At 40.0% G+C, this 57,671-nt stretch carries 53 protein-coding genes (1 of these 53 cut by a window edge); 32 read left to right on the top strand and 21 right to left on the bottom strand.

The annotated features are described in order from the left end of the window. From glpK to ACEXOE_RS08440, 4 genes are all read right to left on the bottom strand, one after another. On the bottom strand, window positions 1–342 hold the 5' end (the start) of the coding sequence (glpK, locus tag ACEXOE_RS08455; RefSeq protein WP_394748305.1) for a glycerol kinase GlpK. 1,155 nt of this gene lie to the left of the window's left edge; 342 of the gene's 1,497 nt are visible here — the first part of the coding sequence; it begins with the start codon at window positions 340–342; the stop codon falls past the left edge of the window. A gap of 143 nt (window positions 343–485) precedes the next feature. Next, window positions 486–2,882 carry a penicillin-binding protein 1C gene (pbpC, locus tag ACEXOE_RS08450; protein ID WP_394748304.1) on the bottom strand — a complete coding sequence of 799 codons (2,397 nt, stop codon included), beginning with the start codon at window positions 2,880–2,882 and terminating at the stop codon, window positions 486–488. A 44-nt stretch (window positions 2,883–2,926) separates the two neighbouring features. Further along, entirely contained in the window at window positions 2,927–3,229 is a 303-nt protein-coding gene (locus tag ACEXOE_RS08445; protein ID WP_394748303.1) for an antibiotic biosynthesis monooxygenase family protein, read from the bottom strand. 11 nt (window positions 3,230–3,240) lie between these two features. Next, window positions 3,241–3,597, bottom strand: coding sequence for a hypothetical protein (locus ACEXOE_RS08440; RefSeq protein WP_394748302.1), 357 nt, complete (start codon window positions 3,595–3,597; stop codon window positions 3,241–3,243). A gap of 72 nt (window positions 3,598–3,669) precedes the next feature. On the opposite strand from ACEXOE_RS08440, the gene ACEXOE_RS08435 reads away from it, so the two are divergent. Continuing rightward, window positions 3,670–4,179, top strand: coding sequence for a CvpA family protein (locus tag ACEXOE_RS08435; protein WP_394748301.1), 510 nt, complete (start codon window positions 3,670–3,672; stop codon window positions 4,177–4,179). Window positions 4,180–4,186: 7 nt separating this feature from the next. On the opposite strand, the gene ACEXOE_RS08430 is transcribed toward ACEXOE_RS08435, so the two are convergent. Next, the gene (locus ACEXOE_RS08430) at window positions 4,187–4,636 is read right to left on the bottom strand and encodes a lipocalin-like domain-containing protein (protein ID WP_394748300.1); all 450 of its coding nucleotides are present in this window, start codon (window positions 4,634–4,636) and stop codon (window positions 4,187–4,189) included. 77 nt (window positions 4,637–4,713) lie between these two features. Here ACEXOE_RS08430 and ACEXOE_RS08425 point away from each other — a divergent pair, with 77 nt between their 5' ends. The 3 genes from ACEXOE_RS08425 to ACEXOE_RS08415 all read left to right on the top strand — a co-directional run bounded on the left by ACEXOE_RS08425 (window position 4,714) and on the right by ACEXOE_RS08415 (window position 6,294). After that, complete coding sequence (locus ACEXOE_RS08425) at window positions 4,714–5,223, top strand: hypothetical protein (RefSeq protein WP_394748508.1); 510 nt, start codon at window positions 4,714–4,716, stop codon at window positions 5,221–5,223. A gap of 150 nt (window positions 5,224–5,373) precedes the next feature. Then, entirely contained in the window at window positions 5,374–5,814 is a 441-nt protein-coding gene (locus ACEXOE_RS08420) for a hypothetical protein (RefSeq protein WP_394748299.1), read from the top strand. 288 nt (window positions 5,815–6,102) lie between these two features. Then, a complete protein-coding gene (locus tag ACEXOE_RS08415; RefSeq protein ID WP_394748298.1) occupies window positions 6,103–6,294 on the top strand; it encodes a hypothetical protein in 192 nt (63 codons plus the stop codon). A 71-nt stretch (window positions 6,295–6,365) separates the two neighbouring features. Here the strand turns inward: ACEXOE_RS08415 and ACEXOE_RS08410 are convergent, their stop codons facing one another. Beyond that, entirely contained in the window at window positions 6,366–11,882 is a 5,517-nt protein-coding gene (locus tag ACEXOE_RS08410) for an alpha-2-macroglobulin family protein (protein ID WP_394748297.1), read from the bottom strand. 377 nt (window positions 11,883–12,259) lie between these two features. On the opposite strand from ACEXOE_RS08410, the gene ACEXOE_RS08405 reads away from it, so the two are divergent. From ACEXOE_RS08405 to ACEXOE_RS08390, 4 genes are all read left to right on the top strand, one after another. Next, the gene (locus tag ACEXOE_RS08405; protein ID WP_394748296.1) at window positions 12,260–12,772 is read left to right on the top strand and encodes a CAP domain-containing protein; all 513 of its coding nucleotides are present in this window, start codon (window positions 12,260–12,262) and stop codon (window positions 12,770–12,772) included. Between the two features lie 121 nt (window positions 12,773–12,893). Then, window positions 12,894–13,436, top strand: coding sequence for a 3-hydroxyanthranilate 3,4-dioxygenase (locus tag ACEXOE_RS08400; RefSeq protein WP_394748295.1), 543 nt, complete (start codon window positions 12,894–12,896; stop codon window positions 13,434–13,436). Between the two features lie 138 nt (window positions 13,437–13,574). Continuing rightward, window positions 13,575–15,128 (top strand): L-piperidine-6-carboxylate dehydrogenase, encoded by a 1,554-nt coding sequence (gene amaB, locus ACEXOE_RS08395; RefSeq protein WP_394748294.1) that lies wholly within the window; start codon window positions 13,575–13,577, stop codon window positions 15,126–15,128. Between the two features lie 640 nt (window positions 15,129–15,768). Further along, a complete protein-coding gene (locus ACEXOE_RS08390) occupies window positions 15,769–16,320 on the top strand; it encodes a hypothetical protein (RefSeq protein WP_394748293.1) in 552 nt (183 codons plus the stop codon). Between the two features lie 38 nt (window positions 16,321–16,358). On the opposite strand, the gene ACEXOE_RS08385 is transcribed toward ACEXOE_RS08390, so the two are convergent. The 4 genes from ACEXOE_RS08385 to ACEXOE_RS08370 form a co-directional block, all read right to left on the bottom strand. Then, a complete protein-coding gene (locus ACEXOE_RS08385; protein WP_394748292.1) occupies window positions 16,359–17,357 on the bottom strand; it encodes an acyl-ACP desaturase in 999 nt (332 codons plus the stop codon). 63 nt (window positions 17,358–17,420) lie between these two features. Next, window positions 17,421–18,146 (bottom strand): metallophosphoesterase family protein, encoded by a 726-nt coding sequence (locus ACEXOE_RS08380; RefSeq protein WP_394748291.1) that lies wholly within the window; start codon window positions 18,144–18,146, stop codon window positions 17,421–17,423. Further along, window positions 18,143–19,225, bottom strand: coding sequence for a DNA helicase PriA (locus tag ACEXOE_RS08375; RefSeq protein ID WP_394748507.1), 1,083 nt, complete (start codon window positions 19,223–19,225; stop codon window positions 18,143–18,145). Before ACEXOE_RS08375 ends, ACEXOE_RS08380 begins: the two co-directional genes overlap by 4 nt. Next, window positions 19,225–20,355, bottom strand: coding sequence for an SPFH domain-containing protein (locus ACEXOE_RS08370; protein WP_394748290.1), 1,131 nt, complete (start codon window positions 20,353–20,355; stop codon window positions 19,225–19,227). The genes ACEXOE_RS08375 and ACEXOE_RS08370 overlap by 1 nt, the downstream gene beginning before the upstream one ends. A 207-nt stretch (window positions 20,356–20,562) precedes the next feature. On the opposite strand from ACEXOE_RS08370, the gene ACEXOE_RS08365 reads away from it, so the two are divergent. After that, on the top strand, window positions 20,563–21,510 hold the full coding sequence (locus ACEXOE_RS08365) for a carbohydrate kinase family protein (RefSeq protein WP_394748289.1): 948 nt from the start codon (window positions 20,563–20,565) through the stop codon (window positions 21,508–21,510). Here ACEXOE_RS08365 and ACEXOE_RS08360 read toward each other — a convergent pair. After that, window positions 21,507–22,643: an ATP-binding protein gene (locus ACEXOE_RS08360; RefSeq protein WP_394748288.1), complete on the bottom strand. Its 1,137-nt coding sequence runs from the start codon at window positions 22,641–22,643 to the stop codon at window positions 21,507–21,509. The genes ACEXOE_RS08365 and ACEXOE_RS08360 overlap by 4 nt on opposite strands. Window positions 22,644–22,817: 174 nt before the next feature. On the opposite strand from ACEXOE_RS08360, the gene ACEXOE_RS08355 reads away from it, so the two are divergent. Beyond that, the gene (locus ACEXOE_RS08355; protein ID WP_394748287.1) at window positions 22,818–25,166 is read left to right on the top strand and encodes a T9SS type A sorting domain-containing protein; all 2,349 of its coding nucleotides are present in this window, start codon (window positions 22,818–22,820) and stop codon (window positions 25,164–25,166) included. 93 nt (window positions 25,167–25,259) lie between these two features. Here ACEXOE_RS08355 and ACEXOE_RS08350 read toward each other — a convergent pair whose 3' ends face one another. Both ACEXOE_RS08350 and ACEXOE_RS08345 read right to left on the bottom strand, forming a co-directional pair. Continuing rightward, window positions 25,260–26,021, bottom strand: a complete 762-nt coding sequence (locus ACEXOE_RS08350) for an SDR family NAD(P)-dependent oxidoreductase (RefSeq protein ID WP_394748286.1) — start codon at window positions 26,019–26,021, stop codon at window positions 25,260–25,262. 19 nt (window positions 26,022–26,040) lie between these two features. Then, window positions 26,041–26,916: an aldo/keto reductase gene (locus tag ACEXOE_RS08345; protein WP_394748285.1), complete on the bottom strand. Its 876-nt coding sequence runs from the start codon at window positions 26,914–26,916 to the stop codon at window positions 26,041–26,043. Between the two features lie 158 nt (window positions 26,917–27,074). Between ACEXOE_RS08345 and ACEXOE_RS08340 the strand changes: the two genes are divergently transcribed. From ACEXOE_RS08340 to ACEXOE_RS08270, 15 genes are all read left to right on the top strand, one after another. Continuing rightward, complete coding sequence (locus tag ACEXOE_RS08340) at window positions 27,075–28,076, top strand: AAA family ATPase (protein ID WP_394748284.1); 1,002 nt, start codon at window positions 27,075–27,077, stop codon at window positions 28,074–28,076. A 69-nt stretch (window positions 28,077–28,145) separates the two neighbouring features. Next, on the top strand, window positions 28,146–29,012 hold the full coding sequence (locus ACEXOE_RS08335) for a DUF58 domain-containing protein (protein ID WP_394748283.1): 867 nt from the start codon (window positions 28,146–28,148) through the stop codon (window positions 29,010–29,012). 6 nt (window positions 29,013–29,018) lie between these two features. Continuing rightward, a complete protein-coding gene (locus ACEXOE_RS08330; protein ID WP_394748282.1) occupies window positions 29,019–30,680 on the top strand; it encodes a hypothetical protein in 1,662 nt (553 codons plus the stop codon). After that, window positions 30,681–31,679: a vWA domain-containing protein gene (locus ACEXOE_RS08325; RefSeq protein ID WP_394748281.1), complete on the top strand. Its 999-nt coding sequence runs from the start codon at window positions 30,681–30,683 to the stop codon at window positions 31,677–31,679. Between the two features lie 38 nt (window positions 31,680–31,717). Next, window positions 31,718–32,764 (top strand): VWA domain-containing protein, encoded by a 1,047-nt coding sequence (locus ACEXOE_RS08320; RefSeq protein ID WP_394748280.1) that lies wholly within the window; start codon window positions 31,718–31,720, stop codon window positions 32,762–32,764. Between the two features lie 56 nt (window positions 32,765–32,820). Beyond that, window positions 32,821–33,678, top strand: coding sequence for a tetratricopeptide repeat protein (locus ACEXOE_RS08315; protein WP_394748279.1), 858 nt, complete (start codon window positions 32,821–32,823; stop codon window positions 33,676–33,678). Continuing rightward, window positions 33,678–35,462, top strand: a complete 1,785-nt coding sequence (locus ACEXOE_RS08310; protein WP_394748278.1) for a BatD family protein — start codon at window positions 33,678–33,680, stop codon at window positions 35,460–35,462. The genes ACEXOE_RS08315 and ACEXOE_RS08310 overlap by 1 nt, the downstream gene beginning before the upstream one ends. Window positions 35,463–35,465: 3 nt before the next feature. Next, entirely contained in the window at window positions 35,466–36,224 is a 759-nt protein-coding gene (locus ACEXOE_RS08305) for an SH3 domain-containing protein (protein WP_394748277.1), read from the top strand. 60 nt (window positions 36,225–36,284) lie between these two features. After that, entirely contained in the window at window positions 36,285–36,584 is a 300-nt protein-coding gene (locus tag ACEXOE_RS08300) for a hypothetical protein (protein ID WP_394748276.1), read from the top strand. Window positions 36,585–36,658: 74 nt separating this feature from the next. Continuing rightward, the gene (locus ACEXOE_RS08295) at window positions 36,659–38,251 is read left to right on the top strand and encodes a SulP family inorganic anion transporter (protein WP_394748275.1); all 1,593 of its coding nucleotides are present in this window, start codon (window positions 36,659–36,661) and stop codon (window positions 38,249–38,251) included. Between the two features lie 27 nt (window positions 38,252–38,278). Next, complete coding sequence (locus tag ACEXOE_RS08290) at window positions 38,279–38,908, top strand: carbonic anhydrase family protein (RefSeq protein WP_394748506.1); 630 nt, start codon at window positions 38,279–38,281, stop codon at window positions 38,906–38,908. A 116-nt stretch (window positions 38,909–39,024) separates the two neighbouring features. Further along, window positions 39,025–40,872, top strand: a complete 1,848-nt coding sequence (locus tag ACEXOE_RS08285) for a SulP family inorganic anion transporter (RefSeq protein ID WP_394748274.1) — start codon at window positions 39,025–39,027, stop codon at window positions 40,870–40,872. Between the two features lie 96 nt (window positions 40,873–40,968). After that, window positions 40,969–41,988, top strand: coding sequence for a phenylalanine--tRNA ligase subunit alpha (gene pheS, locus ACEXOE_RS08280; protein ID WP_394748273.1), 1,020 nt, complete (start codon window positions 40,969–40,971; stop codon window positions 41,986–41,988). 29 nt (window positions 41,989–42,017) lie between these two features. Beyond that, window positions 42,018–42,413 carry a hypothetical protein gene (locus tag ACEXOE_RS08275; RefSeq protein WP_394748272.1) on the top strand — a complete coding sequence of 132 codons (396 nt, stop codon included), beginning with the start codon at window positions 42,018–42,020 and terminating at the stop codon, window positions 42,411–42,413. 59 nt (window positions 42,414–42,472) lie between these two features. Continuing rightward, the gene (locus tag ACEXOE_RS08270) at window positions 42,473–42,958 is read left to right on the top strand and encodes a hypothetical protein (RefSeq protein ID WP_394748271.1); all 486 of its coding nucleotides are present in this window, start codon (window positions 42,473–42,475) and stop codon (window positions 42,956–42,958) included. A gap of 6 nt (window positions 42,959–42,964) precedes the next feature. Here ACEXOE_RS08270 and ACEXOE_RS08265 read toward each other — a convergent pair whose 3' ends face one another. Both ACEXOE_RS08265 and ACEXOE_RS08260 read right to left on the bottom strand, forming a co-directional pair. Next, window positions 42,965–43,459: a YciI family protein gene (locus ACEXOE_RS08265; RefSeq protein WP_394748270.1), complete on the bottom strand. Its 495-nt coding sequence runs from the start codon at window positions 43,457–43,459 to the stop codon at window positions 42,965–42,967. Then, the gene (locus ACEXOE_RS08260) at window positions 43,456–43,929 is read right to left on the bottom strand and encodes a CYTH domain-containing protein (protein ID WP_394748269.1); all 474 of its coding nucleotides are present in this window, start codon (window positions 43,927–43,929) and stop codon (window positions 43,456–43,458) included. Before ACEXOE_RS08260 ends, ACEXOE_RS08265 begins: the two co-directional genes overlap by 4 nt. A gap of 100 nt (window positions 43,930–44,029) precedes the next feature. On the opposite strand from ACEXOE_RS08260, the gene dinB reads away from it, so the two are divergent. Continuing rightward, on the top strand, window positions 44,030–45,130 hold the full coding sequence (gene dinB, locus ACEXOE_RS08255) for a DNA polymerase IV (RefSeq protein WP_394748268.1): 1,101 nt from the start codon (window positions 44,030–44,032) through the stop codon (window positions 45,128–45,130). 101 nt (window positions 45,131–45,231) lie between these two features. Continuing rightward, complete coding sequence (locus tag ACEXOE_RS08250) at window positions 45,232–46,392, top strand: esterase-like activity of phytase family protein (RefSeq protein WP_394748267.1); 1,161 nt, start codon at window positions 45,232–45,234, stop codon at window positions 46,390–46,392. Between the two features lie 69 nt (window positions 46,393–46,461). Here ACEXOE_RS08250 and ACEXOE_RS08245 read toward each other — a convergent pair whose 3' ends face one another. Continuing rightward, window positions 46,462–47,085: a hypothetical protein gene (locus ACEXOE_RS08245; RefSeq protein ID WP_394748266.1), complete on the bottom strand. Its 624-nt coding sequence runs from the start codon at window positions 47,083–47,085 to the stop codon at window positions 46,462–46,464. Window positions 47,086–47,404: 319 nt separating this feature from the next. On the opposite strand from ACEXOE_RS08245, the gene ACEXOE_RS08240 reads away from it, so the two are divergent. Further along, entirely contained in the window at window positions 47,405–47,917 is a 513-nt protein-coding gene (locus tag ACEXOE_RS08240; protein ID WP_394748265.1) for a PAS domain-containing protein, read from the top strand. A gap of 76 nt (window positions 47,918–47,993) precedes the next feature. On the opposite strand, the gene pyk is transcribed toward ACEXOE_RS08240, so the two are convergent. The 5 genes from pyk to ACEXOE_RS08215 all read right to left on the bottom strand — a co-directional run bounded on the left by pyk (window position 47,994) and on the right by ACEXOE_RS08215 (window position 52,356). After that, window positions 47,994–49,436 carry a pyruvate kinase gene (gene pyk, locus ACEXOE_RS08235; RefSeq protein ID WP_394748264.1) on the bottom strand — a complete coding sequence of 481 codons (1,443 nt, stop codon included), beginning with the start codon at window positions 49,434–49,436 and terminating at the stop codon, window positions 47,994–47,996. A gap of 3 nt (window positions 49,437–49,439) precedes the next feature. Continuing rightward, window positions 49,440–49,904 carry an IPExxxVDY family protein gene (locus tag ACEXOE_RS08230; protein WP_394748262.1) on the bottom strand — a complete coding sequence of 155 codons (465 nt, stop codon included), beginning with the start codon at window positions 49,902–49,904 and terminating at the stop codon, window positions 49,440–49,442. Window positions 49,905–50,016: 112 nt separating this feature from the next. Then, a complete protein-coding gene (gene rnc, locus ACEXOE_RS08225; RefSeq protein WP_394748261.1) occupies window positions 50,017–50,754 on the bottom strand; it encodes a ribonuclease III in 738 nt (245 codons plus the stop codon). Between the two features lie 6 nt (window positions 50,755–50,760). Next, window positions 50,761–52,011, bottom strand: a complete 1,251-nt coding sequence (fabF, locus tag ACEXOE_RS08220; protein WP_394748260.1) for a beta-ketoacyl-ACP synthase II — start codon at window positions 52,009–52,011, stop codon at window positions 50,761–50,763. Between the two features lie 111 nt (window positions 52,012–52,122). After that, window positions 52,123–52,356 carry an acyl carrier protein gene (locus ACEXOE_RS08215; protein WP_047247024.1) on the bottom strand — a complete coding sequence of 78 codons (234 nt, stop codon included), beginning with the start codon at window positions 52,354–52,356 and terminating at the stop codon, window positions 52,123–52,125. Between the two features lie 235 nt (window positions 52,357–52,591). Here ACEXOE_RS08215 and purN point away from each other — a divergent pair, with 235 nt between their 5' ends. The 4 genes from purN (at window position 52,592) to ACEXOE_RS08195 (ending at window position 56,771) form a co-directional block, all read left to right on the top strand. Next, window positions 52,592–53,161: a phosphoribosylglycinamide formyltransferase gene (gene purN / locus ACEXOE_RS08210; protein WP_394748259.1), complete on the top strand. Its 570-nt coding sequence runs from the start codon at window positions 52,592–52,594 to the stop codon at window positions 53,159–53,161. Next, window positions 53,161–53,793 (top strand): ribonuclease H1 domain-containing protein, encoded by a 633-nt coding sequence (locus tag ACEXOE_RS08205; protein ID WP_394748258.1) that lies wholly within the window; start codon window positions 53,161–53,163, stop codon window positions 53,791–53,793. Before purN ends, ACEXOE_RS08205 begins: the two co-directional genes overlap by 1 nt. 110 nt (window positions 53,794–53,903) lie before the next feature. Beyond that, complete coding sequence (locus tag ACEXOE_RS08200) at window positions 53,904–54,830, top strand: PfkB family carbohydrate kinase (protein WP_394748257.1); 927 nt, start codon at window positions 53,904–53,906, stop codon at window positions 54,828–54,830. Between the two features lie 42 nt (window positions 54,831–54,872). Next, the gene (locus ACEXOE_RS08195) at window positions 54,873–56,771 is read left to right on the top strand and encodes an amidophosphoribosyltransferase (protein ID WP_394748256.1); all 1,899 of its coding nucleotides are present in this window, start codon (window positions 54,873–54,875) and stop codon (window positions 56,769–56,771) included. Window positions 56,772–57,671 lie beyond the last annotated feature (900 nt).

Genomic DNA, 57,671 nt, shown 5'->3' with positions numbered 1-57,671 from the left:
TTGCTCACAAATATCGGCGGTTCGCTTATCCTGCCATACAATGGCATTGTATACAGGTTCTCCTGTGGTCTTGTCCCAGACAATTGTAGTTTCGCGTTGATTGGTAATTCCTATTCCTTTGATGTCGGAAGGGCTTAGCTTTTGTTTTTTTAGCAATCGGTTCAATACGGCCATTTGGGAACTTAGAATTTCCTTGGGATCATGTTCTACCCAACCTGGGTGCGGGAAAATTTGTTGAAACTCTTCTTGTTCCATTCCTACAATTTTTCCCTCCTTATCAATAAGTAGTGCCCTAGAACTGGTAGTACCCTGATCCAAGGCAATGATGTATTGCTTTTGCATGGCCAATTATTTAATAAGTGTAAATATAACGTTTATTATTTCTATTTCAAGTCCACTCCCGTAAATAAGTCTCTTTTTTTGGACACCAACTGGGATAAGTCATTAAAGATAAGGGAAGTAATTCTGCTTTCAAAGCCGTTATCTTACGCTATCGTTATCGTAAGACTAATTTCTTTTCCAAGAGCATCCACAACCGTAATTTTATGCTTTCCCTTGGGGGGCAGAATTCCAATTTCATGAAAGTGGGTCGTCTTTTGCAGAAAAAGATCATCCAGATACCAGAACAAGGGTGTTTCTGGTGTGGCATGGGCCACTTTGACAATAATTTCATTCAGCTCTCCTGCAAAATTCTTCGTCAATGTAATACGACTTCCATCTTTGGGATAGATAAAGGCCATAGGAGGTAGTGTACGTTCAATACAGTCCTCGCGAAAAGGGGGCAGTGGCCTATATTTAGGATGGCTCTTTTTATAGTAAAACTCCATAAGCGGAGGCAATACGAACCACGAGTTTAGTTTGGCAGTGGATATCTCCGTACAAGAGGCATTGACCCTAAACTGTTTCTGCCGGTCCAAGTAGATATTTTTATGGTACGAACAGGCGGCCACTGCGTTTTCCTTATGCGGAACGGCAATAGTTTTTTTGGGGCATATGGCTGTCGCCAGATAACCACTATTGGCGCAAACCACCACTTCATTAAATTCATCCAACGGCTTGGAAAACCAATCGGATTTAGGCAGAATATCAAATACATCAAAAAGCAAGGGTGCCGCACTTACTACTCCGGTAACATCTGGTCTTCCTTCTCCATCAGCGTTCCCCACCCATACACCTACCACATGTTTTTTGGTGATTCCAATGGCCCAGGCATCTTTATTCCCAAAACTTGTCCCTGTTTTCCAAGCAATCTCTTCTGCCGAGTCATAGAAGGCCCAAGATTCATTTTCTTCTGGTCTATTTACTTCCTTCATGGCTTCCAGGGTAAGATAGTTGCTTGCAGCGTCGAACAATACTTTCTCTCCTGTTTTTTTCCCAAAATAGGGGCTTTCCTTCTCCTCTAGAATCAACTCCTGCAATTCTTCGGTGTAATATTCGCTGGAAGTTTGGTTAAAGTGGTTTACTGTAGAAGCCATTGCTGCATAATTCTTACAGATATCCCAAAGGTTGCTTTCTGCTCCTCCAAGAATAAGGGTCAGCCCATAATGGTCTGCCGTTTTATCAATACCCCCCAACTTCATTACCTCTAGCTGATCTCTAAATTTTTCCAAGCCATAGGATTGCAATAAACGGACTGCCGGAATATTTAAAGAGCGCGCTAAAGCTTGCTTTGCCGTGACCGCACCACTATAATCCTCATTAAAATTTTCCGGGCTATACCCAGCAATTTGTGTAGGGATATCTGCCACCAGCATATTTGGGAGCAATTCTCCTTCATCCAACATCGCGGCATACAAAAACGGTTTTATAACACTGCCGGTACTCCTATTGGCCCGTATCATATCTACGTCTTTTTGATGTGTTTTGGAGGTTGGTGTATTTCCTACATAGGCGCGTATTTTGCGTGTCGCAACATCGAGCACCAGCACTGCTGCGTTATGCACTTGGTTCTGGCGCAGCCGTTGATGATGCTTATCCGTTATGGCATTGACATTTCGTTGTAATGCCATATCTATGCTGGTACGTATGCGTTGTCCTTCTTTTCTTTGGCTGATGTTTGTTACCAGATGGGGCGCAATTTTAGGTAAAGGATATGGTTTTTGGGGCAGTTCTTCCAAAATTGCCAGACGATAAGTCGTAGCATCGATAACTTTTTCGTCGCGTAATTTTCGAAGCAATCGATTTCTTTTCTCTTTTAAACGCTCTTGATTTTTTCCTGGATAAATTAAACTTGGGGCATTGGGCAAAACGGCCAAGGTTGCCGTTTCTGCCCATGACAATTGATGTGGTTGTAAGCCAAAATAACGCCATGACGCCACTTCCAGCCCTACCACATTTCCTCCAAAAGGAGCATGACTCGCATAAAGTTTTAGGATATCTTTCTTCGTATGACGAAGTTCTAAACGGGTTGCCAGAACAAGTTCAATGATTTTTTCTACATAGGAACGTTTTTTATCCTGTCGGGATAAGCGAATGACTTGTTGTGTTATGGTGCTTCCTCCCCTTACTATTTTTCCGGCAGAAATATTTTCTCCTAATGCCTTAATCATCGAAACTGGATTGAAGCCAGGGTGTTCATAAAAAAAGGCATCTTCAAAGTGCAAGATGCATGTTTCAAACTTCTTGGGAACACTATCTACTACGGGAAATCTCCATTGCCCATCCGTGGCTATCCTAGCTCCTAAGAGCTGCCCCGTTTTACTCTCTATCACAGTAGCTGTTGGGGTATCAAATAATTGTTTGGGAAGACAGAAATAATAGACAACCCCCAGGACAAAAAGGCTTATTATTTTTTTAGGATGTCTTTTAAAAAAAGTAGCCCCCCTTTCTTTTGAAAAAAAGCTCTCAAGGCCAGATACTTTTTTAAAATTCCCCTTCTTCAAAATACTGCGGTTTACTACCTCCCAGATTTCCGGGGCGGCCTAATTCATTTTGTAAATTCATATTCCCGTTCCACTAGGCAAATCCTGGTTTTGTACCAACTGTACCACGCTGTTCTTCCTTTTTGTTGGGCAAAAATATGATCGGCATTTGCTTTCCAATTGGAAATTGCCTCTAGACTTTCCCAATAGCTTACGGTAATCCCAATTGCCTCCCTGGCACTTTCTATACCCAAAAACCCAGCTTGTTCTTTGGCCAGATTTTCCATTTGCTCCGCCATTTCCAGATAACCGTCATCAAAGTCGGTTCGGGTAGAAGAGAATATTACGGCATAATAGGGTTTGGTCATTGGCAATCTATTTAGTCAATATAGGTTTTCTCTACAAAATAACTCACTAAGGCTTCTTTCATCAAGACCGTCTGTTCTCCCGATTTCAAGGAAGGAAGCTCCTCCTTAATCTGATAATGCGGCCATCCTTCTTCATCAAAAAAATCAAACTCATAATATCCATAGGGTTCCAATAGACGACATATTGCAATATGCATGAGATTGATCTTCTCATCTTTCTTAAATTTCTGATGGGGTTTGCCCAATTCCTGCACTCCAACCAGATAGATAATGGCATCCAATTCCAGCGTATCCCCATCTGCAAATTGATTGGACAGCTTAGTGACCAAAACTTCCCAACGTTCCTTTAAAATATGATCTCTTGACATTTTGTATTTCTTCAATCCTTTTGAAGTTCAAAGGTACAAATCAAAGCCTTATATTTGTGTAAATATCTTTATATGGGAGTTTTAGATATTATTATTGGTGCCGTATTGGTATACGGGCTCTATAAAGGGGTTAAAAATGGTCTTTTTGTAGAAGTCGCTTCATTGATCGCCCTGGTTGCAGGTTTATATGGTGCCATTCATTTTTCATATATCGTAGGGGATTATCTTTCCGATCATATGGAATGGAATGCGCGTTATATTAATCTTTCTGCCTTCATTATTACTTTTATTCTCATTGTTCTCGTGGTTCATCTGGCCGGGAAATTTTTAACCAAGATTGCCGATTTTGCCATGCTAGGGCTCATCAATAAAATTGCGGGAGGAGCTTTTGGTGTTCTAAAACACGCCGTCATTCTAAGTGCGCTCCTTGCCTTTTTCCATCAGGCCAATACCTCGTTAAAAATAGTAAAAGAAGAAACTTTGGAGGATTCCATCTTATATGCCCCTGTAAAAGAATTGGGGGCTTTTGTATTTAGTTTGGTATTAAAAAAGGAGACTTCCGATGGAGAAATAACGGACTAATATTTTTCTAGTGCAATCTTGTATAGCTTTCCGTATAGGAATTTTCAGCTTCGTCCGTGGTCATCAATAAGGTATTTCCAGAAATTTTAAAGTAGATGGGGACAATATCCTCATGTTCATTAATGCTGTAATCCAGCAGTACTTTCCTTTCTGCAGTATACTGCCAAGTTCCTTTACCTGCAACACTTATGGTACATGGTGCTCCGGATTGCGCATCGCCATAATACACATAATCAAAGGTCTTGTCTTTATGAAATGAAATGGTTTCATTGGTTTCACAACTGTTCATTGCTATTTGCCGTCCTCCTTCAAAATACTGTTGCAATTGCCATGTTCCCAAGAGTTCAACACCATTGAAATTGTTTTCATTTTCGTCAGGGCTACGCCGATCATCCACACTACAGGATTGCAAAATGATAAGAAGGCAAAAAGCCAAGAATACAGGTATTTTTTTCATTTGGTTCGATTTGGGATATCTAGAACGAGCCCCCCAATTTAATATTGTTTTAAAAATGGGCAATATGCAGATTTTTGATGCAATTCATCGATTATTACATCCAGAACTATTCCTATTCTTTATTTTCAACAATAGAACATTATACAGATTTTAATTTGACACTTTTAGAGAACACTCCTTTCTATAAGGAAGCTTTTAATGAATTGACTTTCCCATTCGGAAAATTCTATCTATTTGACACTTTTGTAATTTCCGAAATCAATGAGGGCATATTAATGAATTGGGATGATCATGGGAAACTAGTTGCTGAAGAACTTTCCCATCTCTACGATCATAACGGTGCGAATCTTATTTATATCTCCAATAGGGTACATGCGTATTCGGTAAAGCCTGCAGACTGGATCAAATTCTTTCGCTTTGGGTACCAAATAAAAGGATACGGTATCATTAATTATAATCGCAAAGGGTATCCCAACGGCTTGTTGGAAAAATTATTTATACCTTCCAAAGTACAGCGCTTTTCTTCCTTGGAAAAAGCCATTCAATGGGCACGAAACTTGTCATCGGTAGAAATGCACATTTCATAGAAACGCTAGAGATTGGGATATGTACTTTTTACACTTAAAAGATTATCTTTTGTGCAATTAGTAGTTTTTTTATGGCTTTTCACCGATTTAAAAAACTAAAAGCAATAATCTCGTTGTTATTTTGTCGGTAACCCCCAAATAATTGAACAATTGACATACTTAAAAAATACCATCTTCTATGAGGATGTGCTCCACGAGATAAATTATTCCTTTGGAAATTACTACCTATTTAATGACTTTGTAATCGCCGAAATGCACGAGGGCGTTATCGTAAATTGGGAACAACACGGCAAACGTATTGTGGATGACATCTCCCAATTTTATGAGAATCGTAATGATAATCCGCAGAATATCGTATATATCAGCAATCGCGTGAATAGTTACTCTGTAAAGCCTACAGATTGGTTAAAATTTTACAAAAACAATCACAGTATGAAGGCGTACGGCATTGTGAGTTATGACGATACCGGTTTCTTAAATGCCTTATTGGAAAAGCTTTTTGTCAAAACTGATTTCAATAGATATGGATCTTTGGAAAGAGCCATTGAATGGGCAAAAACACTTGCCATTACCCGGTCTTTGGCCAGCTAACTTTGATTTTCCACACCTAGAATAAAGACCCTACCATTTTATTAGGGCAAAAAACTCCCGTATGTTGTCATATGGGAGTTTTATTTTTCCAATTTATCTTTTGATTTCTGCTCAAGCAGGCTGTCGCTCTCCCTGTTAAAATTGCTAAATAGTAATATTTAACAAAAATATTTGTAGGAATTTACATAAATTAGTTTTTCAAAACAACCTATTGGTTTTGCAATAGGAAGGCAAATACTCAAGGGCCTATAGAAAGATTGGGTTTTATTAATTAAAAAAATCAACACTATGTTAAAAGACATTTTACAATTAAAAGGAGTTTCCCAACTCCAAAAAAAAGCACAAAAAACTATTAAAGGCGGCTTATTCTTCGGAGATTGCCCAAATTTCTGCCAAACTGCGGACGATTGTCTGAGCAATCCTGATTGCTCGTTTTCCCAGGCCATTTGTGCCGGAGGAACCTGTCTCTTCTTTGGTTAGTATAAAATAATAGCTATCCTAAACACAACAGCCCTATGATTTTCATAGGGCTATTTTTTATAGTATGATGATTATTGTACTACTGATATCCAACTGCCTTTGGTCCGGACAAAGTAGTCATTGTCATACATGGCTTCCCCTTGTACTCCTGGCAAATAATACGTTCCTAAATAAGAGGCATTCAACAAAATTCGGAAGGTTTTGGATTCCCCTTGTTTCAAATCGAAATAAAAACTGGCTCGGTCATCCCGCACATCCGTGTATGAAGCATCATTTTGGGCAAAACTTCCAAAATCTGTAAAACGTGTATTCACTATCTCCCATCCACTAGGAAAAATTTCGGTCAAAGCCACGTCCTTAATTGTATTTCCAGTAGTGTTTTTAATAGTAACCTCAGCTATAAAATCGGTTCCTTGGGAGAGTTCCGTAATAGCAAAAATCTTTCCGTTTCTTCCCTTGAAACTTCTACTAATACTGAGATTACGACGCACTTCTTTTTCCTCTCCTACAGGCAATATCCCCGAATTGATAATTCGTACATAAAGGGTATGATCCCCTTCGTTGGAAATACTAAGGTTATTTGTTCCTTTCTTGATTTCCAATTCTCTTTCTGCTAGCGTTCTCGCTGTTTTTATCGGTTGTTTTTTTCCATCCAACCCTATTGATGCCTGTATTCCTTTGCCTCCTACAAGCTCCGCAAATTTAGCCATGGCCAACAGGCAATACGACGTACTTTGTGTGCTCATCCAATTTTTTTCATTTAATCGTTGGGCAATCACTTTGGCCATTTGTTGTGATTTTGCCTTATCTCCAAGCAACACGTAGGTTTCCAAGGCCATTGCCCTATTTCTATCTGCAGATCCGTAGGTAGCATATTGATGTCTATTGGAATCAAAATTCAAGCTGGCATTTCTAAGCAATTGCCGAGCTACATCTGCCTGACCTATACTGCTATAGGCTGCAGCCAAACGAAACTTAGCTTCATTGGACAAACTAGGTGTTTCGCGCAAGCGATTCATGGAGGCAATTTCCGCATTCCCGGACAGCGCCAAAGTATATAAGCGATAGGCCTGGGCCAAATCGGAATTATTGCCCGAAATTCTCCATTGTTTGGCCAATTGCCGCTGATATCGCACCCAAGCAGATTTAAAACCAATAGGCAATACATAGCCTTTCTTTTCCGCTTCCAGCAGAAAGTGCCCTGCATAGGTTGTTCCCCAATCGTTGGCCGCATTTTGCCCGGGCCAATAGGAGAACCCGCCATTGGGCAATTGGTAATTCCCCAAACGCGTAATGGCATTGCTTATATGATCCTGAATCTTTCTTTTTTTAGTTCCGTCGATATCAAAAATGCTGGTTAAAAATAATTGAGGGAATGCGGCCGAAGTTGTTTGTTCTACACAGCCATGAGGGTACCGGATAAGGTATTTCATTCTTCCACTAAAATTCATAGGAGGAAGTGTGGACAATTCTATTTGCGCGACATTACTCCCTAGCGTACCAAAGGTTTCCAATGTGATGGTTTGATTTGCTTTTCCATCCAAAATAATATCCTGTACCGTACTGCTTATAGGATTTGGGTTTACCACATCAATAGGAATCTCAAAGGAGGCGTTCTCCCCATTGCCACTGGCCTCTACCACTATTTTCCCAATTCCTTTAAAATCGGCAATACGCAATTGAAAATACGCCATTTTTTCATCAGGTTGGCTAAAGGGTAACTGCTGAGTATCACTACCCTCTATGGTAAAGGAGGCATCTTTTTTTAATCTAAGTCTTACGTTTTTCACCTTTTTTTCCATGGCAAAAACCGTGACGGGCAAGGTCACTTTTTCTCCGGGAGTAATTTTCCTTGGCAAGGACGCCAATACCATTAAGGGCTTGCGCACCGGTGTGGTCTTTTCTACGCTCCCATACGCTTCTTTTTCTGCATTTGCCGCAACGACCATGGTGCGCACAGATCCTACATATTTAGGGATTTTTACTTGATGCGTTCCCGTACTCCCGCTTTGCAAGTGAAAGGGACCCAGATGTACCACCATAGGTTCAAACCTATTTGCTTTTTTGTTTTTTGCTCCTGCAATTTCCCCATCTCCACCAATAGCAAATACTTGATCGATCCGTCCTCCAAATGCTCCGATAACATCGTCATAGACATCCCAAGTTTTCACCCCAAGGGCTTCCCTTGCATAAAATGTGGTCCAAGGGTTGGGGGTTTTGAATCGGGTGAGATCTAATAGGCCCTCATCTACTATAGCAATGGTATACGTCATTGGTTTCCCCTCTTTTTCCTTCACCTTAAGCGTAACCATTTCCTCGGGTCGCAATACTTCTGACATAAGAATTTCCGGTTGTAATTTTGTTTCCGGATTTTCCACGGCAATCGGCACTACACCATAAAGGCGAATGGGGGCATCATTTGCAGTAGATGCATGAGGTTGTAAAAGACTTATATTAATATATACATTTGGTGTATAGAGTTCCGTTATAGGCAATTGAAATTTAGTTTCTCCTTTGGTTGTTTCTACCCATAATGACTGTACTACTTCACTGCCGTTCTCTATGGTGACCAAAGCCCTTCCCCCTTCTGAACTCGGGAAAGTGACCGTTGCAGTTTCTCCAACTGCATAGGTTTCCTTATCTGTAGAGAACACCAACATGGTTGCCGCCGAGGGGTCTGTTTTTCTGGACTTTCCAGCCCAGCCCGGCCAATCGATATAGATGGCCTTTCCCGTGGCATGCCCTCCCTTGGTATCTTGGACCCGTACCAAATACCTTCCCCAATTAGGGTACTTCAATTCAAAATTGAAACTTGCTTTTCCTTGGGCATTGGTACTAAGGGTTTTCTCAAAAACCTTTTCCCTATACTGCCCACTATTGTAGGAAGAAAGATTGTCTGCAGAAGTATCCCACCACCATCTCCAATTCACTTTATGGATAGTGATTTTTAAATTAGAGCTAGCCTTTGGTTTTCCTTTATCATCAACGGTGACTACTTCAAAATTGTGCAGAGTATCTGTAAGAAGCATTCCTCGTGCCTTATCTCCTTTGGGTACATTGAGTCCAACATAGGTAGGGTAGGGAGAGTAGGTCTTGGTAAACACATCCGTGCTAAAATCCCCTCCATTTTCATATATTTTAGTAATAAAGGCTGCTTTTAACATTCCTGGGGCCACACCGTTCAAATTTGGGGAAATCGTGAAATTGGCCTTTCCCTCCTCGTTGACCACACCCTCAAATACTACTTGATCTTCTCCTGAAAAACTCCTGCTGGGGTCATCAAAAACATAAGCAGGAAATGCCTTGAAGCTGGTGGATTGCGGATTGAATTTAGCGGTAATATCGCCTTTTAAGTTTTTGGCAATGGCCCCATGTAGCCATTTTACCTCCAATGTGCCCGTTATAGGTTTTGAAGGAGATAGAAGCTCATCAGAAAAATTGGTTTTTATTTTTAAACGATTGGGTTTTATCGTTTCGATCTTTATGCTTTTTGTAAAAGAAGCCCCTCCTACTGAAACTTTGGCCAACCAATTTCCTGTAGGGGCATTTTCATCTGTCTTTACCTTAAAATCATAGACATTGTGCAAACCTTTAGTCTTCACTTTGCGGTAAACCACTTTGTTATACGGATCTAACAATTCTAATTTTACGGGATGATTAGGCGGTAGGGAATTGGCATTATCGTTTAACATAAAAGAGAGAAACAACTGATCTCCTGGTCTCCATACGCCCCGTTCGCCATAAATGAATCCTTTTAAACCTTTCTTGAGCTTGGTTCCTGAAACATTAAACTTACTCACAGAAAGCGCATTCCCATCATTCAGTTTTACATAGGTTTTTTGGCCATTGTATTCGGCCACTGCAAAATAAGCTATATGATCGGCATCATAAATGGAAGTACCTTCGGCATCGGTTACAATATCGCCTAATATTTGTTGCTGAAAGTTGTAGAAAGTTACCTTAGCATTGGGAATAGGTTTGGTGTTGATGATATCCGTAACAGCGACAAAATAGCTATTATTGACTCCTTTTTTTACACTTATCCCAATATCCGAAGCCAAGACATTTACCCCTATTTTTTTGTTTACATAATAGGACGTATGACAAGGGTTCTCCCGCTCGTTCCAATCATAGCCGTTATAGTAATCATTATAATAGTTTTCGCTCCCGTCCCAAAAACTGGATTCGGATTCGGTATCATAGTTCTCTGTAGTTTCATTGGTATCAAAATTGGTATTGCTACATTGGTACAAACTATATTGCGGTTTATAGTTCAGCTCTACTCTATACACTGCCCCTGCTTCCGGGCTGATCAAATTTCGAAGGTCAACGGCATGGGCCGTCCATTTCCCCGTATTGGAGGAAATTTTGTTTTCCAATACTAGTTTTTGTTTTGCAATTGGTCTGGCGACCGTTTTTAAGTTATAATTCCCATCAAGATTATTTCCTTGTAAAAACTGCAGTACATTATTTTCATAAATCCGAAGGACCGTAACATCAATAGCCTTTAGATTCACTGCTTCAAAGTTAATCTTCAGGTTACTGGAAGACGGGAGTATGCTTCCATTGGTAAGCATACGTGCCTGTGGTTTCAATTGTTCAAAGGCAATGCGCTCTACAAACTTTGTCTTCAGTTTGTATCCTTCCACACTTTCTATTCCCTCAAAAATTTCAAGATTGACCAAGCCTTTAATGGTTTTCGAAGGATATACTTTTAGGGTATTTCCGGCCACAGTAAACTTTACATTATTATCTCCTTCCAAAACCACCAGGCCTTTTAAGTTTTGTCCTTTTTTTAAAGGATCCGAAAAATTAATGGACAATTGTTGGTCCGTACCCGTCTGGACCAAAGCTTCCAACACCGTGAAATTGTTCTTCCCGGGAATATTGATTACATTTTTTCCCTTGCTTTTAATAGCAAAGGGAGTACCATCCCAAGAAATCTCGAGCGCTACATCATCTTCAAACCGTTGAATACTATCTATTTTAAATTGAAATTGCGTTCCTTTTTTTTGGGCTTCATCAAAACGAAGGGCTACGGATTTTCCTTTTTGCTTCACCTGAATCAGTTTTTTAACCGTAGACAAGGACAATTCATCCGCACTTCGCAATTGGCCCTCTATATACTGTAATTCCCTAGAGTAGGACTGTATGGCATTGGTGTATACATTGAACTGCTGTTCCAGGGTTTTTACGCCAAAGGAAAGGGAACGGAGTTCCTTGGGCAGATCAGGAAGAATTTTTCCCAAAGCCAAATTAAAGGTATATGCCGTATGCTGATCAAAACCTCCATTGGGAACAAAGGCAATGGTTCGTGTATCTAATGCCACCACTTTTCCATCTACTTTGGGAGATACTGTCAGTAGGTCTTTTGATAATTCGTCTCCGGCTTTCCAAGAATCTATTGGAGTGACCAATACCACCCTTACTTTACTTTTGGTGGAGATAATACCATGGGACAATTCACTAACATACTCCTGGTAGTTTTCCGGATTATCAAAATCACTTTCCTTGTTGTCCTTCTTTTCAGAACAACTGAGAACGAATACGATTGCTATACATAAAGAGAGGAGAGATTTAATCTGCATAGTTTGGTTTTTTATAGGATAAAGATACTCGCTTTCCGTACACGAACCGCCCCCATATTCCGTGAAAAATACAGATATCGGATTTTTTTGCAATCCATCTACAATTCGATCCCGTGAAGTGCATCGCTCATCTTCAACATTTTACAGACCATCTGCCCATATAGGCCATTCTTCCCTTAACTTATCTTGGATAGCTGTTACTTTATCGAAAAAAGCGCTTTTTAGCCCTTTGATGCTTAGATATCCTCTAATTTTGTCTCAGTGATTTAAACGTCATATAACGAATGTGAAAACCCCAAATTTTCCTTCGACCTACATGCTATAAAGCAAAAGAATCCCCCAATTCTTAGCACCCTACTTACTAATAATTTATTATTATGAAGAAGTTACATTATATCGTAGCAGTGACATTTGTTTGCCTAATTAGTTCTTGTAGCACAGAAGCTGTAGATGCAGAAGATAGTGTTGTCGTAACTACGGGGACAGATGATATAGATACTATTGACACCTCGGCCAATGCCGTTTCCGTGGAGACACAGATTATGAATCTGATCAACGAACATAGAACATCTCTAGGTATGAATACCTTATCTTTTGATACGGTTGCCTACAATTTTGCTACAGCACATACGGATTATATGATTTCCCAAGGGGAAACCAGTCATGATAATTTCCAAAAAAGAGCTTCTTCCATGTCTCAAAAAGTAAACGCCTCAGCTGTTGCGGAGAATGTTGCCAGCAGATATGATACTGCTTCGGAAGCTGTTGAAAACTGGTTGGCCAGTAGCGAGCATAGAGATGCTATTGAAGGAAATTACACCCATACGGCAGTTAGTGTAAAAGAAGATCAAAACGGCGACTTTTACTTTACACAATTGTTCTATAGATAAACTTAAAAAAGATATTTTCTTTTCTTAATTTTGATACAGACAAAACATCAATTTTGTCCTTCATTTGCCCAATGCCCATTCGTGGTCATTGGGCAAATGTGTAACGGTAAAATTAGACGCTATGAGTATCAAATCTCCTTTTAACCTCAATACTTGGATCAAAGAAAACAGAGATTCCCTAAAACCTCCGGTAGGCAATAAGAACTTATACAAAGATGCTGGAGATTATATTGTTATGATCGTGGCAGGTCCTAATGCCAGAAAGGATTACCACTACAATGAAACTGAGGAATTGTTTTATCAATTGGAGGGGAATATTGAAGTTCACATCCAAGAGGATGGACAAAAAAAAACCATGAAACTAGGTCCTGGAGATATGTATCTTCATCCGGCCAAAGTTCCTCATTCACCGGTAAGACATGCAGGGTCTATTGGGCTTGTTATAGAACGCAAACGTGCCAATATGGGCGTTGACGATGGCTTGTTGTGGTTTTGCGACAATTGCAATACAAAACTATACGAAGCCTATTTCACTTTAAATGATATTGAAAAAGACTTTTTAGGTCATTTTAAAGAATTTTATGGTTCTGAAGCGCACAGAACCTGTAACAATTGCGGTACCATTATGCCTGTAGATAAACGTTTTGTAGCAGAGGAAGAATAGGGATTCCCGTTACTGAACTCGTTTTATTGCACTTCTTAATTTTAATTCGCTAACATATTAATGACTTAGACCGCATGATTTTAATAATAATTGTAGTTTTGTCATAAATATAACAATTCACATACTAAAAGTTATAAAATGTCACAGATTGCCACTTCATTTGGAATACATAAAGCCCTAGAACAATTGGGCATAGAAGCCTTAAATCCAGGAACCTCAACAGGAATGGAAAGTTTTGCTTCAGGAGATGTCATCGCATCTTACTCTCCTGTAGATGGGCAACTCATAGCCAAGGTAACAAGTACTTCCGAAGCAGATTACGAAAGAACTTTAAAAACTGCCCAGAGCGCCTTTATGGATTGGAGAAGCAAACCCGCTCCCGTTCGAGGGGAAGTTGTTCGCCAATTCGGAGAAAAATTACGGGAATTGAAAGCTCCTTTGGGCAAATTGGTTTCCTATGAAATGGGAAAATCGTACCAGGAAGGGCTTGGGGAAGTACAAGAAATGATAGATATCTGTGACTTTGCAGTAGGTCTTTCCAGACAGCTCCACGGATTAACCATGCATTCTGAACGTCCCGGACATCGTATGTACGAGCAATATCACCCCTTAGGCGTTGTAGGTATTATATCGGCCTTTAATTTCCCTGTAGCCGTATGGGCGTGGAACACTGCCCTTGCATGGATCTGCGGTGATGTATGCGTTTGGAAACCTTCCGAAAAAACACCTTTGTGTGGCATCGCCTGTCAAAAAATCGCTGCCGAAGTATTTAAGGCAAACAATCTTCCAGAAGGAATATCCTGTTTGATCAATGGGGATTATCGCGTAGGAGAATTCATGACAAAGGACAATAGAATTCCCTTGATCTCTGCAACAGGTTCTATCAGAATGGGAAAAATCGTAGCTCAGGCCGTTGCTGCCAGATTGGGAAAATCCTTGTTGGAACTGGGCGGAAATAATGCCATTATTGTAACTCCGGATGCAGATATCAAAATGACGGTTATTGGTGCAGTTTTCGGCGCTGTTGGAACTGCCGGGCAGCGTTGTACCTCAACGCGACGTCTAATTATCCACGAAAACATCTATGATACGGTAAAAACCGCTTTAGTGGATGCCTATGGTCAATTGCGCATTGGAAACCCCTTAGATGAAAACAATCATGTAGGCCCTCTGATCGATACCGATGCAGTAGCCTCTTATAAAAAAGCATTACAAGAGGTTGTGGAACAAGGAGGACAGCTCATTGTGGAAGGTGGCGTTCTTGAAGGGGATGGCTATGAAAGCGGATGTTACGTACAGCCTGCCATTGCCGAGGCACAGAACGCTTTTCAAATTGTTCAGCACGAAACTTTTGCCCCCGTACTTTATCTATTAAAATATACCGGGGGTGTAGAAAATGCCATTGCACTGCAAAATGGCGTAGTTCAGGGACTCTCTTCTGCTATAATGACCAATAACCTTCGGGAGTCCGAGCGTTTTCTATCGGCCATGGGTAGCGATTGTGGTATTGCCAATGTAAATATTGGAACCTCAGGTGCTGAAATTGGTGGGGCTTTCGGGGGCGAAAAAGAGACCGGTGGCGGCCGGGAATCTGGATCTGATGCTTGGAAAGTATATATGAGAAGACAAACCAATACCATTAATTACACCACGGAATTGCCATTGGCGCAGGGTATTAAATTTGATTTGTAACAAAAATCAAAAGCTAAAAAAATAGGCGTTGCTACAATGGCAACGCCTATTTTTTTATAACGATTTTCTTCATCTTATCTATTTTCGCTTGTCTTGGGCGATTTATCAGTATTTGCCGACCAACTTCCATGAAGTAGTGTTTGGGTCCCTAAAATAAGTACCATACAGCAAAACTTTAAAGCATTTATAATATGTTTTTTCATTTTCTTATAGCGATTATCCAAAAGGCTTTCAGTACAGGAAAAGTGTTCTTTTGACCTTGTTCAAAGAACCCGCATATCTTCAGGTCGGGTGAAGCGTGAGCGGGTTAAATTAACTAAAACAAAATATTTGAACTACTGAAAGTAAAGACCCTATCTCAATGCCGGAACCTTGTCGGGAGAAATAGGGCTTTCTATATCTTTTGCTAAATTCAGTATTATAGTCGTATAATTTATACAATACTATACAGTTGGTTAAAAAAAATGTGTAAATGGTTATTTCCACCGTATATCATGTCCGTCTTTATTTTCCGTAATATTCTTTAAAAAATATCATAAGTACTTGATTCACAATATTTAATACTAAATATCCTTCTTTATTTTTCGATTTTTTAATACATTGTAGGAGAAACACTAACAACTATTAAAACATCATCATTATGGATTTCGAAAACCTAAATATAGGATACTGGATCATTCTGGCCGTTGTGGGTATTCTTTGTGGTATCCTAGGATACTTATGGGGAAAAGGTAAAAGCACGACTATTGATCATTCCGAAGAACTGACTTCTTTAAAAAATAAAAATTCAAAACTGCTTGCCGATTTAGAGGCCTGTACCCAAAAATTAAACACCGCTACGGAAACTCCAGAAACTATATTATCCTCTTTAGACGATACGGATAATTTACCCACATTTAATGCAGGGGCAGCCAAGGCCGCCTTCGGAAAAACAATCAAAGAAAATGATTTGAAAATCGTTGAGGGAATCGGTCCTAAAATTGAAAGTCTGTTCTACAATTTCGATATCAAGACTTGGAAGGATTTATCTGAGGTATCTGTTGCCAAATGTCAGGAAGTATTAGACTCTGGAGGATCTCGCTACAGAATACATGACCCTTCTTCCTGGCCTATGCAGGCCAAAATGTGTTATCAAGGAAAATGGAAGGATTTGGTAAAATGGCAGGACAAGCACAATTCTGGAAAATTTTAAAAAAAAAGGCCCTCCAGACATGGTCTGGAGGGCCTTTTTTATAACATCCCGTTTACTTCCACCCATTTAAAATGGTATGGATCCACCGGAGGTCTCATACGTTCGGAAATTCGGGTCAAACGTGCAGGTAATTTCATCAAGTAATCCCTAGCTCTTTCGGCTTCATCGGATAAACTTCGCAAACTCCCTATCTCCCAATAGGCATTAAGTTTTTTTAGTATTTCAATATAATCATCAGCGGTATATACCCCTAAACGTTGGGCACAATTGGAGAAGTTTTCAAAAGCAGAACCAATAGTTCCTCCTGATTCTCGAAGAAAATGGGCGGGCATTACAATTTTCTTTTTCATCATGTCGGCAAAGGCCAGCATCATCTGGCTGGGGTCATGATCAAAAATAGTCTTGACAAATTCCCTATAGGCAAGATGATGGCGCATCTCGTCCCCTGCTATGATATTGCACATCTTTGCTAAAAGTGCATTCCCCTTTTTCTTGGCCATTAGCCCTACTCTTTTATGTGAAATATTGGTGGCCAATTCTTGAAAAGAGGTGTAGACAAAATTTTTATAGGGGTCTCTATCTGTTCCGATATCAAAACCATCAGATATTAGGTATTGGGTAGTTTTCTCAATTTCTTTCATATTTACCCTTCCGGAGAGATAAAGGTATTTGTTGAGAACATCGCCATGCCGGTTCTCTTCTGCCGTCCAGTTACGTACCCATTTGGCCCAACCTGTTTTTCTGTTTTCCCCATGTTGATCAATTCCTTCCACATCCATAAGCCAGGACTCATAGGTGGGCAAGGCTTCTTCCGTAATGGTATCCCCTACTAGAGTCACCCAAAAATCGTATCCCAATTCCTTAGCTTCTTCACGGATTTGATGCACCGCATCCAAAAAACCATCTTGCTGGGAATCCGGAAGAAAATCGGTGGGTTGCCAAATATCTTCTATGGGAATAAGGTAAGCATCCATATAGCCTTCGACCCTATCCTCAATCGCTCTCATTACCTCAATTCTTATATTCTTATCGGACATCTTATATTTTTTACAAATATATCCCTAATAAAGTTGGGAAGTACTTTTTAGCTGCTCGAAATTTTAATTCCTTCCTTTTTCCGAAGGGTAAAATGTATGTACCGGATCGCTTTGCCAAATTTGCTTATTCTCCACATCGATCATGGATAAAGGTCCTCTAAACGCAGCCCCGGTATCTATATTCCAGACATTGGCTGCATTATGTGGCCAAGTGCGGCCAATTTTGGTCACCGGGGTATGTCCAATATAAATCTCTTTGTAATGCAATAGTCTTTTGGGGTACTGTATATCGGTATCCCTTAAATTCGGATTTAGTGCCAATGCCAACTCCCAAAGTGTTCTGTCCCAATAATAGGTAGCTTCAAAATATTCATGGTCCACACCTTTCAGATTACTAAAGCCAGCATGTAAAAAAAGGCGGTTTTCCGAATCCAAATAATAGTTTTCCAAGGCTTCAAAAAAAGCAATATGATTCTGCTTTACGGTTTCACTTGCTGTACTATATGAATTGAAAGTGGCCTTGCCGCCGTGCTGAAACCACAACGGATTGTCTTTTCCCTTTCCTAACCATTCGTAACAAAGTTCATCATGATTCCCCCTGATAAAGGTACATTGATGTGTTTTTTTTAGCGCAATCAAAAAATCTATGGTTTCCACGGCTTCACTCCACCCATCTATATAATCTCCTAAAAAAATGAGATGATCCGCACTGCTAACCTTGGCTTTCTCCAATAACTGATAAAGCGCTTTAAGTCCGGAATGGATATCTCCGATCACTAATGTCCTCATTCTGAAAAAATCACGATTAAGACAATGACCAGCACAATAAAAAACACCAAAAAGAAAATTTTCCAAAAAGAATAGGGATGTGTGCCGCTAATATTGCCCGTTTGCCCATTGATATAGAATTGGTATTCTTTTCCATTATAACGGTAGGAACTAATGTATACCGGCAAAAGGATATGTTTGAAGGTTTCGTCCGTTAATTTTATATCTGCCTGATCAATGCGTTGCGTATCTCCCCCGATATCTCTTCTGATCCAATTATGGGCAATCTGCTTTGCCTTTTGAAAAGATTGGTAATGTCCTTCTTTTAGAGAAATGGTATATTTTTCGGTAACAAAACCCGACAAATATTTGGAATTGAAAACCGCCAGCTCCTTTAAGTTCCAATGCGCTATTTTGGATGGGATATCCCGTCTTTTTTTCTCCGATGCATTGATTAAAATATCATCGACAAAGCCATTCACATTTCCCGAAGCATAGGACCATCTGGTCTTTCTCACCTGACGGGTCTGTACACCATTCTTTGTTTTATAGCGTTGGGTTTCATAGTAATAATCCCCGCGTTGCCCCTGGTACGCAGCATATAAATTGGCATCAAAAGTCCAATAGGGGATATATAGCCCATGAATTGCCTCAGGATCCAGTGCCGCCCTTTTAAGCTTATTGGGCGCAAACCATACCCCATTGACCCAGGTTTTAAAAATACCTCTTGCCTTTCTTTTGTCCATTTGAAAAGGCACCAAGGCTCCAGGCAAAATCCATCCTTCCTTCTCACTGTCTTCTTTTATCAGAGGCTCCCCACAATAGACGCAGCCCAAAGACTTATAGTTTTCCTCTACATGTTGGTTGGCCCCACAATTTTTACAATGCAAAAGATCGATGGTCTCCGTATAGGCATTGTCGCCTACCGCCTTTAGATAGTGTTCTAATTCTAATTCTTCGAAACTACTTTTGGCCTGTTCTATGAATTCCTCATGGCCACAATACTCACACTTTAATTGATGCGAACCTGGTTTGAATTTTAACTCGGCACCACAATTGGCACAGGCCTTTTTTTGTTCGGATTTGAGTGTTTCTTCCATTATGCTGTAGGCAATGGTGGTGGGGTATTCCCGCCTAGGAATGCTTTTAGTTCCTCTACATCTTTCAACGCCATCCAATTGGACATTCCTTGTTTCCACACTAAAGAATCTTTATTAATCGTCCTATTGGCGAAAAGCTCTTTCAATTTTTCAAAAGGAACAGGACCTGCTTGTTGTCCATTTACGGCATAGTGATACATGATTTGTTGAGGCATAGGAGGGGGCACCGCACTCTGAGGATTTGTTGGGGCTTGTTGTCCCATCTGAGGATTGAGCATACCTCCCATTTGTTGGGCCAGGACAAAGCCCATTCCCATTCCCATTCCGGCACCGGCAGTTCCACCTTCATTTTTGGCCGCGGCCTCCATAGCTTTGGCCGCTTTAAACTGAGACAATTTGGTCATATCCAATTTATCCAATCTACTGTACTCAAAAATTTCCTTTTTAAGTTCTTCGGGCATGGAAACATTTTCAATGTAGAATTTTTCCAAAAATATTCCGACGCGCCCAAACTCTGGTTGCATGACTTCCTGACAAGTTTCCGATAGTTCAATGGCATTCTTTGCATACAATTCAATAGGAAGATTGGCCTCTCCCACGGTATCGGTAAATTGGGTAACGATCAAACTTTTTAGGTGCTCGTTAATTTCATAATTTGTAAAATTCCCGTCGGTTCCCACCACGTCTACAATAAACTTTCCTGGATCCTGAATTTTAAAACTATAGGTGCCAAAAGCCCTGATTTCTGTTAGTCCAAATCGCTCATCGTTTAAAATCACGGCATTTTTGGTTCCCCATTTTTCATCGGTGAACAAACGTGTGTTCACAAAATAAACTTCGGCCTTAAACGGACTGTCAAAGCCATACTTCCACCCTTTAAGGGTAGCAAGGATGGGTAAGTTTTGTGTACTTAAGGTATAGGTGCCCGGTTTGAATACATCGGCCAACTGCCCTTCATTGATAAAAACGGCGGTCTGTCCTTCCCGGACAATTAATTTAGCCCCGTTTTTAATTTCATTTTGATAGCGCTCAAAACGGTGAACAATAGTATCATTGGTATTGTCCAACCATTCAATAATATCAATAAATTCGTGACTGAGTTTCTTTTTTATTTCGTCAAATAAGCCCATGGTGTTTGTGTTTTGTAATTTTTTAAAAAGATAAGGGTTTCCTGAAAATGCTGCAAATACGGAATCTTATTTATTTCTATATCGATCGAATAAGTACAGCGCTACAATAGTAGTACAACAACGATATAGCCAATAAAAAACACTGAAAATTTTGGAATAGCGAGCTATTTCCAATTACTTTGATATACCGTAGTACGCCAAACCATCATGAAAAAAGTATTTTGTATTGGAGAATTGCTTATTGATTTTGTTGCAGAGAAACAGGGCAGTAAGCTTTCCAAGGCCAATGAATTCACCAAAAAACCTGGAGGTGCTCCCGCCAATGTGGCCTGTGCCATTGCCAAGCTGGATGGAAATAGTGCTTTCGTGGGATCGGTAGGCGAAGATCCTTTTGGGTCTTTTTTGCTGAATACTCTCAAAGCGAATAATGTAGACATTTCCCTGGCACAGCGCTGTCGCACCTTCACCACTTTGGCCTTTGTCTCATTGACCAAGGGCGGGGAACGGGATTTTGTGTTTAGTAGAGGCGCGGACCGGGAATTGGAATACAATTCTTCATTGAAGAATAACTTCAAAGGAAATATTGTACATTTTGGAGCCGCCACTGCACTGCTTGGAGGGAATTTGGAAAAAGCGTACGGCCGATATCTTTTTGACGCCCTCACCCAGAATGCCTTTATTAGTTTTGACCCTAATTATAGAGGAGACCTCTGGCGTGATGACGAAGCGACCTTCATCAAAAAATGCATGCCTTATATTGAGAAATCCCATCTCTGTAAATTTAGCTTGGAAGAAGCCCAATTGTTATCCGGAGAAAAGACCTTGCACAAAGCTTGTGATTTTTTTCATGAAGTAGGCACACAGATCATTGCCATTACCTTGGGTGCGGACGGCACTTTTGTAAGTACGCCCGATTCCAAAAAATGCATTCACAGTATTAAGGTCAACCCTATAGATACTACAGGCGCCGGAGACGCATTCATTGGTTGCCTTTTGCAACAGCTTGCCCTTATAGATGATCCGTTGGAATTGTTGGAAGATCCTAAAGCCCTACACCATATGGTACACCAAGCCAATAAAGCCGGAGCAATTACCACCACGGATTATGGAGCCATCCCAGCGCTACCCACTCCAGAGCAATTGCAAAGCATTTAGTTATATTTTACCTTTCGTAGAATCCGTATGGACTCCTTCAAAGACTGGTAAATGTCCCGATCATAGCTTTTTAAGAGCGGTCTCGCCTTATCCATATAATCTTTGGCCTCTTCAAAGCCATTCAAAAAACAAATGAGATACTTGGCAGGCAAATGCCTTATATCCCTCATTTCTTGCGGGCTCAACGCTATTTTTTTTTCCAATTTCTGAAGTAAGGTATTATTGCTATTAAAAATATGATACAAGGTTTTCCGATCGTATTGAGGAGGTTCAAAAATCAGTTCACTTTGAATTTGATAGGTGCCATTTTCTTCAAAAGTAATGATTACTTTTTCCAAGGGATAGTACTTTTGTTGCCTGCCCAATCCCAGTTGTACATATTCTATAATGGAAAAAGAGTCCTTATCAAATGCAATGGTGACCTCGTCCAGTGCTGAGTAAAAGAGTTTCACTTGTTCGTTGATCAACTCAATATCCACCCGCGAAAAATAGGTCTCTTGCTTTACTCTTTTCTGGTTTCCCGCCCAGCACACCACAAATTGTTCTTTAAAAACTTTATAGTTGCTCTTAAGGTCTTTATGCCGGTTATTGATAAAGTCAATGACACCATCCAAGGTCAGTTCAATATTATTTCTTGCATGCTGCTCAATGGTTGCAACGGCTTTGGAATTGATATCCTTCAGTTCAATATCATAGGCTTTGGGCAAACTAATGCTCCCTTCCCTAAAGAACACCGAACCTCCATAATATTTCCAGATATTCTTCCGTAAGGAACATACTTTTCCATTAGATCGGATGGTGACCAATCCCACTACTTTACCTTCCGGCAAATGGGGAAACGGAATGTTCTCATACGAAATCAAAGGTGGGTTTTGCAGATACGCATTCACCAAATTCTGAATCTTACTATCATCAAAAAAATCAACGCCAACAATGCTATTATCCTCATCTTCGACCCCTACTACAATAAAGGAATTGTTTTTGGGATTGCTGTTCCCCAAAGCGCAAACGTGTTTTAAAAATTTGGCTTTGCCTTCTTTTTGACCAATTTCAATAAAACGTTTTTTATCATAAAAACTATTTTCATCATTATGGGCGAGCAAGTTTTTTACTAAGAGCCGTTTGTTGATCATCGATACAGAAAAATTATATTCGTTAAACGAGAAAAAAAGTGCTTTTATCGATTTTGGAGTTTAGGTCAACCTAAACAAAAAGAAATAAGGTAGCTTTGAGAATAATTTCGCCACCCAAGCTTACTATAATTTTCTTTTCACTTCTTCTAGAGTACCAAACTAAACTAAAATACCATGAAAACAAAGACAAAAGTATGTACCCTCTGTTTCTCTTTCCTGTTTTTTTTAAGCTTATTATCCGCAAAAGACTCTATTTCGAGACCCTTGGAAAATGATAAACTAAAAAGCAGTGAAACGGCATATGACGGTTTATTTCTGAATGCGATTTTAGTTGATGCCGAAACTAACGAAGACCTTGTACACTTAACGAATGACCTCGTAATAAGCAAAACTTTTATTGGCAATCGAAAACTTGGTATTCGCATTGAACCCACAACTCCTATACCTATAGGGGATATGAATTCTGGTATTGTCGAAATGGAGCTCGATGGCCCTCTGAGGCATAAACAAAGTGAAAGAACATTTCCTTTTTCATTGTTTGGGAATGATGGGAACAACTATTTTGGAGCATCTTTTCCGGAAGGAGCCTATTGTTTTTCTGCGAGATTACGTACTTCTCCAAATACTTCAGCTTCTAGTGATCGTGTTTCAATACATTTTAGCGTGGGTGAAGCCTCAAATACCGTTTTAGGAATTGCACAGGTAGACCCTATAAATAACAGACTCAGCACTACGGGCAATATAGCCCAAGGCACTGTTATTTTAGGAGTATCTGAAAACAATCCTTTTCTGAGTTTTGAAGCAAGGACTGCAGTCTTTGATGGAGGTAGTGTTCAAATGCATATTCAAGGCCCCGATATAAACCTGAGTCGGGTAGAAAACGTATTCCCCTATACACAGTTTGGGGATTTTGAAGGAGATTTTTTTGGTAAAGAGCTTCCTCCTGGGCAGTATTCTATTACCGCAACACCCTTTACAGCTCCAGACGCACACGGAGATTCGGGAACCTCATTTACATTGGAATTCTCAATTCGTACCGACGACCCTAGAATTACCAATTTATTTATCCAGCGTGTAAATGATGAAGGAGCTTTGGAAAATAAATCTGAATTGGAATTTGGAGCGAGTTTTGCTGCTCCTTTTGTCAATGGAGAAAATACAATTATTGCCGAAGCCAATGCCAATACCGGAAGTGTACGATTGGAATTAGAGGGGCCAATTAATCATCTTCAAGTGGAAAACGTAAGGCCTTACACACTTTTCGGGGATTTTGAAGAGATATTCCAAAGTCAGACCATGCCTCCAGGTGAATATACCATTAAAGTTATCCCCTATTCCGGAAAGGATGCTGAAGGAATTTCTGGGGATACCAGAACAATACGTTTTGAACTTCAGGAAGGCGTTTCGGAGGCTAGGACCTTCATTCCCGATGACAATTTTGAGCAGGCCCTTATAGATTTTGGATTGGATGATGTTTTGGATGACTATGTATTGACCAATACGATATCTACAATAACTAGCTTGAATATATCCTCCAGAAACATACAGAATCTTACTGGAATTGAAGACTTCCTACTTTTGAAAACACTGGATTGTTCTAATAATTTTATTGACTCCTTAAGTTTAAGTAGCAATGTTCATCTTGTGAGTTTAAACTGCTCCGCACAGAATGATGGTGGTGGATTACATGATTTGGACGTTACCCAAAATACAAAATTGACCACCCTACTATCGAATATTACGCAATTAACAACATTAGATTTAAGTCAAAATACCGAACTAAAAATATTAGACCTTGGCGGTAACCCCATTACAGCAATAAATCTTCAGGCAAATACTAAATTGGAAGAACTCAATATGACTGCAAATAGACTTTCAGAATTAAACCTTTCATCGAATACGGCATTAACTATTCTCGATTGTGGCAGAAATGAACAACTTACGGCTATTGACCTATCTCAAAACAGGGCACTTACAGCAGTATACCTTTCCCGCAATTCGATCATATCTCTAGATCTTTCTCTCAACCCCAATGTAACACTTGTAGATATAAGCCGTATGGAAACGCTTACACAACTAAACCTAGCGAATGGAAATAACCTAAGTTTAACGGAAGTTGACGCCTTTAGAAGTTCAAATTTAAGTTGTATACAAGTAGATAATATAGATTTTGCCATTAACAATCCAGATTGGCGTGTAGAAAACCCCGAAGCCTATAGCCTTGATTGTTTCACGGGTACGCCAACCACAAGCGCCAATGCGGTCGTACAATTCTCAATGCACCCTAATCCAACTACTGATATGGTGCATATGGTTCTTTCTGAAAATATCTCTGTTAACAAGAAAACTCTGTTTACCTACAACACCACTATCTTGGATATGACAGGAAGAGTAGTACAACAATATTCCTTCAAAGCTTCAGAAAATATAGATATGGATGTATCCCATTTAAAAAAGGGAATTTACCTTATTCAAATACAATCGATTAAAGGAATTTCCACAAAGAAATTAGTGGTAGAATAAGAACAATCAGCAGCTATAAAAATTCGTGTCACACTAAAAAAACCAAGGAGAGTTCCCTTTTTCTTTGTCTTTTTCTCTATTCAGATGGCATTTTTAAAGTGATTTCTTCACCATAGTACTGCTTGCCTGCGCAGTAGGCATTACAATCAGATCGGCAATATTAACATGATACGGGCGTGTAACCACAAAATGAATAATATCTGCAATATCCTCTGCCTGTAATGCTTTATACCCTTTATATACGGTAGATGCTTTCTCGCTATCTCCTTTAAAACGGACTTCACTAAAATTGGTTTCTACCAAACCTGGATTGATAGCGCCCACACGAATGCCATAGGGATTAAGATCCATACGCATCCCTTGATTGATCGCATCCACGGCATGCTTGCTTGCGCAATATACATTACCATTGGGATACACTTCTTTCCCTGCAGTGGAACCAATATTGATAATATGGCCCGCCTCACGTTTCACCATTTGGGGAATAATTGCTTTGGACACGTATAACAAACCTTTGACATTAATATCCAACATGGCGTCCCAATCTTCTGGATTTCCCTCATGTACCGGTTCCAGGCCATGGGCGTTTCCTGCATTGTTGATCAGATAATCTATTTGGGCAAAATCCTGGGGCAAGGAAGCAATGGCGTTTTGAACGGTTTCCTTCTCCCTAACATCAAAACTTAACGTATGCACCGGCACTTGTTTCCCCAATGCTATTTGGAGTTTTTGCAGTTCTCCTTGTCGTCTTCCACAAAGTACTAAGGCGATATTATTTTTGGCAAATAGTTCAGCCGTGGCCCTACCAATTCCACTGGTGGCCCCTGTGATAAATGCTACCTTTCTATTATCCATCTTCTTTTTATTTCTTTTCTTAGGCCATGGGATGTCCTTGACTTGCTACTAAAAGTTCGAACCAATCTTCCAATTCCATCTGAATATCCAGGGCTTTGATCGAATCGGCCAAACGCTCCGGTGTTGCAGTGCCTACCACAGGATGTATTTTTGCAGGATGTCGCAATAACCAAGTCAATAATAACTGATCAATGGAAGCATTATATTTTTCGGTCATTGGAGCAATTACTTTTCGTATCTTCTCTGCTTGTTCCCCTTCTGCCTTAAAAAATCCGCCCAAAGGGCTCCACGCCATGGCCAACCGCTCATGAACCATACAATCTTCCAAAGATCCATCGTTCATTGCGCCATGGACCGGTAAGGAAAACTCCACCTGATTTCCTTGAACTGGTATCGCTGTTTCCAAGACGGCAATCTGGGATGGGGTAAAATTGGACACCCCAAAATCTACAATTTTTCCTTGTTCCCGTAATTGGGCAATTGCCTCGACCACCTCTTGTGGATCCAATAATGGGCTAGGACGATGTAAAAGTAAAAAGTCCAAATAATCCGTATGTAAATTCTTCAAAGATTGCTCTACAGACGCAATAATGTACTTTTTATCATATTGATAATGCTGCAGTTTTTTGGGCCTATTCTCACATACAAACTGAATCCCACATTTACTGATCAGTTGTACATTTTCCCTGGCAATACCACTATCAGCAAAGGCTGCTCCAAAATCAGCTTCTGTAGTATATCCTCCATAAATATCTGCATGATCAAAGGTACTGATATCCAGATCTAAACAGTGGTTCATTAACCCGATCATCTCTTTTTTTGGAAGTTGTTTTCCCCAGCTTCCCCAAGTCATGGTTCCTGCTATAATTCTAGAATAGGTGGTCTTATTTTTCATAGTCGGTGAAATTAAAAAATAAATCCCTTAAATCCTTCATAAAACTTATCCCTTTACTTTTAATTTAACCAATAATTAACAGCGGATGAGCAAATAAATTTTCATTTTGCATTTTATTAAATGCTTAATTAAATTGCGTGAAATTTTAATATTGTTCTATGGAAGAAAATACTACTATTGATATCAGTGCTGTGAATGAGAAAATTGCGAAGGAAAGCGCTTTTATAGATTTGCTTGTATTTGAAATGAATAAAGTGATCGTTGGCCAAAAACATATGGTGGAGCGATTGCTCATCGGCCTTTTGGGACAAGGCCATATATTATTGGAAGGAGTTCCTGGTTTGGCCAAGACTTTAGCGATAAACACCCTTGCCAAGGCTGTAAAAGGGAGCTTTAGTAGAATTCAGTTCACTCCCGACCTTTTACCAGCAGATGTTGTAGGTACGATGATCTACAATATGAAAGAGAATGATTTTTCCATAAAAAAGGGACCTATTTTTGCCAACTTTGTATTGGCGGATGAGATTAACCGTGCACCGGCCAAAGTACAATCGGCATTGCTCGAGGCCATGCAGGAAAAACAAGTGACCATTGGCGAAGAAACCTTTGTGCTGGATAAACCTTTTCTGGTAATGGCCACACAAAACCCTGTGGAACAAGAAGGAACATATCCACTTCCTGAGGCTCAGGTGGATCGTTTCATGCTAAAAACGGTTATTGACTATCCTAAAATCAACGAAGAACAACTTATTATGCGTCAAAATCTCTTGGGAGCCTATGACGAAGTAAAACCGGTAGTAAGCGTTGATCAGATTTTGAGTGCCCAAAAAGCGGTCAAAGAAGTGTACATGGATGAAAAAATAGAAAAATATATTCTAGATCTTATTTTTGCCACGCGCTATCCTGAAAAATACAATCTTCCGGATTTAAAACCATTGATCAGTTTTGGCGCCTCTCCACGTGGTAGTATCAATCTAGGAAATGCGGCCAAATGTTATGCCTTTATAAAAAGAAGGGGCTATGTAGTTCCAGAAGACGTTAGGGCTGTGGTTCACGATATTCTAAGGCACAGAATAGGTATCACCTATGAAGCCGAAGCGGAAAATATTACATCCGAAGAGATTATCAACAAGATTGTAAACGAAATTGAAGTGCCTTAGTGCCTTGTTTTAAGTTTTTAAACACAAACTTGAAACGTCCAGAGTTATGGACAAAACCCCTAATGGGCAATGGATACTAAAGAATTACTTAAAAAAGTTCGTAAAATTGAAATAAAGACCAGGCGTCTTTCCAACCATATTTTTGGAGGGGAATACCACTCTACCTTTAAAGGAAGAGGGATGACCTTTAGTGAAGTACGCCAATATCAGTTCGGCGATGATGTTCGGTCCATAGATTGGAACGTTACTGCACGCTATAACGAACCTTTCATCAAAGTTTTTGAGGAAGAACGGGAGTTGACCATGATGCTCATGGTTGATATTAGTGGCTCTGAACTTTTTGGTACCACCAACCAATTTAAGAAGGAAATCATTACAGAGATATCGGCTACCTTGGCCTTTTCGGCTTTGCAGAACAATGATAAGGCCGGCCTGATTCTGTTCTCCGACGAGATTGAACTTTTTATTCCGCCCAAGAAGGGAAAAACGCATGTTTTGCGTATCATTCGGGAATTACTGGAGTTTAAGCCTCAAAGCAACAGAACCGATATTTCCAAAGCCCTGAAATATTTGACCAATGTGATGAAAAAGAAAGCCATTGTCTTTGTGCTTTCGGATTTTATTGCTGATGACTATGAACGTACGCTTAAAATCATAGGAAATAAACACGACGTAACCGGTATCCGTATTTATGACCCTAGAGAGGAGAGCATTCCCAATTTAGGCATGGTGCAAATGCAAGATGCCGAGACGGGAGCCGTACAATTAGTGAATACTCAATCTAAAAAAGTAAGGACAGCCTACGAAAAACATCATCTGGAAAAAGTCGCTTATTTCCAGGATACTTTTACAAAATCTGGCTGTGGCGTCTTGAGTTGCAGAGTAGATGAAAGTTATGTGAAAAAATTGTTAGGCTATTTTAAACGCAGAGGGTAACACAAAATGAAGCATAGTATATTGAATATAGGGCATGATATCTCATCAAAGTTATGGGGACTTCTGTTGTGTTTCATTTTGGGCTTCAGTGTTCAGGCAACAGCACAAACAAGCACGCCAAAAGTAACTTCGAAAATCGACACCACAAGCATAAAAATTGGGGAGCAGATCAATTTTAAAGTGACCGTGGAAGTAGATTCCACTGCCCAAGTGGTCTTTCCAGAGGGACAGACTTTTTTACCTTTGGAAATGGTAGAGGCCATTCTGGGAGACACTATTAAAAACCAAGATCGTATTACCTTGGAACGTATATACGCCCTAACCCAATTTGATTCCGGAGCCTATACCCTTCCCCAACAAAAAATTACCATTGATGATAAGACCTATTTTACGGATTCCATTCGCGTTGCTGTAAGTACTATTGCCGTAGATACCGTAAGCAAAGAGTTTTATGACATCAAGCCTTTGATCAATGTTGAAAAAAGCAGCAACGATCTATGGATGATTTTTCTCTGGATATTTTTGACGCTTGCCCTTGTTGCAGGCCTTCTGTATTGGTTCGTTTGGCGTAAAAAACCGCTGACCGAAGAGGAAAAAGTAGCCCTTCTACCTCCATATGATCGGGCTATGCTGGAGTTGAAGAATTTAGAAAACTCCAAATATCTTATCCAAGACGAATACAAGGAATACTATTCAGAGTTAACAACGATCGTTCGATCATATCTAGAAGAAGACGCTAAAGTATCTGCATTGGAAAGTACCACAGATCAATTGATCGAAAAATTGGAAGTGCTTAAAGATGCGGGAGAACTGGATCTGAACAGCGATACCATAAATCAATTTAAGCGTATTTTGCAAACCGCGGATTTGGTGAAATTTGCAAAATCAAAACCGCAAACTTCAGTCGCTGAACACGATCGAAAAACCATAGAACAAATCGTTACGGAAACCAAGGAAGCCTTACCGGAGCCCACTTTGGAAGATTTACTAAAAACAGAAGCCTATCTTGAAGAATTGGCGCAAAAAAAGAAGCGCAAAAAAATATGGATTACCGCTATTGTGGCGGCATTTGTCCTTGTTGCTTCCGGAGTTTCTGCCACGGCCTATTACGGTTTCGCCTATGTAAAAGATACGATTATTGGACACCCTACTAAAGAATTATTGGAAGGAGAATGGGTAGCCAGCACCTATGGAGCTCCTCCCATAAGCATTGAAACCCCAAAAGTATTGTTGCGCCAAGAAGTAGAGCTTCCTCCGGAGGCCTCAGAAATTATTGACGAAATGCAATTGTTCATGTATCGAAGTGCCATTGGACTTTTTACCGTTGGCACCTCTTCCATTACTTTGAAAAACCAGGAAGAGCCAGATTACGAACAAGCAGTTGACCAATGGTTGAAAAGCTTTGAACAACAAGGGGCCAAAAATATCATCACCAAACAAGAAGAATTCACAACACTCAGTGGTGTTGTAGGTATAAAGATGTTTGGTACGGGAAAATTTGCCGTAGCAGAATCCAAGGAATTGGTCAATGGCGAATATGCTATCCTCATTTTTGGAGGAAAGGGCTTTCAACAACAGGTCATATTAACCTGGTTGGACGATGATAGTTATGCAGAGGAAATTATAGATCGAATCTTAGATTCGGTAGACGTAAAAACAGAATTATAGATGTTAGAAGGAGTTGAATTTGCCAATCCACATTTCTTCTGGTTGTTACTACTACTACCAGTGGCTTTGCTATGGTATTTCTTTATGCGCAAGCAGGAAACGGCCTCTTTGACCATTTCCAATATTCAGGGGTTTTCCAAAGGAAGTATCCTACCCAAGCTAAAGCCGTTGTTGTTTGTATTCCGCTTATTGGCCTTAGCTGCGATCATTACCGCTTTGGCCAGGCCTCAAACCGAAAACATCTCTACAAGAACCAAGACGACCAAAGGAATTGATATTGTAATGGCCATTGATGTTTCTTCGAGTATGCTTGCCAAAGATTTAAAACCAAATCGGTTGTTGGCACTGAAAGATGTTGCCGGGGATTTTATCCGACAGCGCCCCAACGACAGAATAGGATTGGTTGCCTATGCAGGGGAAAGTTACACCAAAACGCCTATTACCAGTGATAAGAACATTGTTTTACGTTCCCTTAAGGAAATTACCTATGGGCAATTGAATGATGGGACGGCTATTGGAATGGGATTGGCCACTTCTGTAAATCGTTTAAAAGAAAGTAAGGCCATAAGTAAAATAATCATCCTGCTTACGGACGGTGTAAACAATGCGGGCTTTATAGAACCCCAGACGGCTGCGGAACTGGCCTTGGAATACGGCATTAAAACCTATACCATTGGTATAGGAACCAATGGAAATGCATTATCTCCAATATCGTATAATGCAGATGGTTCTTTTAGGTATGGCATGCGCGAGGTAGAAATAGATGAGAAATTATTGGAAGAAATTGCCTCCGCTACCGGAGGGCAATATTTTAGGGCCACCGATAACGAAAAATTGGAAGAGATTTACGACGAAATCAACAAATTGGAGAAGACTGAAATCGAAGAATTTAAATATTATAAATACGAAGAAAAGTTTCGTTTTTGGGTATTCTTGGCCGGGATACTCCTATTGTTGGAGTGGTTTTTGAGAAATACCTTCTTTCGAAGTTTTATATAGTATTGCTTCAAAGAGAAACTTAAGTACAAAAAGAGAAAATGGTTCAATTAGACGAAAAAACATATTTTTATTTATTGGTCATTATTCCAATAATGATTGTCATGTTCGTCATACTTCATATATGGAAGAAACGAACACAGAAAAAATTTGCCGATCATGTCCTTTTAAAACGATTAACCCCAGATCGCTCCAATTTTAAGTCGAGCTTAAAACTTATTTTTATGCTTCTTGGGATAAGCTTCTTAATTCTGGGGTTGGTGAATCCTAAAATAGGGACGAAGCTGGAAACCGTGAAACGCGAAGGAGTCGATATTGTTTTTGCCGTAGACGTTTCCAAAAGTATGTTGGCAGAAGATATTGCGCCCAATCGTATGGAAAAATCCAAACGCTTGGTTTCCGAAATCATCAATCAATTGGCAAGTGATCGCATCGGCATCATAGCGTATGCCGGACAGGCCTTTCCTCAATTGCCCATTACTACCGATTACGGTGCGGCAAAGATGTTTTTACAGGGAATGAATACAAATATGTTATCTTCCCAAGGCACGGCCATTAATGAGGCTATTGAACTGGCAACTACCTATTACGATGATGAAGAACAAACCAATAGAGTTTTGTTCATTATTTCGGACGGGGAAGACCATTCCGAAAACTCTACCATCAATGCTGTTGAAAAAGCAGTGGACGAAGGCATACGCGTCTTCACTATTGGGGTGGGCAAAGAAAAGGGAGCTCCCATACCCCTCAAGAAAAATGGAGTTGTGGAAAGTCTAAAAAAGGATGCCGAGGGAGAAGTGGTCATTACCAAACTGAATGAAAAAGTTTTAATAGACATTGCAGACGAAGGAAATGGCGTCTATATCAATGGCGCAATTACCGAAGCTGCTGTAGAAGCCATTAAAGAACAATTAAACCAGATGGACAAGACTGAATTTGAAGCAAAACAATTTGCAGAATTTAAAGACCAATTCCAATGGTTTCTGGGAATAGGCTTATTTTTTCTATTTCTGGATATTTTCCTATTGGACCGAAAGACCAAATGGCTTAAGCAATTAAACCTATTCAAAGAAAAAACAGTACAATAATCACAATGCAATACAAGAACATCCTTTATGTGATCTTCTTAAAAAACACATCGATTATGAATATAAAATTTAGCGTATTATTTCTTTTGATCAGTCTTGCAAGCTTTGCCCAAGACAAGGATAATGAAAAGGCCAAGACCAAGGCGTTAAAGGCTTCCAAAAACATTACCTGGGAAGCCAATCAGGAAATTGCAGATAATGACTTTATCAATGCAGAGGCCAATTATAGAAAAGCCATTTCCAAAAGCAATGATAATATAGCCGCCCCCTACAATCTGGGCAATGCATATTATAATAAAGAAACTTATAGCGAAGCTTTTTCGCGTTTTAAACAGGCAGGAGAACTAGCCTCTTCCAAGGAGGATAAGCATAAAGCTTTCCACAATATTGGGAATATCCATATGAAAAACAAAACCTATGAGAAAGCTGTAGAAGCCTATAAGCAAGCCCTTCGAAACAATCCCAAAGACGAAGAAACCCGTTACAATCTAGCACTGGCAAAAGAACTGTTGAAAAAACAACAGGACGAAAACAAAAACGACGATAAGAACAAGGACGACAAAGATAAAAAAGACGAAAACAAGGATAAAAAAGAAGGCGAGAACGACGAGAATAAAGAAGGAGATCAGAAAGAAGAAGACAAAAAGGATGAAGGTGACGAAGAAGGAGACAAAGGAGATAAGGGCGACAAAAAAGAAGATGATAAAAAAGATCAGGGCAATCAAAAAAAGCCTGGAGAAAAAGATAAGCCCAAAGATCAAAAACAGCAACAACAACCTCGTCCAAATCAGTTGTCCCCACAACAAGTACAGAATTTGTTAGAGGCAATGCAGAACGAAGAGAAAAAAGTACAGAAGAAAATAGATGCCAAAAAGGTAAAAGGTGTTAAAGTGAAAAATGAAAAAGATTGGTAATGCAAGTGACCTTTAAACAGTATTTGAGTATTCTACCTTTTCTGTTATTGGCCTTTTTTGCAAAGGCACAGGAACAGGATGAAATCTCTTTTCAAGTAAAGCTCAGTAAAAATAAATTAGGAATTAATGAGCGTTTACGGGTAGATTTTACCATGAATAAAGATGGAGATGACTTTAGTCCTCCTACTTTTGATGGCTTTAGAATAGTCATGGGGCCTTCGCAATCCATTAAGTCTTCATGGATCAATGGGATTCGCAGTTATTCTAAAACCTACAGTTACATTCTTGTTCCTACCGCACAAGGAAGGTTCACTATAAAACAAGCTTCCATTGTTATAGGTGGCAAAACCTATAAATCTCTTCAAGAAACTGTGCAGGTCACGGCTGCAGTGGACAAACCCAATAATCAAAATAATGTAGACAATGTTGCCGATCAAGGGCTCCATCTGGTGGCAGAAGTATCTAAGGGAAGACCTTATTTAAATGAGGCGGTCACTGTAATCTATAAATTATACATAGCACCATCTATACGGCTTACCAATTTTAGGCCTTTGGACAACCCCAAATACAACAATTTTTGGAGTCAGGATATTCCCGTAACCAAATTTAATGTCAAGAACAGTTCTTATCGGGGACAGCCGTATCGTTCCGTTGTTCTAAAAAGAGTGGTGCTGTATCCCCAAAAATCGGGTAAATTGGATATTGAACCCTTGGTCCTGGACATTTCCTTGGATGTTCCTACACAAAGACGCGATTTTTTCGGAGGGCGCATCTACACCCAAACCAATAAAACGGTATCCGCCGGAAAGAGAACTATTAATGTAAAGGCCTTACCCACAGATGGGCAGCCCGAAAATTTCAGTGGCGCTGTTGGTAGCTTTGACTTTGTGGTAACGACGAGCAAGACCAGTTTAAATGCTGCAGAATCCTTGCAAGCTAAGGTAGAAGTATCCGGAAAAGGAAACCTAAAATTATTCCAGTTACCAGAGCCCAGTCTCCCTAGTTCATTGGAAGTCTACGAGCCGGAATTCGATGAAAGCGTGAGAACCAATCTTTCTGGAACCCAAGGTAAAATCAGTAACAATTATACCATTGTACCTTCCTTTAGAGGAAAATATCCTGTTCCGAGTATCGATTTTAGTTATTTTAATCCCAAAACCGAAAAATACGTCACCTTAAGTTCTGACGAAATCATAATCAATGTCGTAGAAGGCCCAAATGCAGGAACCTCTCCTACTACAGGGCCAAGTACTACCAATAAACAAACGGTGATTGCCGCTGATCAACAATTTAATTTTATTGATATTCGACCGGGTCTCACCGCTATTGGAAGTGATTACTTCTTTGGATCCACTCCTTTCTATCTTTGGTTATTGTTACCCCTACTATTGATTCCCATTACCATTTTAATAGGAAAAAAACGGGAAGCTATTGCGAGCGATGTTGCGGGTAACAAAATCAAAAAAGCCAATAAGCTGGCACGGAAGTATCTTTCTGCTGCCAAGAAGACTTTGGGAGACAAAACAGCATTCTATGTGGCCTTGGAGAAAGCCTTACACAATTACTTAAAGGCGAAGCTTAAGATAGAGACCTCGGAGTTCAGTAAGGATAAAATTGCGGCCTTACTGGTAGAAAAACAAATTGACGAAACCACAAAAGATGGATTTATCGGTTTGCTCAAAAACTGTGAAATGGCAAGATACAGTCCTTTTTCCGATGTACAAATGCAACAGGATTACAATAAAGCAAGTGAAGTCATTTCCTATTTGGACAAACAATTATAGCAAATGAAAAAGTTACTATATTTCTTTATGCTTTGTATAAGTTTTTGGGGAACCGCCCAAAACAATGCGCTTTTTAATGAAGCCACCGAAGCCTATAATAAAGGGGATTATGAAAAAGCGATAGAAAACTATTTACAAATTCAAAAAAACGGAAAGCATTCCGTATCGCTATATTATAATCTAGGAAATGCATACTATAAATTGAACAAGGTTGCCCCAAGCATTTATTATTATGAAAAAGCCCTACTGTTAAAACCCAATGACCCCCAGATAAAGAATAATCTGGCCTATTCCCAAAATATGGCCCTGGACGCTATTGAAGAATTGCCCGAAACAGGAATTTCCAAAATCTACAGACAGGTCACTACTTTTTTATCCTTTGACCAATGGGCCTATGCGGCAGTTGCCTTTATGGTGTTGTTCGTTCTTGCCTATATTGCATTCTATTACCTCAAATACGCCACACAAAAGCGTATTGCCTTTATCACAAGTATTGCTTCATTAGGCGTGGTTGCCCTCACCATTACCTTTGCCTATTTGCAATATCGTGATTTCAAAGCGGATCAACCTGCCATTGTATTTGCAGAAGAAGTCTCCGTACGATCGGAACCCAACAATCGCAATGCTGAAATCTTTAAATTACATGAAGGGGCCAAAGTGTATGTATTGGAAGAGCTAAACGATTGGAATGAAATACGATTGACCGACGGTAAAACGGGATGGATTACCAAAGAAAGTATAAAATTGTTGAGGGATTTTTAGACTATATTTAACAAAGTATACGTTCAATACATTTATATTTGTTATAAATTATTTTTATACATGATTAAATTCATTATCAATGTCTTTCTATCTACGCTATTGATTACGGCCATAATGGCACCTTCAGTAGTTACGATTTTAGATCTTGACTGTAAATCATGGAGTGTCATTGATTTAAATGACGATGAAAATAAACAAGAGAATAAAAAGGAATTGAATGAAAAAGACGTTTTCTTTTACATTTTGGAAAGTGGCATTTCTGCTTTCCCACCCTTAAAAACTTCATCGAATCCCTTTTATATTGAAAAAGGATATTCCCATGTACGGGATATTTTTCTCCCCCCTCCCAAATACGCTTAATTCTAAGTATTTTAGTAGTAATTCAATAAAACCGTCTTCTAGTTACACCTAGAGGATTTTATAATATTTTAGGTATGTTTAAATCTATAAAAGACGATTTACCAGCAAGTGTCGTCGTATTTTTTGTAGCACTGCCCCTCTGTTTGGGTATTGCTTTGGCTAGTGGTGCCCCATTATTCTCCGGATTAATTGCTGGAATTGTTGGAGGAATTGTTGTCGGAGCGTTGAGTGGATCTCAAATCGGGGTCAGTGGACCGGCAGCAGGTCTAGCGGCAATTGTTTTAACCGCGATAGGCGCATTGGGCGGATATGAAAATTTTCTGGTCGCTGTGGTATTGGGCGGAGCTATTCAATTATTGTTTGGCGTATTAAAAGCCGGAATCATTGGGTATTACTTTCCCTCTTCGGTAATTAAAGGTATGCTTACAGGAATAGGGCTTATTATTATTTTAAAGCAGATTCCGTATTTTTTTGGTTTGGATAAAAACCCAGAAGGTGACTTTGCCTTTTTACAGGTAGACGGAGAAAATACCTTAACAGAATTACTCAAGGCCTTAAATGCACTGCTAAGTGGTAATTTTAATTCTGGAGCAACGATTATAGCTCTGGTAGCTATTGCCATCTTGTTGTTGTGGAGTAATGTATTTAGTAAGATGGGGAAATTTTTCCAACTTGTACAGGGACCATTGGTTGCCGTAGTCATTGGGATCGTTTATTTCTTTTTCACCCAAGGAACGGATCTTGAACTGGCCAAAGAACATCTTGTTTCTGTTCCTGTACCAGATAATTTGGACAGCTTTTTTAAGCAGTTCAGTTTTCCGAATTTTGGCGCGATCACCAATCCACAGATATGGGTAACCGCATTTACCATTGCTTTGGTAGCAAGCTTAGAGACCTTGCTTTGTGTGGAAGCTACGGATAAACTTGATCCTCAAAAGCGGGTTACTCCAACCAATAAGGAATTATTGGCTCAAGGTACTGGGAATATGATTTCCGGTTTTATCGGAGGATTGCCCATAACCCAAGTAATCGTTAGAAGTTCTGCTAACATACAATCTGGTGGTCGCACAAAGGCAAGTGCCATAATACATGGTTTTTTCCTTCTCATTTCTGTGGTAACCATACCAAAAATTCTCAATTACATTCCGTTGTCCGTGTTGGCAGCCATACTCTTTATCGTTGGTTATAAACTGGCCAAACCTGCCACTTTTAAGGCCATGTGGAAAGCAGGTTGGAAACAATTCGTTCCTTTTATCGTAACTGTTGTCGGAATCGTGTTTACAGACTTATTAATAGGGATTGCTCTTGGACTTGCTGTAGGGATTGTGGTCGTCCTATACAAAAGCTATCAGAATTCGCATTTCTTACATATCATAGATAAGAGCAACGGGGAACAAAGACTAAAAATGACATTGGCGGAAGAAGTCACCTTTTTTAATAAAGGAGCTATCCTTAAAGAATTGGACAGACTTCCCCAAGACTCCTATTTAGAGTTAGATGTTAGGAAAACACGATATTTAGATGCCGATATTATAGAAATTTTAGAAGATTTTGCGGAAAAGGCCAAAAATAGAAATATTAATATTAAACTTATTTCTGAGCGTGGAGAAATTGAAAACCCACCCAGTTATATCGAATTTTTTAGACTAAGACCTAAGACAGCTTAGAATACGAACATAAAAAATCTATAGATGATAAAAGCACATACTAAAGAAACACAGGCCACCATGACCCCACAAAAGTCTTTGGAGGCCTTAAAAGAAGGGAACAAACGGTTTCTAAATCGTCAAAAAGCAGACCGCGACCTTCTCGATCAGGTAAATGACACTAGTACAGGGCAATTTCCTTTTGCCACTGTCCTAAGTTGTATTGACTCCCGGGTTTCCTCGGAATTGGTTTTTGACCAAGGAGTTGGCGATATTTTCAGTATTCGCATTGCGGGAAACTTCATTAACGAAGATATCCTTGGAAGTATGGAGTTTGCCTGCAAACTTGCGGGAACCTCCCTTGTTGTCGTTCTGGGACATACCAGCTGCGGTGCCGTAAAAGGAGCTTGTGATCACGCCAGAATGGGGAATTTAACGGCCCTTATCAATAAAATAGAACCTGCCGTGGCCGCAGTTGTAGAACCTACGGATGAAAGCCTCAGAAATTCTTCGAACATAGAATTTGTGAATAATGTATCCGCAAAAAATGTTCGGATGACCATGGACAATATCAGAAAGGAAAGCCCTATACTGGCCGAAATGGAAGATGCTGGTGAAATCAAGATTGTTGGTGCCATGTATGACATCAATGACGGCAGCGTTACCTTTTACGAATAGCATTCCTATTTTAAAGCGTTTTTGCTTTCCACAGATAAAAAGCCCAATCTCCTTACGAGATTGGGCTTTTCTTCTAAAAAATGATATCTTACCCACAATTTTAGCTTCTTATTTCTATGAAAAACTTTTTTTCCAATTTTAGAGGAGATTTATTTGGGGGGATTACTTCAGGAATTGTAGCACTGCCCTTGGCATTGGCTTTTGGGGTTTCTTCGGGTCTAGGCCCAGATGCCGGACTGTACGGCGCCATTTTTATTGGCTTTTTTGCAGCACTCTTTGGAGGTACGCCAACACAGATCAGTGGCCCAACAGCACCAATGACCGCTGTAAGTGTATTGATCATCTCTGGTATTATTGCTTCAAATGATGGCGATGTCGAAAAAGCACTGCCCTCCATTTTATTGGTCTTTTTGTTAGCCGGACTCATACAGATCGCATTGGGTTTTGCCAAAATAGGAAAATACATCAAATACATCCCATATCCCATAGTCTCTGGTTTTATGACCGCTATTGGGGTTATTATCCTCATTACCCAATTGTTGCCCGCACTTGGTTACTATCCTAAAGAAGACACAGATTATGTCAACAAATTTCAACCTCAGGCCAAGGAAGCAATCCTGCAAAAAATCTTAAAGGAAGAGGTTGGAAAAGACTATCTTGTTTTGGAAGATTTTTCAGAAACGGAAAAACGCGGAAGCGAGATTACGGACGCAGCAATTGTAGATAAATCCAGAACCATTGCCAAAAATAGCGCTAAATCTGTATTCGGCACCATAAAGGTTCTTCCACGGGCGCTTAAAAATATTGATTGGATGGAATTTGCCCTGGCTTTGGTCACTATTATCATCATATTCGGGTTTAAACGAATCACAAAAGCCATTCCAAGCACTTTAATAGCCCTTCTTACCGTCTCTGGGGCTGCTTATTTTTTAGGCCTGGACTATCGATCTATTGAAGAGATCCCTTCTGGTTTTCCCCTTCCACATTTGGAAATGTTTACCAATTTTAGTTTGGGGCAAGTATCTCCCTATTTCTTTACGGCACTCTCCTTGGCATTTTTAGGTGCCATTGATTCTTTATTGACCTCCATAGTTGCAGACAACATGACCAAAACCAATCATAATCCCAATAAGGAATTGGTAGGTCAAGGTATAGGAAACAGTATTGCGTCTATCTTTGGGGGGATTCCTGGAGCCGGAGCAACAATACGTACAGTGGTCAATATCAATGCCGGAGGTAAAGGACGTCTTTCCGGAATTACTGCAGCACTGCTATTACTGATTATTCTTCTGGCCTTAGGACCTGTAGCTTCGCAAATTCCAGCAGCCGTCCTTGCTGGGATTTTGATTACGGTAGGTATTGGGGTAATGGACTATAAAGGGCTTAAAGCCATTCCCAATTTACCAAAAAGTGAAATTGTAGTCATGCTTTTGGTGTTGGTACTCTCGGTTTTTTGGGATTTGGTCAGTGCCGTTGGTATCGGTTTGGTTTTGGCCTCCCTAATTTTTATGAAAAAAATGGGGGACGTTACCGCGGATAAATCCAAGATAAAAAGCATAGAAGAAGCAGATGATGGTCTATGGGATGACGAAAGCGCCTTCCCGGACAATTTAAAAGAAGAAGTTTTTATCAAACATCTTTCCGGCCCCTTATTTTTTGGGGCAACCAATGACATCCAACAACTGTCCAAGCAAATTCCCGAAACGGCAAAATTGGTGATATTACGTATGGATCATGTTCCTTATATTGATCAATCGGGACTCTATACCCTGGAAGATATTATCTTAAACTTGCAACAGAAAGGTGTTAAGACAAGTATTGTAGGCGTTCAAAAACAGCCGTTGTACTTATTGAAACGCATTGATATTGTTCCTGATCTTATTCCTGAAGAACGTATATTCAAGACTTTTGACCCTTGTTTGGATTGGATCAAGTCCCATGTTTCGGATACCGCTTCCGCTTAATTGGCCCTTCCGCATGCATTTGCATTACTATTTGATAAATAATCTACCTATAGCTGCTCAAAAGTTTTTAAATTTGCGGTTCATAGTTTTTCAAGAATGATTGATAAGATAAAGGAACATATTGCGGCCGTAGAAGAATTTTCCAGTACCCAAAAGGAAGCTATTGAGGCTTTCCGCGTGAAGTATTTAGGAAAAAAGGGATTGATGAATGATTTCTTTGCCGAGTTTAAAAATGTACCCAACGACCAAAAAAAGGAATTTGGGCAGACCATCAATACCTTGAAGCAAAAAGCTACGGCCAAGGTAAATTCTTTAAAGGAGGCTTTGGAGAATAACACAGAAAGCGTTTCTGCTTATGGAGATCTTACGCGTCCTGGAGAGCCCATTACGCTTGGGGCAAGGCATCCTATATCTATCGTAAAGAATCAAATCATTGATATCTTCTCCAGAATTGGGTTCAATGTATCCGAAGGTCCTGAAATAGAAGACGATTGGCACAATTTTACAGCACTGAACCTTCCCGAATATCACCCTGCAAGAGATATGCAGGATACTTTTTTTATTCAAACTGATCCGGATATCCTCCTACGTACGCATACTTCATCAGTACAAGTACGCTATATGGAGAACAATCAACCTCCCATTAGAACCATTTCTCCGGGGCGGGTCTATCGCAATGAAGCGATATCTGCACGTTCCCATTGTTTTTTCCATCAAGTGGAGGGTCTCTATATTGATAAGGGAGTTTCTTTTGCCGATTTAAAACAAACCCTTCAATTTTTCACCACCGAGCTTTTCGGAAAGTCAAAAATCCGACTACGCCCTTCCTATTTCCCATTTACGGAACCTAGTGCAGAAGTAGATGTATACTGGGGATTGGAGACGGAGACCGATTATAAAATGACCAAGGGAACCGGGTGGCTGGAAATCATGGGATGCGGTATGGTAGACCCAAATGTGTTGACCAATTGCGGTATTGATGCCGAAGAATATTCCGGATTTGCGTTCGGAATGGGCATCGATAGAATTGCATTACTGCTCCACCAAATTTCAGATATCAGGTTATTGAGCGAAAATGATGTGCGCTTTTTAGAACAGTTCAAAAGCGCGCTGTAAAAAATTCCGAGAATAAATAGCTATCATCCGTGAAAAAAGATATTGAAATTCCTATTGCAAAAGAGGTATCTGTTGCCCTTGTCCATGAATGGAACGAAGAATTTCTGGATAAGGAATGGAATGCCTATATCATCAATCACAGAAATGACCCCATTGAAATGGTATTGGTGATGTCTAAAGGGCATGATGCTGATCGTAAAACATCTACCATGCGTCATGCTATTGAGGTTGTAGGGGCTAAATCTTTCGAAAAAATAGAGAACGTCCAAGAAGAAGTTCTTGGGCTTAACAATGAGTTTTATGTCACTTTTTTTGCGGACAATAAAATGTACGAACGCAAATATCACTTTTCTAAAAATACAGTGAATGCAGCTGCTTTGACTACTCTTCCCGTAATCAATAAAGAAGGTATCTACGGCCAATAAATTTCACATTTTAAATAGAAGCAACCTTTTCTTGGCACGTGCATCTTCTAATAAAAGATATGCCAAAGAAGCTATTGCTCCCAGTGCTCTTGCTTATAATGTCATCCTGTTTAAGAAATGTTGATGATGAGATTGTAGATTGCGCACTATTTGATCCTGCCATTCCTATCATTACCATAACCTATGTAGATGCCGATGGTAATAACCTGATTAGAAACGAAACCTTCAATGCCGATGATATTGAGATCTTACGTGCCGATGGCAGCGTTGGTGGTGGGGTTATTTTACCGAGAATGGATGAAGAAATGCCCGAAAACAACCCCTTTAATTATACCTTGTGGATAGCTCTCCCACGTTCTGAAACAGAAACCTATCGCATACAATTGACAGACATGGTTACCGACGAGTTGCAGTTTACGGCCCAACGCCAGAACCTACCCTGCGGCCTCTCTTATTTTATCCCTATCAGTGGCACCTATAATGGTACTGATATCACCATTGTTGAAGACACTATTGATTTTAGGATACGTATTGTAGTGGAATAGCTATGGTTAACGCAAAGGAAAGCCCTTTGCCGCCCACCATGGATGCATTTCAATGACCAGTCTCCCTGCTTTTACCATAGGATCGGCATTAGCAAGGCTGTCTGCCATGTTTTGGGTGGGTGTATTGTATATGGTAATTCCACGAATTTCCCCATCATCCCCAAATGGTCCGGAAATATCCGCATAACCTTCTTTGTACATCTTTCCTAAATGGGCCAGATGCAATTTCTGTAGACTATCTGCCTCAGCTTTGGGTTGACTCCGATTAGGACCACGCTTTAGAAAAGCAATAAAATACTGTTGCATAATCACCGTATCTTTGGTTTCCTCATCTACATAATCAAAAATCTGAAATCCTTTCCTGCTTAATTCCTCCTTCACCTCGGCCATGGATTTTTTAGAGGCTTCCGTCTGTTCTTCCATAAGCTTTTCTACCTTTCCTTGTTCTTGCTTACAGGAAAAGAATACCATGGCAAGAATAACTACATAAAGATATTTCATTTGTTCCAAGTGTTATAGGGTTGTTTGCTCAATTGTGAATTATAATATCTGGTGTCTCCAGTAACCTCTCTCCCCAACCAATCCAGTCGGGTAAAGGCCTCATCTTCATGTCTTAATTCTATTTCTGCAATAACAAGTCCCGCATTGTCTCCAAAAAACTCATCCACTTCATAGACATGATCTTCACACGACACGTGATAACGCACTTTCTCAATCACACCTTTCTCGCACAAGGGCAATAAGGCTTCTGCATCCGTTTTTGGAATGACCTTCTCCCATTCAAAACGTGAGGTCCCTTGTTTGTTGGACTTTCCTTTGATGGTAAGATACGCTTTTTCTCCCTGTATTCGTATTCTAACGGTCCGCTCCGGGGCCGTATTTAGAAACCCTTGAACAATGCGTTCTTTGCGAAAAGCTTGTTGCTTATAGGCATCGGAATTTACCAAAAATTTGCGTTCTATTTCAATCATTGTATGTAGTAAGCTGTTCCAATTCTCTTTTGGAGGGACATTTTTTTCTTCTATCCTTAATACATCATCCTAGAACTAAGATATCGCTTAAATTTGTAGTATGGATATTCCCTTGCGAAAAATTATTCACGTGGACATGGATGCATTTTATGCTTCCGTGGAGCAATTGGACAATCCAGAGCTCATTGGGAAGGCCATTGCCGTTGGGGGAAGTGAAAAAAGAGGAGTAGTCTCCGCGGCTAGTTATGAAGCCCGAAAATTTGGTGTTCGGAGCGCCATGAGCAGTTATATTGCCAAAAAAAACTGCCCACATCTTATTTTTGTGCGGCCGCGGTTTGCCCGATACAAGGAAATTTCCCAGAAAATCAGAGCCATATTTTATGAATATACCGATCTTGTAGAACCCCTTTCTTTAGATGAGGCATATCTGGATGTTACCGTAAACAAAAAAGGAAACCCATCCGCTACCTTGATTGCCAAGGAAATTCGTGAACGCATCTATACAGAGCTCAATCTGCGCGCGTCAGCTGGGATTTCCATCAATAAATTTATCGCAAAAGTAGCCAGCGACATCAATAAACCCAACGGCCAAAAAACCGTTAATCCCGAAGAAGTCCTTGCCTTTTTGGAAGAACTGGAAATCCGTAAGTTCTACGGGGTGGGCAAAGTCACTGCAGAGAAAATGTATCAACTCGGTATTTTTACGGGGAAAGACCTCAAAGAAAAATCTCTGGACTTTCTAGAAAACCAGTTTGGCAAAAGTGGGAAACACTATTATCAAGTAGTCCGCGGTATTCATAACAGTCCGGTGAAACCTCATCGCACTCCAAAATCTGTAGGAGCGGAACGCACTTTTCGGGAAAATCTAAGCAGTGAAATCTTTATGATGGAACGTTTGGATAATATTGCAACGGAACTAGAAAAACGCCTACAAAAATCCAAACTGGCCGGAAAGACCATCACCTTAAAAATAAAATATAGCGACTTCACCCTGCAAACGCGCAGCAAGACACTTCCCTACTATATTGCGGACAAGAATCTTATTTTAGAAACCGCCAAGGAGCTCTTATACCAGGAAAAATTAGAAAATTCCGTGCGTCTTCTGGGTATTTCCCTGGCCAACCTCAACACCGATAAAAAAGAGAAAACAGCTGAAGAAGAGGAAAAAACCATCACGGTACAGTTAAAATTTGAGTTTTGATCTCTTATTCTTAACACATTGGGCTTTGGCGTTAAAATAACTTAACACTATCCTCATCCCTAAGTAATCTTCAACCTATTATTTCGGGAAAAATTACAATCATGAAAAATCAATTCTTTTTTTACGCAATGCTCTTAGGGTGTTTATGTTCTTGTGATCGTCTAGACGATTTTATCGGAGGTGGAGGAAATGGCGATGACGGGGATACAAATACCATCGGTTCCCTACGCTTCATAGGAGAACAGATCATCCCGGACAATACACTTTTCAATGGCCATGTCATCGGTGGTCTTTCCGGCATAGATTACGCCAATGGAAACTATTATTTGATCAGTGATGCCCCTACTGCGCCCATTCGTTTCTACAGGGCCACATTGGATTTTGACGCTAATGCTTTTACAGGGGTCACTGTTTTTAACGAAGTGGAACTTCTTACTCCTCAAAATGATCCTTTCGGTGAAAACGAAGCAGATCCGGAGGCCATTCGATTTGATCCAAAGACCGGAAATATTCTTTGGGCCAGCGAAGGTTATGTGGATGACAGAAACGTTAACCCCTTTATTCGCGAAGCTTCTCTTTCCGGAGCGCATCTTAGGAATTTTAATGTGCCAGCACTCTTTCAAGCGAATCCAGATGCTAATGCAGGCCCACGAAACAATGGTACTTTTGAAGGCCTCTCTTTAAGTCATGATGGAAGCGGATTCTGGGTGGGTATGGAATTGCCTTTGATACAGGATGGCCCTGCTCCTGTTTTTGAAACTGAAACAGATTCCCCGGTACGCATTGCTTTCATCGATCGTGAAAGCGGGAATTTTAGAAAACAATTTGCTTATGAATTGGATCCCGTGGTCCGCGATGGCGGATTTACGGTAAATGGTCTTGTAGAGTTATTGGAATATGAGAAAAATAAATTCTTGGTTCTGGAGCGTTCCTTCGCCTCAGGTTTTGACGATGGTGGGAACAATGTACGCATCTATAGTGTTGATGCCTCCAATGCTACGGATGTTTCTTCCCTATTAAGTCTGGAAAATGTTGATTTTACTCCGGCGACCAAGACCCTTTTATTTGATTTTGAAAGCATTCGCTCACAATTATCTACCGTTCCTGGAAGTAGTGCTTCCATCGTTGACAATATTGAAGGGATTACTTTTGGTCCCCAGCTGGCCAATGGAAACCGATCTTTGGTCGTTGTTGCAGATAATAACTTCAGTGCCTTTGGAGCACAACTAAACCAATTTATTGTTTTTGAAGTACTTTCTTAGAATCCACAACAAACACTATATAAAAAAGGCCATCGGAATCTGTTTTCCAATGGCCTTTTCACTGTCGCTTTATTCCTGATAGTATAGCACTTCCAAAAAGGTGTTTTCAGTGTTTTTTTCACTTCCCTCAGATTTCAATTCTTTTACTACTCCTCCTATTTTCATCGGTTTTTCTTCCAACCTAACCGTACTTTTTGCATGGGCTATATAGGCAAAAGCATTGCTTCCCATTTCTTTGATTTCATAGACATCGTAGGCTTCAATAATGGGAACCATGGAAAAGGTAGTGACATTATTGACCATAATAGGAATCATAACGAACCCCTTAAACGCTGTTTTACGTTCTACACGTTTAGGAACACCTGTTACGACTACGCTCTTTCCCAAAAGACGCTCCGATTGTAATTGTGAAGGAACAACAACTTCTGGGCGATATTTTTGATATGCCATTTTTAAATCTTCGTCCAATGCCTCTATGATGCGCATTTGTCCATTCTCATCCAAATCAGAAATCGCAAGCTCCAAGAATAGTATCATTTTTTGCTTACTGCTGTAACGACCAGCCACCTTTTTCAATTCGGTCTTTGCTATAATGCCATCATCGGATTTTGTCATCAGATGATAAAATCGTCCTCCGTTATCCAATGCCGTTCTTGCTTCCTGAAGGGTATTATAGGGAGTTACCTTTTTCATATCAATGGTATTTTCTTTAGTACAATTTATAGGTGTAACCCATCTTAAAAAAGTTACAAGAAAGTCACTTTTATTCCTTTTTAGCAGTTAAAAAACCACTATTCATGTTATTTTTTGTTTATGCTATCGGCCCAAAATACACCGCTCTTTGACTTCTTATTAAACAAAACTGTTAATCATACATTTAAATTTGCATCCCTAAGGTATCTTTTAGTAGTATTGTGTTAAAATTAGGAATCCCATATTGCGGATACGCAATACGTCTATAGCGATAACAAGGTATAGATTCTCTGTGATTATAGCTCTTAATTCATATCTTATGAAAAATTACGAAACAGCAGCCCATCAGTTTTACAGTAGGCAAAACCTAAAGAATCTTCCCTTGAATTCCTGGGATCTCTACAGTACACATTTTGACGCCCTATGTGCAGAAGCCAAAGATCTTCACATCCTAAAAGACTTAGCAAAAGCAAATTCGTGGAGTGCACCCGTTGCGTTTGAGGAAGCCCTTATTGACCGTAAAGAAGTTATTGTGGTTACCGATGCCGCTTTAAATATTGTTCATGCCACGCACAATATGATTGCCATGAACGGGTATACGCTCAAAGAAACCAAAGGACAAAAACCAAAAATGTTTCAAGGAGCATTAACGTCTAAAGAAACTACCCAAAAGATTGCCAAGGCCATTAAGAACGAAGAATCTTTTGAAACCGTTGTACTTAACTACCGCAAAGATGGGAGTACCTATAATTGCTGGATCAAAGGGCAACCTTTGTTCAATGACCATGGAAAAGTGGTAAATTTTATCGCTTTTGAGCGCGAAGTTGCTTAGTATTATATATTGTTTTCATAAAAAACCCTGGATGATGCACCCAGGGTTTTTTTATATTCTTCAAAAAAGTTGAGCCTTAAAAATTACATGTTTCTATTTCCGTAACCCGCAAAGTATTTACCATTCCCTTTTCCTTGATAGGCATTGCCGCAAGGCTTATTAACATATCCCCTACATCTAAAAAGCCTTTTTGACAAGCAATTTTATTGACATCTTCTATAGTTTCATCGGTAGATACAAATTTGTCATAGTAAAATGCCTTTACTCCCCATAATAAATTAAGCTGGGTCAATATTCTTTTATTGGAAGTAAAGACCAGAATATGGGCGCTAGGTCTCCATGCAGATATTTGAAAGGCGGTATACCCACTATTGGTCAAGGTAGAAATTGCCTTGGCCTTGATCTCATTGGCCATAATGGCGGCATGATAACAGACCGATTTGGTAATGTATCTTTTAGTACGAATATGTGGAGGATCATGCGGAACACTGATAAGGTTGGATCCTTCAACACTCTTTAGAATACTTGTCATTTTCTCGATGACCTGAACGGGATAATTCCCCACAGAGGTTTCACCGGACAACATAACAGCATCGGCCCCATCCATAACAGAATTGGCCACATCATTCACCTCAGCTCGTGTTGGGGTTAAGCTGGTGATCATGGTCTCCATCATCTGCGTGGCAATAATTACAGGAATCCTGGCCTTTTTTGCCCGAAGTACCAATTGCTTTTGAATCAAAGGAACTTCTTGGGCGGGAACCTCAACTCCCAAATCCCCTCTAGCTACCATTAAGCCATCGCAATAGGCTACAATCTTATCAATATTTTCTACAGCCTCCGGCTTTTCTATTTTGGCTATGATTGGAATTTTATGCTCGGAATGTTCGTTGATAATTTTTTGAAGATCCACCAAATCCTGACTGAAACGCACAAAGGATAAGGCAATCCAATCTACATTCAAGGAAATCGCAAAAATCGCGTCTTTTACATCTTTCTCTGTTAAAGCCGGTAAGGAAATATTGGTATTGGGCAAGTTTACTCCTTTTTTGGATTTCAAGGGACCTCCCTGAATCACCTTTGCCTTTACTTCATCTTTTCCATTGGTAGACAGTACTTCAAACATTAATTTTCCGTCATCCAATAAAATACGTTCCCCTGTCTTCACATCCTTGGGGAAATTGGTATAGTTCATATATACCTTTTCCGCATTTCCCTCAAAGGGTTTTCCGGTTACAAAAGTAATCTCATCTCCAGGGAGCACTACGACTTCCCCCGCCATGACACCAACTCTTAGCTTCGGTCCTTGCAAATCGGCTAAAATAGAGGTGTTGGCTCCCAGCTCATCATTGAGCTCCCGAATGATGTTGATCCGTTGTTTTACATCTTCATAATCGGCATGTGAAAAATTAATTCTAAAGACATCCACTCCTGCTTCGATCATTTCTCTGAGCACATCTTTCTTACTGGTCGCAGGTCCTAGCGTTGCAACTATCTTTGTCTTTTTCTTGCTTGGCATTCTCTAAAAAATTAAATTGTTCTTCGATTTAAGTTTATTGCTCTCTACCATATAAGCCGTGATTACCTGCGGAATGGTTAAGATCAACTTTACGATATCCTGTCCAAAATCCAACTCATCCCGTTCAATCTTTAAAAAATAATCCACCTCTTTGTATTCTGGCACTAAATGGTGTCTTGTGTAGGATAGCTCTTCTTTAAAGAGGCTGACTTCATCGGTATGGGCTTTCTTTATGCTGTTGTTGATAATCAAAGTCCAATACGCATCGTTGACAACATCTTTCCATTCAAAAATGGGGAAGGATCGGTTTTCCGAAATATCCAGATCATTCCTAGATCGACGCAATTTTGATTTTAAACGTTCATTTAATGCATAGGCAATAGCATAATCTTCCAAACTGCTGTGTATTGCAATAAGGGCAAACGAATCTTCATAAAAATCATCAGAGATTCTATGTATTGCTGTCATTAATTTATTCGTAAGCCGTAAATATATAATTAATAACCAAATTAGCCTAGTCTATACAGGGGTTTAGGCCTTTATAGGCTTACGCAAACGTTATCGTAGCGTTATTTGTGTTTTAAGAATCGCCTATTTTGTCCTGCAATGCAAAATACGCCCTTTTTGAAGCTTTTTCTTCCGCTTTTTTCTTGGAAGTGGCCCGAGCTTTGGCCATAATTCTTTTATCAATGGAAAGTTTTACTGCAAAGTGCTTTAGGGAATCATTTCCAGTATCTTCATAGACATCGTAGTGGAAGGTCTTTTTTTGTTTTTGACACCATTCGATCATTAAGCTTTTGTAACTAATGACTTTTCCTTCTAACTGTTCAATATCAACATAGGGATCTATGACCCTACTTTTAATGAATTTCTCGCAGTAATCATATCCACGGTCCAAATAAATAGCGCCCACCAACGCTTCAAAAACATTCCCGTGAATATTATTTCCGAAGTGCGATTTTGGGATTCTACTCTCTACAAAATCAATAAGATCCAAATCTTTCCCCAACTCGTTTAAGTGCTCCCTACTCACAATTTTAGAGCGCATTTTTGTGAGGTAACCCTCATCTCCGGCAGGGACTTTATTGTACAGGTGCATGGAGATAATGGTTCCCAGCATAGAGTCTCCAAGAAACTCTAAACGTTCGTAGTTCATGGGCACGCCATCGCTATCCTTCTTATTTACCGAACGGTGCAGAAAGGCCTTTCTATAAATGTCAATATTTTTAGGTTTAAATCCTAAAATCCGGGTCATTCCCAAAAAAAAATCCCCATCCTCTTTCGGATGGGAATTAAAGATATTTGATAGGAATGCCATCTAGTATTAACTGATTTTCTTAAAGATTACGCAAGCATTATGTCCCCCGAAACCGAAGGTGTTGCTCATGGCAACCTTAACATCCCTTTTTTGCGCCTTGTTTAAGGTGAGGTTCAAACTAGGGTCTATATTTTCATCTACTGTAGTATGATTGATTGTTGGGGGCACAACGCCATTTTCCATGGCTAAAATAGAGGCTATAGCCTCAATGGCACCTGCAGCACCCAACAAATGTCCGGTCATGGATTTTGTTGAATTGATATTGATATTCTTAGCATGTTCCCCAAAAACTTGAGTGATTGCTTTCAATTCAGCAACATCTCCCAAAGGTGTTGATGTTCCATGTGTATTGATGGCATCGACATCTTCCGGCTGTAGGCCTGCATTTTCCAAGCAGTTTTGCATTACACGTACTACTCCAATACCATCTGGATGTGGTGCGGTCATATGGTGGGCATCGCTAGACATCCCTCCACCAACAACTTCTGCATATATCTTAGCCCCTCTTGCCTTTGCGTGCTCATATTCTTCAAGTATCAATGCACCAGCGCCTTCCCCAAGTACAAAACCATCTCTTGTTGCGTCAAAAGGTCTAGACGCTGTTTCCGGGCTTTCATTTCTTGTAGAGAGGGCATGCATCGCATTAAAACCACCCATTCCCGCAATGGTTACGGCGGCTTCACTTCCTCCGGTAACAATAACATCGCAATGTCCCAAACGAATATAATTTAAAGCATCGATCATGGCATTGGCCGAAGAGGCACAGGCAGATACCGTGGTATAGTTAGGTCCCATAAATCCGTGCTTAATGGAAATATTTCCGGGAGCGATATCTGCAATCATTTTAGGAATAAAGAACGGGTTAAAACGCGGTGTTCCATCCCCTGCCGCAAAATTCAAAACTTCGTTCTGGAAGGTTTCCAGGCCTCCGATACCGGCACCCCAGATAACCCCTACCCGAAATTTATCGATAGCATCCAAATCCATTCCCGAATCCTCGATCGCTTCATCGGAAGAAATCAGGGCATATTGTGCAAATCTATCCAGCTTACGTGCTTCCTTTCGATTAAAATAATCACCAGGATCATAATCCTTTAATTCGCAGGCAAACTTAGTTTTGAATTTTTCTGTATCATAATACGTAATGGGGGCGCAACCACTCTTGCCGTTTACTAAACCATCCCAATACGCTTCAATATTGTTACCAATGGGTGTAAGTGCACCCAAACCTGTAACCACAACTCGCTTTAATTGCATTGAACTAAATTTTAGATTTAATTTCTAAGCCATGTGTAAATTAAAAAAAATTATCCATGCGGAACGATTACCGCATGGATAATTTTAAATCTTGTCCAAGATAGCATAAGATTACTTAGCTTCTTCTATATAACTTATAGCTTGGCCAACCGTGGCGATATTTTCAGCTTGATCGTCTGGAATTTGAATATCAAATTCCTTTTCGAATTCCATAATCAACTCTACTGTATCCAATGAATCTGCTCCTAAATCGTTGGTAAAGCTTGCTTCAGATACAACTTCGTTCTCATCAACCCCCAGTTTATCAACGATAATGGCTTTTACTCTTGATGCAATGTCTGACATAATTATATTAGTTTTAAAAATTTAATTGTTGGCAAAAATAAAAAACTTTGGTTTAATTACACGTTTTGACGATAAAATGTATGGTAATTTAATAAATTTAAAGGGATAGCAGCGCTTTTCAGATCAGATTTTGGCCCCCTTTTAGGGCATCATTGGTTTAAAAGTGGATAAATATTCATTTTTTCGATTCTAATTTCGGATTCTAGTTTACATTTGAGCCATAAAAATGGAATCCATGAAACGTATTGTCCTCTTTGCTTCCGGCTCGGGCTCCAATGTTGAGAATATTGCGCATTACTTTCAACAAGACCTTAATGTGGAGATCAGTTGTGTGCTTACCAATAAGAAAGATGCCAAAGTGATCGAAAGGTGCAATCGATTAAAAATCAATGCCCTATTTTTTAACAAGACGGCTTTTAAAGATACCGATTGTGTGTTGAACATTCTTAAGGGTATGGCTCCGGATTTAATTGTTCTTGCCGGTTTTTTATGGAAAATTCCTCCCCATCTTATCGCCCATTTTCCCGACAAAATCATTAATATTCACCCTGCACTTTTACCCAAATACGGCGGAAAAGGAATGTATGGTGATCAGGTGCATAAGGCGGTTAAGGAGAATGGGGAAGCAGAAAGCGGTATTACCATACACTATGTCAACGAAAATTATGATGAAGGCGCTATTATTCATCAAGCGCGCACGGAGATTCTACCTCAAGATTCTGCAGAGGATATCGCCCAAAAAGTACATGCGTTGGAATATGAGCACTTTCCCCAAATAATCGCCCAACTCTTAGCGGAACAATAATGGCTAAAAAAGATAAATTTTATACGGTTTGGAAAGGCCATAAGCCTGGTATTTACGATTCTTGGAATGCCTGTAAAGCGGCCATTGCCAAATATAAGGGCGCGCAGTATAAATCTTTCGCCAGCTTTAGTGAAGCAAAGAAAGCCTATAATGGTTCCTATGACGATTATAAAGGAAAAAAAACCAAAACAAGTTTGAGCACGGCCGAATTGCAGCGGATTGGAAATCCAAATTATCATTCCATTGCCGTGGATGCAGCTTCCAGTGGCAATCCTGGTGTTATGGAATATCAGGGCGTAGATACAAAAAGCGGAAAAAAATTATTCCTGCAAGGGCCCTTTCAGGAGGGTACTAATAATATTGGGGAGTTTTTGGCCATTGTTCATGGCTTGGCTTACTTGAAACAGCAGCAGAGCGATCGCATCCTGTATACCGATTCCCGAACTGCCATGAGTTGGGTTCGAAAAAAACGTTGCAATACCCAATTAAAGGAGAACGCCAAGAACAAACCCCTTTTCGATATGGTGCGTCGCGCCATAGCGTGGCTGAACACAAATTCGTATCAAACCGTTGTTGTGAAATGGGAAACCAAAGCCTGGGGAGAAATTCCTGCCGATTTTGGAAGAAAGTAAAATTCTCCCTTAAAATTCAGGAACTTCTGTCAATTTTAAAATTTGCCGTCTAGGCTATCGCTATTGGCTCTTCAAAGCTGTATATTTGCATCGAATTTTTAAAAAATTACATGGGTAAACTTTTAATTGTGGGCTCCGTTGCTTTCGATGCGATCGAGACCCCTTTTGGCAAAACGGATAAAATTTTAGGTGGAGCGGCACCCTTTATTGCCTTGGCGGCCTCACAGTTTAATACTAAAAGTGCCATAGTATCTGTTGTGGGAGAAGATTTCCCTCAAGAATACCTGGACCTGCTCTCCGATAAGGGCATAGATGTTTCGGCCATAGAAATTGTAAAAGGAGGAAAAACTTTTTTCTGGAGTGGAAAATATCACAACGATATGAACACTAGGGATACCTTGGTTACAGAGTTGAATGTCCTTGGCGATTTTACCCCTGTTGTTCCCGAAAATTTCAAAGATGCCGATGTGGTCATGTTGGGGAATTTACATCCCAATACACAAATGAGTGTAATTGATCAGATGGCAAAACGACCAAAGTTGGTAGTATTGGACACCATGAATTTCTGGATGGACAATACCTTGGATGAGCTGTTGAATGTCATTAAACATATCGATGTCATTACCATTAATGATGAAGAGGCCAGACAATTGACCCATGAGTATTCTTTGGTAAGGGCAGCAGAAAAAATTCAGGAAATGGGACCAAAATATGTGGTGATCAAAAAAGGAGAGCACGGTGCTTTGCTCTTTCATAAAGAGAATATCTTTTTTGCTCCGGCCCTTCCTTTGGAAGAAGTCTTTGATCCCACTGGCGCGGGAGATACTTTTGCAGGCGGTTTTTCCGGATATTTGGCGGCATCAGAAAATATTTCCTTTTCCAATATGAAAAATGCTGTGATCCATGGATCCAATTTAGCTTCCTTTAGTGTAGAACGCTTTGGAACGGAACGCATGAAAAATCTAGATAAGACCGAAGTAAACAATAGATTGCATCAATTTAGGAAATTGACCCAGTTTGACATAGAATTACAATAAATATTCGCCCCAATTTTTGGGGCTTTTTTAATCTACAAAAGAATGAGTGACGCCATTAAACACGAATGTGGAATTTCTTTGATCCGCCTGTTAAAACCTTTAGAGTATTACAAGGAAAAATACGGTTCTGCCTTTTATGGGGTAAATAAAATGTATCTTATGATGGAGAAGCAGCACAACCGTGGGCAGGACGGAGCAGGCTTTGCCAGTATCAAATTAGATATGACGCCTGGGGAGCGCTATATGAGCAGGGTGAGATCTGCACAATCCCAACCCATCCAGGATATTTTCGCCCAAATCAATGATCGGATCAATACGGCCCTTGAAGAACATCCAGAATATGGAGACAGTGTAGCACTACAAAAAAAGAACATTCCTTATATAGGGGAAGTACTGCTTGGTCATGTGCGCTACGGAACTTTTGGGAAAAACGGGATCGAAAGTGTACATCCTTTCTTGAGGCAAAACAACTGGATGCACCGTAACCTTATTATGGCCGGGAATTTTAACATGACCAATGTTGATGAACTCTTCAACAATTTGGTACAATTAGGGCAGCATCCAAAAGAAATGGCAGATACCGTGACAGTCATGGAAAAAATAGGACATTTCCTAGATGATGCAGTGGCCAAACTCTATAAGCAGATAAAAAAAGAAGGCTATAACAAACAGGAAGCCTCCCCCTTGATCGCCGATCGTTTAAATGTGGGCAAAATCTTAAAACGCGCTGCAAAAAATTGGGATGGGGGTTATGCCATGACCGGACTTTTAGGACATGGAGATGCTTTTGTTTTACGAGATCCTTCCGGTATTAGACCTACGTATCACTATCAGGACGATGAAGTAGTCGTGGTGGCTTCGGAAAGACCTGCCATTCAGACCGTCTTTAACGTTGCCTATGACGATATTGAGGAATTAGACCCTGGGCATGCCATCATTATCAAGAAAGGGGGTACTGTTTCCATTAAAAAAATATTGGAACCAAGAGAACGCAAAGCCTGTTCTTTTGAACGCATTTATTTTTCCCGCGGTAGTGATAAGGAAATATATCAAGAGCGAAAAGAATTGGGCAAACTTATCTTTCCCCAAATTCTTAAATCAATAAACAGTGACCTAAAAAATACGGTATTCTCCTATATTCCAAATACGGCAGAAACTTCCTTTTTTGGAATGGTCAAGGAAGCTCAGAACTATCTTAACAAAAAGAAGGAAGAACAAATTTTATCCATTGGGGAGAAAATCACCAAAGAGGAACTTCATAAAATTTTGGATGTACGGCCAAGAATAGAGAAGGTTGCCATAAAAGACGCCAAGCTCAGAACCTTTATTACCCAAGACAGTAGTAGAGATGATCTTGTGGCCCATGTATATGACATTTCATACGGCTCTGTAAAAAAGGGAGACAATTTGGTCATCATTGACGATAGTATTGTTCGCGGAACCACACTTAAAAAGAGTATTATACGTATCCTTGATCGCTTATCTCCAAAAAAAATCATCGTAGTTTCCTCGGCACCTCAGATCCGCTATCCGGATTGTTATGGGATAGATATGGCCAAATTAGAGGATTTCATCGCCTTTAGGGCTGCTCTGGAATTGCATAAAGAAAGAGGGAGCATGCAATTGGTTGAAGAAATCTACGCCAAATGTGTAAAGCAGGTCAATGCCATTGAAGCAGACATTAAAAATCACGTCAAAGATTTTTACGCCCCCTTTACCGTAGAAGAAATTTCAACAAAAATAGGGGAATTGTTAAGCTCACAAGAAATTAATGCCGAAGTAGAGATCATTTATCAGACCATTGAAAACCTGCACCAAGCCTGCCCTAAAAATTTAGGGGATTGGTATTTCACAGGAGATTATCCCACATCTGGAGGAAATAAGGTCGTAAATAAAGCCTTCATCAACTTTTACGAAGGGAAAAACGAAAGAGCGTATTAACATTATTATCGATGAAACGCACATATTTATGCATTTCATCGATAATTTAGGTTTTTCATCGGCTTTTTAGCCAAATGGATCGTAGCAAGAGTACTTTTAAACTTGCCATAGCATAAGTAGGTTAAGTTCATGGTAAGATTTGGGGCAAAAAAGGTGGACGTCAGTCCGCCTTTTTTATTTTATTCCCATCAATTTTTTCTCCTTCTTTTACCTTTTTTGCGCATTTCAACCCAATACAAGGGTATTCATCTAAAACTTTTTAGTATCCACTCCTTCCCCTCTATATTTGGAGAACCATAGCATAAGTAGGTTAAGTTCATGGTAAGATTTGGGGAAAAAGGTGGACGTTCAGTCCGCCTTTTTTATTGCAAAAAATCCAGATATACTGCAGTCCCAACGAAGAAATACCCCCCAGATAGCGTTCAACCCTTTTAAACGACCTTTCGTCCAATTCTTTTTAACGCCCGATAAATACCGCATATCTTTGGAGGACCATAGCATAAGTAGGTTAAGTTCATGGTAAGATTTGGGGAAAAAAGGTGGACGTTCAGTCCGCCTTTTTTATTGCAAAAAATTCCCGAGATATAGTAGTCCCAACGAAGAAATACCCCCGAGATAGAGTTCAACCCTTTTAAACGACCTTTCGTCCAATTCTTTTTAACGCCCGATAAATACCGCATATCTTTGGAGGACCATAGCATAAGTAGGTTAAGTTCATGGTAAGATTTGGGGAAAAAAGGTGGACGTTCAGTCCGCCTTTTTTATTGCAAAAAATTCCCGAGATATAGTAGTCCCTCCCAAGAAATACCCCCAGATAGTATTCAACCCTTTTAAACGACCTTTCGTCCAATTCTTTTTAACGCCCGATAAATACCGCATATCTTTGGAGGACCATAGCAT

The organism is Spongiimicrobium salis (assembly GCF_043678055.1).
Lineage (GTDB): Bacteria > Bacteroidota > Bacteroidia > Flavobacteriales > Flavobacteriaceae > Spongiimicrobium > Spongiimicrobium salis.
The sequence above is the reverse complement of the archived record's forward strand: the minus strand, read 5'-3'. Positions and strand labels throughout refer to the sequence as shown.

Bases quoted from the DNA above. Each gene is read 5' to 3' on its own strand.
- ACEXOE_RS08445 (WP_394748303.1), bottom strand. From the start codon at position 3,229: ATGACCAAACCCTATTATGCCGTAATATTCTCTTCTACCCGAACCGAC.
- ACEXOE_RS08440 (WP_394748302.1), bottom strand. From the start codon at position 3,597: ATGTCAAGAGATCATATTTTAAAGGAACGTTGGGAAGTTTTGGTCACT.
- ACEXOE_RS08435 (WP_394748301.1), top strand. From the start codon at position 3,670: ATGGGAGTTTTAGATATTATTATTGGTGCCGTATTGGTATACGGGCTC.
- ACEXOE_RS08430 (WP_394748300.1), bottom strand. From the start codon at position 4,636: ATGAAAAAAATACCTGTATTCTTGGCTTTTTGCCTTCTTATCATTTTG.
- ACEXOE_RS08425 (WP_394748508.1), top strand. From the start codon at position 4,714: ATGCAATTCATCGATTATTACATCCAGAACTATTCCTATTCTTTATTT.
- ACEXOE_RS08415 (WP_394748298.1), top strand. From the start codon at position 6,103: ATGTTAAAAGACATTTTACAATTAAAAGGAGTTTCCCAACTCCAAAAA.
- ACEXOE_RS08410 (WP_394748297.1), bottom strand. From the start codon at position 11,882: ATGCAGATTAAATCTCTCCTCTCTTTATGTATAGCAATCGTATTCGTT.
- ACEXOE_RS08405 (WP_394748296.1), top strand. From the start codon at position 12,260: ATGAAGAAGTTACATTATATCGTAGCAGTGACATTTGTTTGCCTAATT.
- ACEXOE_RS08400 (WP_394748295.1), top strand. From the start codon at position 12,894: ATGAGTATCAAATCTCCTTTTAACCTCAATACTTGGATCAAAGAAAAC.
- amaB (WP_394748294.1), top strand. From the start codon at position 13,575: ATGTCACAGATTGCCACTTCATTTGGAATACATAAAGCCCTAGAACAA.
- ACEXOE_RS08390 (WP_394748293.1), top strand. From the start codon at position 15,769: ATGGATTTCGAAAACCTAAATATAGGATACTGGATCATTCTGGCCGTT.
- ACEXOE_RS08385 (WP_394748292.1), bottom strand. From the start codon at position 17,357: ATGTCCGATAAGAATATAAGAATTGAGGTAATGAGAGCGATTGAGGAT.
- ACEXOE_RS08380 (WP_394748291.1), bottom strand. From the start codon at position 18,146: ATGAGGACATTAGTGATCGGAGATATCCATTCCGGACTTAAAGCGCTT.
- ACEXOE_RS08375 (WP_394748507.1), bottom strand. From the start codon at position 19,225: ATGGAAGAAACACTCAAATCCGAACAAAAAAAGGCCTGTGCCAATTGT.
- ACEXOE_RS08370 (WP_394748290.1), bottom strand. From the start codon at position 20,355: ATGGGCTTATTTGACGAAATAAAAAAGAAACTCAGTCACGAATTTATT.
- ACEXOE_RS08365 (WP_394748289.1), top strand. From the start codon at position 20,563: ATGAAAAAAGTATTTTGTATTGGAGAATTGCTTATTGATTTTGTTGCA.
- ACEXOE_RS08360 (WP_394748288.1), bottom strand. From the start codon at position 22,643: ATGATCAACAAACGGCTCTTAGTAAAAAACTTGCTCGCCCATAATGAT.
- ACEXOE_RS08355 (WP_394748287.1), top strand. From the start codon at position 22,818: ATGAAAACAAAGACAAAAGTATGTACCCTCTGTTTCTCTTTCCTGTTT.
- ACEXOE_RS08350 (WP_394748286.1), bottom strand. From the start codon at position 26,021: ATGGATAATAGAAAGGTAGCATTTATCACAGGGGCCACCAGTGGAATT.
- ACEXOE_RS08345 (WP_394748285.1), bottom strand. From the start codon at position 26,916: ATGAAAAATAAGACCACCTATTCTAGAATTATAGCAGGAACCATGACT.
- ACEXOE_RS08340 (WP_394748284.1), top strand. From the start codon at position 27,075: ATGGAAGAAAATACTACTATTGATATCAGTGCTGTGAATGAGAAAATT.
- ACEXOE_RS08335 (WP_394748283.1), top strand. From the start codon at position 28,146: ATGGATACTAAAGAATTACTTAAAAAAGTTCGTAAAATTGAAATAAAG.
- ACEXOE_RS08330 (WP_394748282.1), top strand. From the start codon at position 29,019: ATGAAGCATAGTATATTGAATATAGGGCATGATATCTCATCAAAGTTA.
- ACEXOE_RS08325 (WP_394748281.1), top strand. From the start codon at position 30,681: ATGTTAGAAGGAGTTGAATTTGCCAATCCACATTTCTTCTGGTTGTTA.
- ACEXOE_RS08320 (WP_394748280.1), top strand. From the start codon at position 31,718: ATGGTTCAATTAGACGAAAAAACATATTTTTATTTATTGGTCATTATT.
- ACEXOE_RS08315 (WP_394748279.1), top strand. From the start codon at position 32,821: ATGAATATAAAATTTAGCGTATTATTTCTTTTGATCAGTCTTGCAAGC.
- ACEXOE_RS08310 (WP_394748278.1), top strand. From the start codon at position 33,678: ATGCAAGTGACCTTTAAACAGTATTTGAGTATTCTACCTTTTCTGTTA.
- ACEXOE_RS08305 (WP_394748277.1), top strand. From the start codon at position 35,466: ATGAAAAAGTTACTATATTTCTTTATGCTTTGTATAAGTTTTTGGGGA.
- ACEXOE_RS08300 (WP_394748276.1), top strand. From the start codon at position 36,285: ATGATTAAATTCATTATCAATGTCTTTCTATCTACGCTATTGATTACG.
- ACEXOE_RS08295 (WP_394748275.1), top strand. From the start codon at position 36,659: ATGTTTAAATCTATAAAAGACGATTTACCAGCAAGTGTCGTCGTATTT.
- ACEXOE_RS08285 (WP_394748274.1), top strand. From the start codon at position 39,025: ATGAAAAACTTTTTTTCCAATTTTAGAGGAGATTTATTTGGGGGGATT.
- pheS (WP_394748273.1), top strand. From the start codon at position 40,969: ATGATTGATAAGATAAAGGAACATATTGCGGCCGTAGAAGAATTTTCC.
- ACEXOE_RS08270 (WP_394748271.1), top strand. From the start codon at position 42,473: ATGCCAAAGAAGCTATTGCTCCCAGTGCTCTTGCTTATAATGTCATCC.
- ACEXOE_RS08265 (WP_394748270.1), bottom strand. From the start codon at position 43,459: ATGAAATATCTTTATGTAGTTATTCTTGCCATGGTATTCTTTTCCTGT.
- ACEXOE_RS08260 (WP_394748269.1), bottom strand. From the start codon at position 43,929: ATGATTGAAATAGAACGCAAATTTTTGGTAAATTCCGATGCCTATAAG.
- dinB (WP_394748268.1), top strand. From the start codon at position 44,030: ATGGATATTCCCTTGCGAAAAATTATTCACGTGGACATGGATGCATTT.
- ACEXOE_RS08250 (WP_394748267.1), top strand. From the start codon at position 45,232: ATGAAAAATCAATTCTTTTTTTACGCAATGCTCTTAGGGTGTTTATGT.
- ACEXOE_RS08245 (WP_394748266.1), bottom strand. From the start codon at position 47,085: ATGAAAAAGGTAACTCCCTATAATACCCTTCAGGAAGCAAGAACGGCA.
- ACEXOE_RS08240 (WP_394748265.1), top strand. From the start codon at position 47,405: ATGAAAAATTACGAAACAGCAGCCCATCAGTTTTACAGTAGGCAAAAC.
- pyk (WP_394748264.1), bottom strand. From the start codon at position 49,436: ATGCCAAGCAAGAAAAAGACAAAGATAGTTGCAACGCTAGGACCTGCG.
- ACEXOE_RS08230 (WP_394748262.1), bottom strand. From the start codon at position 49,904: ATGACAGCAATACATAGAATCTCTGATGATTTTTATGAAGATTCGTTT.
- rnc (WP_394748261.1), bottom strand. From the start codon at position 50,754: ATGGCATTCCTATCAAATATCTTTAATTCCCATCCGAAAGAGGATGGG.
- fabF (WP_394748260.1), bottom strand. From the start codon at position 52,011: ATGCAATTAAAGCGAGTTGTGGTTACAGGTTTGGGTGCACTTACACCC.
- ACEXOE_RS08215 (WP_047247024.1), bottom strand. From the start codon at position 52,356: ATGTCAGACATTGCATCAAGAGTAAAAGCCATTATCGTTGATAAACTG.
- purN (WP_394748259.1), top strand. From the start codon at position 52,592: ATGAAACGTATTGTCCTCTTTGCTTCCGGCTCGGGCTCCAATGTTGAG.
- ACEXOE_RS08205 (WP_394748258.1), top strand. From the start codon at position 53,161: ATGGCTAAAAAAGATAAATTTTATACGGTTTGGAAAGGCCATAAGCCT.
- ACEXOE_RS08200 (WP_394748257.1), top strand. From the start codon at position 53,904: ATGGGTAAACTTTTAATTGTGGGCTCCGTTGCTTTCGATGCGATCGAG.
- ACEXOE_RS08195 (WP_394748256.1), top strand. From the start codon at position 54,873: ATGAGTGACGCCATTAAACACGAATGTGGAATTTCTTTGATCCGCCTG.